This window comes from Fictibacillus sp. Mic-4, assembly GCF_049843615.1.
Lineage (GTDB): Bacteria > Bacillota > Bacilli > Bacillales > Fictibacillaceae > Fictibacillus_A > Fictibacillus_A gelatini.
The window spans coordinates 1-57,671 of the sequence record NZ_JBBHZM010000020.1 but is presented as its reverse complement, the minus strand read 5'-3'; the positions used below and the strand labels follow the sequence as shown (position 1 = coordinate 57,671).

Annotated in this window: 57 protein-coding genes, 1 riboswitch and 1 other annotated feature (1 of these 59 running past the window's edge); of the genes, 35 read left to right on the top strand and 22 right to left on the bottom strand. The window is 41.3% G+C overall.

What is annotated here, in order from left to right; genetic code table 11:
- The 4 genes from WD019_RS13555 to WD019_RS13540 all read left to right on the top strand — a co-directional run.
- Positions 1 to 292, top strand: the end of a protein-coding gene (locus WD019_RS13555) for an aminoglycoside phosphotransferase family protein (RefSeq protein ID WP_425711827.1). Its footprint begins 668 nt before the window's first position; 292 of the gene's 960 nt are visible here — the last part of the coding sequence; the start codon falls outside the window, past its left edge; it ends in the stop codon at positions 290 to 292.
- An 815-nt stretch (positions 293 to 1,107) separates the two neighbouring features.
- On the top strand, positions 1,108 to 1,890 hold the full coding sequence (locus tag WD019_RS13550; RefSeq protein ID WP_026677079.1) for an undecaprenyl-diphosphate phosphatase: 783 nt from the start codon (positions 1,108 to 1,110) through the stop codon (positions 1,888 to 1,890).
- A gap of 125 nt (positions 1,891 to 2,015) precedes the next feature.
- Positions 2,016 to 2,150: riboswitch (cyclic di-AMP (ydaO/yuaA leader) on the top strand.
- 83 nt (positions 2,151 to 2,233) lie between these two features.
- Positions 2,234 to 2,890 carry a potassium channel family protein gene (locus WD019_RS13545; RefSeq protein ID WP_026677078.1) on the top strand — a complete coding sequence of 219 codons (657 nt, stop codon included), beginning with the start codon at positions 2,234 to 2,236 and terminating at the stop codon, positions 2,888 to 2,890.
- Positions 2,891 to 2,929: 39 nt separating this feature from the next.
- Entirely contained in the window at positions 2,930 to 4,249 is a 1,320-nt protein-coding gene (locus tag WD019_RS13540) for a TrkH family potassium uptake protein (protein ID WP_425711837.1), read from the top strand.
- On the opposite strand, the gene WD019_RS13535 is transcribed toward WD019_RS13540, so the two are convergent.
- Together WD019_RS13535 and WD019_RS13530 are read right to left on the bottom strand one after the other, a co-directional pair.
- The gene (locus tag WD019_RS13535; RefSeq protein ID WP_425711826.1) at positions 4,239 to 5,663 is read right to left on the bottom strand and encodes an amino acid permease; all 1,425 of its coding nucleotides are present in this window, start codon (positions 5,661 to 5,663) and stop codon (positions 4,239 to 4,241) included. The two genes, WD019_RS13540 and WD019_RS13535, sit on opposite strands and share 11 nt — an antisense overlap.
- Before the next feature lie 165 nt (positions 5,664 to 5,828).
- The gene (locus tag WD019_RS13530) at positions 5,829 to 6,290 is read right to left on the bottom strand and encodes a hypothetical protein (RefSeq protein ID WP_026677075.1); all 462 of its coding nucleotides are present in this window, start codon (positions 6,288 to 6,290) and stop codon (positions 5,829 to 5,831) included.
- Positions 6,291 to 6,574: 284 nt separating this feature from the next.
- Here WD019_RS13530 and hutH point away from each other — a divergent pair, with 284 nt between their 5' ends.
- Complete coding sequence (hutH, locus tag WD019_RS13525; RefSeq protein WP_425711825.1) at positions 6,575 to 8,098, top strand: histidine ammonia-lyase; 1,524 nt, start codon at positions 6,575 to 6,577, stop codon at positions 8,096 to 8,098.
- A gap of 24 nt (positions 8,099 to 8,122) precedes the next feature.
- On the opposite strand, the gene WD019_RS13520 is transcribed toward hutH, so the two are convergent.
- The 4 genes from WD019_RS13520 to WD019_RS13505 form a co-directional block, all read right to left on the bottom strand.
- The gene (locus WD019_RS13520; protein ID WP_425711824.1) at positions 8,123 to 9,157 is read right to left on the bottom strand and encodes an acyltransferase family protein; all 1,035 of its coding nucleotides are present in this window, start codon (positions 9,155 to 9,157) and stop codon (positions 8,123 to 8,125) included.
- Between the two features lie 169 nt (positions 9,158 to 9,326).
- Positions 9,327 to 10,451 (bottom strand): sporulation integral membrane protein YtvI, encoded by a 1,125-nt coding sequence (gene ytvI, locus WD019_RS13515; protein ID WP_425711823.1) that lies wholly within the window; start codon positions 10,449 to 10,451, stop codon positions 9,327 to 9,329.
- A 19-nt stretch (positions 10,452 to 10,470) separates the two neighbouring features.
- Positions 10,471 to 10,911, bottom strand: a complete 441-nt coding sequence (locus tag WD019_RS13510; RefSeq protein WP_425711822.1) for a YihY/virulence factor BrkB family protein — start codon at positions 10,909 to 10,911, stop codon at positions 10,471 to 10,473.
- A complete protein-coding gene (locus WD019_RS13505; protein ID WP_425711821.1) occupies positions 10,817 to 11,284 on the bottom strand; it encodes a YhjD/YihY/BrkB family envelope integrity protein in 468 nt (155 codons plus the stop codon). Before WD019_RS13505 ends, WD019_RS13510 begins: the two co-directional genes overlap by 95 nt.
- A 320-nt stretch (positions 11,285 to 11,604) precedes the next feature.
- On the opposite strand from WD019_RS13505, the gene WD019_RS13500 reads away from it, so the two are divergent.
- From WD019_RS13500 to serA, 6 genes are all read left to right on the top strand, one after another.
- Entirely contained in the window at positions 11,605 to 12,291 is a 687-nt protein-coding gene (locus WD019_RS13500) for a TerC family protein (RefSeq protein WP_425711820.1), read from the top strand.
- A 122-nt stretch (positions 12,292 to 12,413) separates the two neighbouring features.
- Positions 12,414 to 12,641, top strand: a complete 228-nt coding sequence (locus tag WD019_RS13495) for a FeoA family protein (protein ID WP_026677069.1) — start codon at positions 12,414 to 12,416, stop codon at positions 12,639 to 12,641.
- Positions 12,641 to 14,650 (top strand): ferrous iron transport protein B, encoded by a 2,010-nt coding sequence (gene feoB / locus WD019_RS13490; RefSeq protein WP_035350384.1) that lies wholly within the window; start codon positions 12,641 to 12,643, stop codon positions 14,648 to 14,650. The genes WD019_RS13495 and feoB overlap by 1 nt, the downstream gene beginning before the upstream one ends.
- A gap of 29 nt (positions 14,651 to 14,679) precedes the next feature.
- A complete protein-coding gene (locus WD019_RS13485; RefSeq protein ID WP_051291371.1) occupies positions 14,680 to 14,877 on the top strand; it encodes a FeoB-associated Cys-rich membrane protein in 198 nt (65 codons plus the stop codon).
- A 136-nt stretch (positions 14,878 to 15,013) separates the two neighbouring features.
- Positions 15,014 to 15,265: a binding site (T-box leader), on the top strand.
- A 155-nt stretch (positions 15,266 to 15,420) separates the two neighbouring features.
- Complete coding sequence (locus WD019_RS13480) at positions 15,421 to 16,575, top strand: pyridoxal-phosphate-dependent aminotransferase family protein (protein WP_026677067.1); 1,155 nt, start codon at positions 15,421 to 15,423, stop codon at positions 16,573 to 16,575.
- Positions 16,568 to 18,151 (top strand): phosphoglycerate dehydrogenase, encoded by a 1,584-nt coding sequence (gene serA, locus WD019_RS13475; RefSeq protein ID WP_425711819.1) that lies wholly within the window; start codon positions 16,568 to 16,570, stop codon positions 18,149 to 18,151. The genes WD019_RS13480 and serA overlap by 8 nt, the downstream gene beginning before the upstream one ends.
- Before the next feature lie 109 nt (positions 18,152 to 18,260).
- Here serA and WD019_RS13470 read toward each other — a convergent pair whose 3' ends face one another.
- From WD019_RS13470 to WD019_RS13460, 3 genes are read right to left on the bottom strand one after another with little or no spacing between them, the layout of a single operon-like run.
- Positions 18,261 to 19,241: an ABC transporter permease subunit gene (locus tag WD019_RS13470; protein ID WP_425711818.1), complete on the bottom strand. Its 981-nt coding sequence runs from the start codon at positions 19,239 to 19,241 to the stop codon at positions 18,261 to 18,263.
- On the bottom strand, positions 19,234 to 20,148 hold the full coding sequence (locus tag WD019_RS13465) for an ABC transporter ATP-binding protein (protein WP_425711817.1): 915 nt from the start codon (positions 20,146 to 20,148) through the stop codon (positions 19,234 to 19,236). Before WD019_RS13465 ends, WD019_RS13470 begins: the two co-directional genes overlap by 8 nt.
- Positions 20,145 to 20,942: an SGNH/GDSL hydrolase family protein gene (locus WD019_RS13460; RefSeq protein WP_425711816.1), complete on the bottom strand. Its 798-nt coding sequence runs from the start codon at positions 20,940 to 20,942 to the stop codon at positions 20,145 to 20,147. Before WD019_RS13460 ends, WD019_RS13465 begins: the two co-directional genes overlap by 4 nt.
- Before the next feature lie 729 nt (positions 20,943 to 21,671).
- On the opposite strand from WD019_RS13460, the gene WD019_RS13455 reads away from it, so the two are divergent.
- The 7 genes from WD019_RS13455 to WD019_RS13425 all read left to right on the top strand — a co-directional run bounded on the left by WD019_RS13455 (position 21,672) and on the right by WD019_RS13425 (position 29,016).
- Positions 21,672 to 23,150 carry an FTR1 family protein gene (locus WD019_RS13455; RefSeq protein WP_425711815.1) on the top strand — a complete coding sequence of 493 codons (1,479 nt, stop codon included), beginning with the start codon at positions 21,672 to 21,674 and terminating at the stop codon, positions 23,148 to 23,150.
- Positions 23,151 to 23,157: 7 nt separating this feature from the next.
- Positions 23,158 to 24,324, top strand: a complete 1,167-nt coding sequence (efeO, locus tag WD019_RS13450) for an iron uptake system protein EfeO (protein ID WP_425711814.1) — start codon at positions 23,158 to 23,160, stop codon at positions 24,322 to 24,324.
- A 26-nt stretch (positions 24,325 to 24,350) separates the two neighbouring features.
- Positions 24,351 to 25,622 carry an iron uptake transporter deferrochelatase/peroxidase subunit gene (gene efeB, locus WD019_RS13445; protein WP_425711813.1) on the top strand — a complete coding sequence of 424 codons (1,272 nt, stop codon included), beginning with the start codon at positions 24,351 to 24,353 and terminating at the stop codon, positions 25,620 to 25,622.
- A gap of 236 nt (positions 25,623 to 25,858) precedes the next feature.
- Positions 25,859 to 26,743 (top strand): pyridoxal 5'-phosphate synthase subunit PdxS, encoded by an 885-nt coding sequence (gene pdxS, locus WD019_RS13440; RefSeq protein ID WP_425711812.1) that lies wholly within the window; start codon positions 25,859 to 25,861, stop codon positions 26,741 to 26,743.
- 21 nt (positions 26,744 to 26,764) lie between these two features.
- Positions 26,765 to 27,346, top strand: a complete 582-nt coding sequence (gene pdxT / locus WD019_RS13435; RefSeq protein WP_425711811.1) for a pyridoxal 5'-phosphate synthase glutaminase subunit PdxT — start codon at positions 26,765 to 26,767, stop codon at positions 27,344 to 27,346.
- 247 nt (positions 27,347 to 27,593) lie between these two features.
- Positions 27,594 to 27,953: a DUF1516 family protein gene (locus WD019_RS13430; protein ID WP_035351882.1), complete on the top strand. Its 360-nt coding sequence runs from the start codon at positions 27,594 to 27,596 to the stop codon at positions 27,951 to 27,953.
- 154 nt (positions 27,954 to 28,107) lie between these two features.
- The gene (locus WD019_RS13425) at positions 28,108 to 29,016 is read left to right on the top strand and encodes a cation diffusion facilitator family transporter (RefSeq protein WP_425711810.1); all 909 of its coding nucleotides are present in this window, start codon (positions 28,108 to 28,110) and stop codon (positions 29,014 to 29,016) included.
- 139 nt (positions 29,017 to 29,155) lie between these two features.
- Here the strand turns inward: WD019_RS13425 and WD019_RS13420 are convergent, their stop codons facing one another.
- The 4 genes from WD019_RS13420 to WD019_RS13405 all read right to left on the bottom strand — a co-directional run bounded on the left by WD019_RS13420 (position 29,156) and on the right by WD019_RS13405 (position 33,041).
- Complete coding sequence (locus WD019_RS13420; protein ID WP_425711809.1) at positions 29,156 to 31,567, bottom strand: heavy metal translocating P-type ATPase; 2,412 nt, start codon at positions 31,565 to 31,567, stop codon at positions 29,156 to 29,158.
- A gap of 159 nt (positions 31,568 to 31,726) precedes the next feature.
- Entirely contained in the window at positions 31,727 to 31,936 is a 210-nt protein-coding gene (gene copZ / locus WD019_RS13415) for a copper chaperone CopZ (protein WP_026679257.1), read from the bottom strand.
- A 75-nt stretch (positions 31,937 to 32,011) separates the two neighbouring features.
- Entirely contained in the window at positions 32,012 to 32,347 is a 336-nt protein-coding gene (locus tag WD019_RS13410; RefSeq protein ID WP_035351888.1) for a metal-sensitive transcriptional regulator, read from the bottom strand.
- 175 nt (positions 32,348 to 32,522) lie between these two features.
- Complete coding sequence (locus tag WD019_RS13405) at positions 32,523 to 33,041, bottom strand: cysteine hydrolase family protein (protein WP_425711808.1); 519 nt, start codon at positions 33,039 to 33,041, stop codon at positions 32,523 to 32,525.
- Between the two features lie 206 nt (positions 33,042 to 33,247).
- On the opposite strand from WD019_RS13405, the gene WD019_RS13400 reads away from it, so the two are divergent.
- From WD019_RS13400 to WD019_RS13380, 5 genes are all read left to right on the top strand, one after another.
- Positions 33,248 to 33,841, top strand: a complete 594-nt coding sequence (locus tag WD019_RS13400; protein WP_425711807.1) for a YdhK family protein — start codon at positions 33,248 to 33,250, stop codon at positions 33,839 to 33,841.
- Positions 33,842 to 33,972: 131 nt separating this feature from the next.
- Entirely contained in the window at positions 33,973 to 35,343 is a 1,371-nt protein-coding gene (locus WD019_RS13395; protein WP_425711806.1) for a sensor histidine kinase, read from the top strand.
- Positions 35,336 to 36,004: a response regulator transcription factor gene (locus WD019_RS13390; protein ID WP_026679262.1), complete on the top strand. Its 669-nt coding sequence runs from the start codon at positions 35,336 to 35,338 to the stop codon at positions 36,002 to 36,004. Before WD019_RS13395 ends, WD019_RS13390 begins: the two co-directional genes overlap by 8 nt.
- Before the next feature lie 13 nt (positions 36,005 to 36,017).
- Positions 36,018 to 36,587, top strand: coding sequence for a TVP38/TMEM64 family protein (locus WD019_RS13385; protein WP_425711805.1), 570 nt, complete (start codon positions 36,018 to 36,020; stop codon positions 36,585 to 36,587).
- Positions 36,584 to 38,974 carry a heavy metal translocating P-type ATPase gene (locus tag WD019_RS13380; RefSeq protein ID WP_425711804.1) on the top strand — a complete coding sequence of 797 codons (2,391 nt, stop codon included), beginning with the start codon at positions 36,584 to 36,586 and terminating at the stop codon, positions 38,972 to 38,974. Before WD019_RS13385 ends, WD019_RS13380 begins: the two co-directional genes overlap by 4 nt.
- 44 nt (positions 38,975 to 39,018) lie before the next feature.
- On the opposite strand, the gene WD019_RS13375 is transcribed toward WD019_RS13380, so the two are convergent.
- From WD019_RS13375 to WD019_RS13365, 3 genes are all read right to left on the bottom strand, one after another.
- The gene (locus tag WD019_RS13375; RefSeq protein ID WP_425711803.1) at positions 39,019 to 39,567 is read right to left on the bottom strand and encodes a hypothetical protein; all 549 of its coding nucleotides are present in this window, start codon (positions 39,565 to 39,567) and stop codon (positions 39,019 to 39,021) included.
- 414 nt (positions 39,568 to 39,981) lie between these two features.
- The gene (locus tag WD019_RS13370) at positions 39,982 to 40,470 is read right to left on the bottom strand and encodes a hypothetical protein (protein WP_425711802.1); all 489 of its coding nucleotides are present in this window, start codon (positions 40,468 to 40,470) and stop codon (positions 39,982 to 39,984) included.
- An 85-nt stretch (positions 40,471 to 40,555) separates the two neighbouring features.
- Positions 40,556 to 41,227 (bottom strand): phosphatase PAP2 family protein, encoded by a 672-nt coding sequence (locus WD019_RS13365; RefSeq protein WP_425711801.1) that lies wholly within the window; start codon positions 41,225 to 41,227, stop codon positions 40,556 to 40,558.
- 410 nt (positions 41,228 to 41,637) lie between these two features.
- On the opposite strand from WD019_RS13365, the gene WD019_RS13360 reads away from it, so the two are divergent.
- The 4 genes from WD019_RS13360 (at position 41,638) to WD019_RS13345 (ending at position 44,016) form a co-directional block, all read left to right on the top strand.
- Entirely contained in the window at positions 41,638 to 42,315 is a 678-nt protein-coding gene (locus WD019_RS13360; protein WP_425711800.1) for a C40 family peptidase, read from the top strand.
- A gap of 165 nt (positions 42,316 to 42,480) precedes the next feature.
- Positions 42,481 to 42,720, top strand: coding sequence for a hypothetical protein (locus WD019_RS13355; protein ID WP_154658056.1), 240 nt, complete (start codon positions 42,481 to 42,483; stop codon positions 42,718 to 42,720).
- 259 nt (positions 42,721 to 42,979) lie between these two features.
- The gene (locus WD019_RS13350; RefSeq protein ID WP_026679270.1) at positions 42,980 to 43,198 is read left to right on the top strand and encodes a hypothetical protein; all 219 of its coding nucleotides are present in this window, start codon (positions 42,980 to 42,982) and stop codon (positions 43,196 to 43,198) included.
- A gap of 170 nt (positions 43,199 to 43,368) precedes the next feature.
- The gene (locus tag WD019_RS13345) at positions 43,369 to 44,016 is read left to right on the top strand and encodes an FMN-dependent NADH-azoreductase (protein ID WP_425711799.1); all 648 of its coding nucleotides are present in this window, start codon (positions 43,369 to 43,371) and stop codon (positions 44,014 to 44,016) included.
- Positions 44,017 to 44,086: 70 nt separating this feature from the next.
- On the opposite strand, the gene WD019_RS13340 is transcribed toward WD019_RS13345, so the two are convergent.
- Entirely contained in the window at positions 44,087 to 44,314 is a 228-nt protein-coding gene (locus WD019_RS13340; protein ID WP_407636417.1) for a DUF3892 domain-containing protein, read from the bottom strand.
- Between the two features lie 113 nt (positions 44,315 to 44,427).
- On the opposite strand from WD019_RS13340, the gene WD019_RS13335 reads away from it, so the two are divergent.
- Entirely contained in the window at positions 44,428 to 44,850 is a 423-nt protein-coding gene (locus tag WD019_RS13335; RefSeq protein ID WP_026679273.1) for a CBS domain-containing protein, read from the top strand.
- 91 nt (positions 44,851 to 44,941) lie between these two features.
- Here the strand turns inward: WD019_RS13335 and WD019_RS13330 are convergent, their stop codons facing one another.
- The 3 genes from WD019_RS13330 to WD019_RS13320 form a co-directional block, all read right to left on the bottom strand.
- Positions 44,942 to 45,856 carry a peptidoglycan-binding protein gene (locus tag WD019_RS13330; RefSeq protein ID WP_425711798.1) on the bottom strand — a complete coding sequence of 305 codons (915 nt, stop codon included), beginning with the start codon at positions 45,854 to 45,856 and terminating at the stop codon, positions 44,942 to 44,944.
- 282 nt (positions 45,857 to 46,138) lie between these two features.
- Positions 46,139 to 46,303, bottom strand: a complete 165-nt coding sequence (locus WD019_RS13325; protein ID WP_081412761.1) for an aspartyl-phosphate phosphatase Spo0E family protein — start codon at positions 46,301 to 46,303, stop codon at positions 46,139 to 46,141.
- 68 nt (positions 46,304 to 46,371) lie between these two features.
- Positions 46,372 to 46,545 carry a Spo0E family sporulation regulatory protein-aspartic acid phosphatase gene (locus tag WD019_RS13320; protein WP_081412762.1) on the bottom strand — a complete coding sequence of 58 codons (174 nt, stop codon included), beginning with the start codon at positions 46,543 to 46,545 and terminating at the stop codon, positions 46,372 to 46,374.
- Positions 46,546 to 47,050: 505 nt separating this feature from the next.
- On the opposite strand from WD019_RS13320, the gene WD019_RS13315 reads away from it, so the two are divergent.
- Both WD019_RS13315 and WD019_RS13310 read left to right on the top strand, forming a co-directional pair.
- Positions 47,051 to 48,370: a hypothetical protein gene (locus WD019_RS13315; protein ID WP_425711797.1), complete on the top strand. Its 1,320-nt coding sequence runs from the start codon at positions 47,051 to 47,053 to the stop codon at positions 48,368 to 48,370.
- Positions 48,367 to 51,135 carry a DEAD/DEAH box helicase gene (locus tag WD019_RS13310; RefSeq protein WP_425711796.1) on the top strand — a complete coding sequence of 923 codons (2,769 nt, stop codon included), beginning with the start codon at positions 48,367 to 48,369 and terminating at the stop codon, positions 51,133 to 51,135. The genes WD019_RS13315 and WD019_RS13310 overlap by 4 nt, the downstream gene beginning before the upstream one ends.
- A gap of 29 nt (positions 51,136 to 51,164) precedes the next feature.
- Here WD019_RS13310 and WD019_RS13305 read toward each other — a convergent pair whose 3' ends face one another.
- Positions 51,165 to 51,992 carry a DUF2935 domain-containing protein gene (locus WD019_RS13305; RefSeq protein WP_425711795.1) on the bottom strand — a complete coding sequence of 276 codons (828 nt, stop codon included), beginning with the start codon at positions 51,990 to 51,992 and terminating at the stop codon, positions 51,165 to 51,167.
- Positions 51,993 to 52,128: 136 nt separating this feature from the next.
- Here WD019_RS13305 and WD019_RS13300 point away from each other — a divergent pair, with 136 nt between their 5' ends.
- The 4 genes from WD019_RS13300 (at position 52,129) to WD019_RS13285 (ending at position 55,465) form a co-directional block, all read left to right on the top strand.
- On the top strand, positions 52,129 to 53,241 hold the full coding sequence (locus WD019_RS13300) for a GerAB/ArcD/ProY family transporter (RefSeq protein ID WP_425711794.1): 1,113 nt from the start codon (positions 52,129 to 52,131) through the stop codon (positions 53,239 to 53,241).
- A 7-nt stretch (positions 53,242 to 53,248) separates the two neighbouring features.
- Positions 53,249 to 53,590 carry an HU family DNA-binding protein gene (locus WD019_RS13295; RefSeq protein WP_281172215.1) on the top strand — a complete coding sequence of 114 codons (342 nt, stop codon included), beginning with the start codon at positions 53,249 to 53,251 and terminating at the stop codon, positions 53,588 to 53,590.
- Between the two features lie 124 nt (positions 53,591 to 53,714).
- On the top strand, positions 53,715 to 55,178 hold the full coding sequence (locus WD019_RS13290; protein WP_425711793.1) for a PAS domain-containing sensor histidine kinase: 1,464 nt from the start codon (positions 53,715 to 53,717) through the stop codon (positions 55,176 to 55,178).
- Between the two features lie 44 nt (positions 55,179 to 55,222).
- Positions 55,223 to 55,465, top strand: a complete 243-nt coding sequence (locus tag WD019_RS13285; protein WP_026679280.1) for a hypothetical protein — start codon at positions 55,223 to 55,225, stop codon at positions 55,463 to 55,465.
- 46 nt (positions 55,466 to 55,511) lie between these two features.
- Here WD019_RS13285 and WD019_RS13280 read toward each other — a convergent pair whose 3' ends face one another.
- Positions 55,512 to 56,885 carry an FAD-binding oxidoreductase gene (locus WD019_RS13280; protein ID WP_425711792.1) on the bottom strand — a complete coding sequence of 458 codons (1,374 nt, stop codon included), beginning with the start codon at positions 56,883 to 56,885 and terminating at the stop codon, positions 55,512 to 55,514.
- 131 nt (positions 56,886 to 57,016) lie between these two features.
- On the opposite strand from WD019_RS13280, the gene WD019_RS13275 reads away from it, so the two are divergent.
- Positions 57,017 to 57,526: a BsuPI-related putative proteinase inhibitor gene (locus tag WD019_RS13275; protein WP_425711791.1), complete on the top strand. Its 510-nt coding sequence runs from the start codon at positions 57,017 to 57,019 to the stop codon at positions 57,524 to 57,526.
- Positions 57,527 to 57,671: the final 145 nt, after the last annotated feature.

Here is a 57,671-nt window from a genome sequence, read left to right as displayed (position 1 = left end):
GCTTATTGATTTAGCCGACTGTCGGATTGCTCCTCCAGAATATGAGTGGGTATGCCTTTATACAGATTTATTATCCCAACATTCGCCGGCCATGCAAGCATTCATGAACAGCTATCGGCCAGGGGTGAAATTGGATGCCGCCTGGCGGAGAAAAATGATGTATGTCACCCTCACCCATTTATACGGCGTGAATTTGATCAAGTGGGTATTAAATGAACGCGGCAATCCAATCATCCGTTCAATGGATCAATTGCAAGAACTGATCTGGCCAAAGGAGCTGGGAAATGCTTGATTAAGCATTGTTTCCAAATCAATTGACTTAAAACTGATTTTCTATCCCTCATTTCTGAGAGATAACAAGAAAGCATTAATCTTAAAAAAGCTTGCTAAAGGACTATTTTTCATGAGGTAGCCTGGATTTTGTTCGCATAGAGCCGTTCTCAAGGACAAAAATGAGTCCTTGAGGTAGAAATGTGTCCAATAGAGCCCGTCTCAAGGACAAAAATGAGTCCTTGAGGCAAAACTTTGTCCAATAGAGCCCGCCTCAAGGACAAAAATAAAGAGTGGAGGGAAGCCACTGAAAAAGTTCCTTTTAATAAAAAACTAAAATTTTTGAAAAACCAAAACCCAAAAAAACAGTATTTTTCACTTAGGAAGTGGGGGATAGCATCGTGTTTACAATGCATTTCGCTTACCAAAGTGGGGATGTATTTTTTAGGAAAAAGCATTTTTGAAAATTTCTTGGACTTTTTCAGTGGCCTCGAGTGGAGGCAAAATTTTGTCCGATAGAGCTCGTCTCAAGGACTAAAGCGAGTCCCGGAGGTGAAAATATCTCCAATGGAACCGTACTGCAGGGCATTTTTTATGTCGTGGGCTTCAATTTTTCCCCAAAGTGCCTATATGTAAAAGCATTTAATTGGGGGTTCACCAGTTTTGAAGATAGAAGTGAAGAATTCTTATCCAATCTGCTAAAGGATGAAATTCAAAACCAATGATGAAATTGATAAGAACCATCCGATTCCCTCGGTAAGAATAATGAACTTGTACTATTGATTTCCATTCCTGAATACGCTGTACCAATGGACTCGGGATTAGGGGTGACGGATAATGGATTGGTTTCAGGCGATGATTTTGGGGATCATACAAGGATTAACGGAGTTTCTTCCGATAAGTTCAACGGGTCATTTGCTTTTAGGACGGCACCTGTTTCATTTGGATGATGCGGGTTTGTTTCTTGACGCCATGCTGCACTTCGGCACATTAATTGCTGTTATTACCGTCTATTGGAGAGAACTGCTTGACCTTTTGAAAAAACCGTTCTCCCGAATAGGACTGCTATTAATTGCGGGAACGATTCCGACCGTTATTATCGGTCTATCTTTTAAAGATTATTTTGAAGAAATTTCGAAAACGGGTGTGACGGTCGGATGGGAGTTTTTAGCGACCGGTTTCATCTTGTGGGCAGCAGATTCAATGAAAGAAAAAGGATTTAAAAAACTTCATCAAATTTCGTTTGCGGATGCAATTGTCATTGGCACGTTTCAAGGCGCAGCCATTTTGCCAGCTATTTCGCGATCAGGTCTCACAATCGCCGCAGCGCTTTTTCGGAAAATCGATAAAGAGACGGCAGCTTACTTTTCATTTTTCCTCTCCATTCCGGCAATAGCCGGCGGCTGTTTGTTGCAGGCGAAAGATCTTTTTACAGAACAAGCGGAGTCGATATCGTTTGGCGCATTGGCCATTGGCACGATCATGTCGGCTCTATTTGGCTATATTGCGGTCAGATGGATGATTTCTCTATTAAAAAAAGGAACTTTAAAAGGATTTGCCATTTACGTCTGGGGGCTGGGCCTCATTATTGTCGTCCTTCAGCTTACTGGTAAATTTTAATAAAATGATTGACAATTTTCGCTAGGAGGATTAAATTAGACTTAAATTCCTACGAACTGAATAAATGCCTTGAAAATCGCTGAATTCTAAATGTGTGTTTAAAAAGGAGAGCCTGAAAGCTTCCCAAACTTTTTAAACTATCACAAAAAAAGAAGCGGGGGACCCAATCATTCCGGGGTGAATCTTGCATTTGCAGCAAGAGGGGATACTCCATTCCCTAATCCGACAGCTAACCTCGTAAGCGTTATTTGGGAGAAAGGACAGTTTTAACACAGGCTGACCATTTTTCGCAATGGTCTTTTTTTGTTGTTTTCATTTTGTATTCAACATAAGGAGAGAGAGCATGGACAAGCAATTTGCAGTAATTGGTTTAGGACGTTTTGGAGGCAGCATTTGTCGTGAGTTTTCTAATATGGGATATGAAGTGCTCGCGATTGATAGGGACATTGAGCGCGTCAATGAATTTTCCAACATTGTCACACAGGCAGTTCAGGCCAATTCGACCGATGAAAAGGCGTTGCAGGCACTTGGCATTCGCAATTTTAATCACGTTATTGTTTCAATCGGGGACGACATTCAATCGAGCATTTTGACAACATTGTTGTTGAAAGAAATGGGAGTCAAGAAAGTCTGGGTAAAGGCACAGGATGATTATCATCATAAGGTGCTGGAGAAACTAGGGGCAGACAGAATCATTCACCCTGAACGGGATATGGCACAAAGGGTCGCACAACTGATCACATCAGATAAAATCATTGATTTTATTGAACTATCGAATGAATATAGCATCATTGAGATTCCCGTTTCTGATAAGTTGATCGGGAAAACGTTAACGGAATTGGATGTTCGCGCCCGTTTCGGCTGCAACATTGTTGCTATTAAACGAAAGGAAGAGATTTTTGTCTCCTCCATTGCCAACGTAAAACTTCAAAACGGAGATATTCTCGTTGTCATCGGAAGAAATGAAGATTTAAACAGGTTTGAGGCAGAAGGAGTGTAACAGAAAGTGGCTCTTAGAGTAAAAGAGAAAAAGCCATACATGTATAATCCAATTAAATTAAATCCGCCACAAATATTAGCACTCATCTTTCTTTCGCTTGTTATTATCGGTGGGTTGTTATTAAAGCTTCCAATTGCAACAGAAAAACCAATTTCCTGGATCGATTCTTTTTTTATCGCAGTATCGGCTTCAACGGTGACAGGATTAACTTCTATTGACCCGGGTTCTTCCTTTACGTTATTCGGTGAGATTGTCATCATGTTTTTAATTCAAGTCGGTGGCCTGGGAATTATGTCGTTCGCCGTTTTGGTCGTCATTATGATGGGAAAAAGGATTGGCATTAAGCAGAGGCTAATTATGCAAGAAGCCTTAAACCAGCCCTCGATTGGCGGAGTTATTCGCCTTGTACGGAATCTTTTCTTATTTACCGTTTCAATCGAACTGATCGCAATCTTCTTTTTATGCTTAAAATGGGTGCCGGAGATGGGGTTCGCAAAGGGCTTGTACTATAGCATCTTTCATACCATTGCAGCATATAACAATGCTGGATTTGCCCTCTGGCCTGATAATTTGGCCCGTTATGTCGGTGACCCGACGATAAATATGGTGATTACGTTACTTATTATAGTAGGCGGACTTGGATTTACCGTTCTTGTTGATCTTTGGGCGAGCAGGAAATGGAAGAATTTATCCCTGCATTCAAAAGTAATGATCATAGGTACGATTGCCGTTAATATTGTGGCGTTTATTGCCATTTATTTAATGGAACGAAATAACCCGGGAACGCTCGGGAAGCTTTCAGGAGCGGATAAAGTTTGGGCGGCCTACTTTCAGGCGATTGTTCCAAGAACAGCGGGATTCAGCACGATCGATATCGGACATATGGAACCCGCAACATGTCTGTTAACCATTCTCTTAATGTTTGTTGGTGCCGGAAGCACATCAACAGGCGGTGGGATTAAATTAACGACGTTTATCGTGATTGTGGCTGCTGTCGTTACATTTTTACGTGGAAAAGATGAAACGGTTATCATGAAACGGACCATTCGAAATACGATTGTTTTGCGTGCATTGGCCATCTCCTGTATTAGTGCCATCTTTATTTTTCTTGCTGTAATGATTATGAGCGTGACCGAAAAAGGATCATTTTTGCAAATATTGTTTGAAGTCGTATCCGCCTTTGGGACGGTCGGATTAACAATGGATTTTACGATGAATTTAACTGTAGTCGGAAAAATTGTGATTATTTTCATGATGTTTCTCGGGAAAATCGGCCCGCTCACACTTGCCTTTTCGTTGGCAAAACCCGCCGATAAGGCGAATATTAGATACCCCGATGGAGAATTATTTACGGGATGAAAAAAGGCAGGGAACTTACCCTGCTTTTTTTTTCATCATTCAATTTACTATGCTTGCGTCCGTAAAAGAAATAGACGATAAAACCGATAGCAATCCAAATGACAAACGAGATCCAGGTTACTTTGGAAAGGCTGATCATCAAGTAACCGCAAATAAAGACGGTAATGATCGGCAAAACAGGCACAAACGGAACTTTAAACGCTCTTTTCAAGTTAGGATGCGTTTTTCTCAAAATAATTACTGCAATAGCGACTAAAGTAAACGCGGACAATGTTCCAATATTCACCAATTCCGCAAGCGTGTTTAAATCAACTATTCCGGAAATAATTGCGGCAATGCATCCGATTAACCACGTATTTGCAAATGGTGTTTTGAATTTGGGATGAACTTTTGAAAAAACAGGCGGTAAAAGTCCATCCCGGCTCATTGCAAAAGAGATTCGAACCTGTCCGTATAACATAACGAGAAGAACGGTTGTAATCCCTGTAATGGCCCCGACAGATATTAATCCAGCAATTGTATTTTGGCCTACAAAGTGAAGCGCAAAAGCAACGGGATCAGAAACATTTAATTTCGCAAATGGGACAATCCCAGTTAAGACTAACGAAACAATAATATATAATGTCGTACAAATGACCAGTGATGAAATGATCCCGATCGGCAAGTCACGTTGTGGCTTGCGTACTTCTTCGGCTGCCGTTGATACTGCATCAAAACCGATATAGGCAAAAAAGACTGTCGCCGCGCCCGCCATAATTCCCTGGAAGCCAAAAGGCATAAAAGGTGTCCAGTTATCCGGTTTCACATATCCTACACCTGCAACAATAAATAAAATGACAACGGCTAATTTGATAAAAACCATAATATTGTTTACTTTTGCACTTTCCCGAATGCCTTTACTTAATAATGCAGTAATAATTAAAATTATGACAATTGCGGGCAAATCGACAATTCCGCCTTTTCCCGCTCCCGGAGCGGAAGATAAAACAGCTGGGATGTGAATGCCAAATCCGCTGAGCAATGATTGAAAATAAGCCGACCAACCGGTAGCGACGGATGAGACAGCGAGCAAATATTCAAGCATTAAGTCCCAGCCAATAAGAAATGCGACAATTTCCCCGATCGTTGCGTATGTGTACGTATATACGCTTCCGGCAATCGGCACAGATGAAGAGAATTCGGCATAGCATAATGCCGCACATCCGCAAGCAATAGCGGAAATAATAAAGGATATAATAAGGGATGGCCCTGCATGCTGTGCCGCGGCAACACCTGTCAATACAAAAATCCCCGTTCCGATAATGGCGCCGATTCCGAGAAGTGTTAAATCAAACGCTCCGAGAGAACGGCTTAATGCTTTTTTATTACTTTCAGAAATCATTTGTGAAATAGATTTCTTTCTCATGATGTTCATCGTAATGATGCCTCCATAAAAATAATTGAATTTATTGAAAATTTAATACTACGAACATTTTGTAGTATATTGTCGAAATTTATTTTTGTCAACCAATTTCAATATTTTTATAAATTAAAATATCGATTTGGAAGAACTGGAATATGTTGGCATCATCATTTTTCATTAATCTTCTTGAAGTAATAAAGACAATCGATCGCGATAACGTTCTTTTTCTTGAAAATCCTGCGCCTGGTTAAACCGGTTCAGGGTGTCTTTAATTAATTGATCTTGTTGGAATCGTGACCATTTAACATACGATTGATAAACGGGTTCAGATAGAAAACGAGTCAGCATCGCATGATTCGGTCCGAAGAAAAAATCTAAATGATCGTGGAACATCGTGAAGCTGTTTAAATGAACAGCTTTAATTTGATTGCCTAAATGGTATTTGTATACATTTTCTGCATCGCGTGAAAAAGAGATCGCATACATTTCTGAATCATCCAATAGTCCTTTTGCCGTAGGCAAAATCAAATATGGAATGCTTTCGGCATCATAGCCGATAAAAAAATCTTCGCCATTTTCATCCGCGACCGGAGTACGGCTCATCACGGCACGGACGATCTCCCTTTGAACTTCCAGCATGATCATCACTCTCTTTCATCTCATTTAGTAGTAACATCATTGCCGGTAGATTCATAGTTTATACATCAATTCCTTTAATTTGATAAACTGATAAGTTGTTGAAAGGTAATTGACGGAATTTTTCAAAGCAAATAAACTGTATGTAAAGCAAAACATCTCAAATAATGGCGTAATTTTGTATGCCTGATGAAAGGAGGCTGTGTCTGGAGTGGTAAATTTCTGGATACAGCCTCCTATTTTCATTTCTTTATCACGATATAGAACTAATAGGAAAGAGGGAGAATATGGTCACATTAACTGGCAACACACTTACACTTGAGGAAATCAAACGTATTCTTGATGAAGGGGAACAGGTCACCGCTTCTGAAGAAAGCATGAAAAAGGTCGCTGACAGCAGGAAAGCGGTTGATTACATTGTGAATAATAATAAGGTGATTTATGGGATCACGACCGGTTTCGGCAAATTAAGCGATGTTTATATTGATCAAGGCGATGTTGAAGAACTTCAGCTGAATTTAATTCGCAGCCATGCATGCGGCGTAGGGGACCCGTTCCCGGAAAAAGTGGCTCGCCTTATGGTACTTCTTAGAGCGAATGCCCTTTTTAAAGGATTTTCCGGGGTTCGTCCGGTTGTTGTCGAAACATTATTGAAGCTCGTTAACCAGGAGGTGATCCCGGTTATTCCGCAGCAAGGCTCTCTTGGCGCAAGCGGTGATTTGGCGCCGTTATCTCACCTTGCACTCGTGTTGATTGGCGAAGGAGAAGTCTTTTACAAAGGAAAACGTGTCCCGGCAATTGAAGCATTAGGGGCGGAAGGCATTCTACCCATTACATTAACTGCCAAAGAAGGACTTGCCCTGATCAATGGAACACAAGCCATGACAGCACAGGGGGTTGTCGCTTATTTAGAAGCCGAACAATTGGCGTATCAAACCGAGGCGATAGCGGCACTAACAATGGAAGGCTTAAATGGTATTATTGATCCGTTTGATGAAGACATTCATTTAGCACGTGGATACAAAGAACAAATTGAAGTGGCTGAGCGCATTCGCAATTATTTGGAAGGAAGCCAGCTGACGACTCGCCAGGGAGAAATTCGGGTTCAGGATGCTTATTCGATCCGGTGTATTCCTCAAGTACACGGGGCTTCATGGCAAGCGCTTACGTATGTGAAAGAAAAGCTTGAGATCGAAATCAATGCGGCAACGGATAACCCGCTTATTTTTGACGAAGGAAGAAAGGTTATTTCAGGCGGTAACTTCCATGGACAGCCAGTCGCACTCGCAATGGATTTTCTGGGAATTGCAATGGCTGAATTTGCGAACATCTCCGAACGGCGCATTGAACGGATGGTAAACCCTCAGTTAAGCGGAGGACTGCCTGCATTTTTGAGCACGAATCCTGGTCTTGAATCCGGGGCAATGATTCTTCAATATGCAGCGGCCGCCCTTGTTTCTGAAAATAAAACACTCGCTCATCCGGCAAGCGTTGATTCCATTCCGTCATCTGCGAACCAGGAGGACCATGTAAGCATGGGAACAATTGGAGCCCGCCATGCGTATCAAATTATCGCGAACGTTCGCCGTGTACTTGCGATTGAAACCGTATGTGCTTTGCAAGCTGTTCATTATCGAGGGGCGGACAAATTAGCTCCGAAAACGAAGGAAGTTTACGAAGCAGCCCGGCAAGTTTGCCCTGTTATTACAAAAGACAGAGTGTTCTCTAAGGATGTTGAAAACATTGCAAAATGGCTGACTGATAAAAAGTGGAACGAATTGCTGTTAAAACAAAAATGCATAGTCAACTAAGCAAAACGAAAAAACCTGCGGCATTTAAACTTCCGCAGGTTTTTTTCGATATTTTTTCAGCATGAACTGCAATTTCGACCACCTCATTTCAATCAACGGCTGAGCAATAGTAACAACCGGCTTGCTCGCTAAAATTAACGTAATCGAAACCTCTAATAATAAGACGACGAAATAAGCGTGCTGATTCTTGAGCGTATGGAAAAATTCCGTCGTAAAAAGATATTTTAAAATAAATCCGTGCAACAAATAAATATATAATGTTCGTTGGCCCATCTCTGTAAAAAACATCTTCCTGCGTGGAATAATCGCAAGAAAGCTAAATGTCGCTAAAAAGGCAATCGCGTACATTCCAAGCCTGATAAAGCCCCCATACCATGCATTGTTTCCTAAAATGTCGGCATAGGATGAGGAGGCAAGCAGCCAGTCTTTTGAACTATCGGGAATGATGAAATGATAGAAAGCAAATAATGCAATTAAGAAAAGGCTGGCTAAAATTTTCATCGAAGGTTTAAAAATAAGGCGAAAATCTTTTTTCTCCAAATAATGTCCTAATAAAAATATAGGGAAGAACACGAACGTCCGTTGAATGCTTAAATACGTTCCCGCTTCTGTAAAATAGCCGACGGCAACGCCGATAATAATCGCAATAATAAGTGAATATTTAATTCTTGTAAATACGACAAGCATTAAATTCCAAAAGACGAGACTCAACAGAAACCACATGGCCCAATTCGGATCAAATAGCGTCAGATGAATATCGTCTTTATCGTATAATTTGTAGTAATAAATGGTGTAAATGATTTGGAAAATAATATAAGGGACAAGGACGTTTTTTAAAATCTTTTGAATGTACCCTTTTTTAAATACACCTTTTGTGAAAAATCCTGCAATTAAAATAAACGCAGGCATATGAAACGTATATATAAAGTTGTAAAGTGTATATAAGATATCTTTTTGATCTTTAATTGGTGTTAAGAAATGGCCTAAGACAACGAGAAAAATTAAGATGAACTTCGCATTGTCGAAATAATGGTCCCTTTCTTTCACTTTGGTATTCATAAAGACCTCCTTGCTGCTGTTTACATGAATACTATTTCGAGATAGAAATTTCCTTTCTGTAGTTCCCTTTCATATTTCCCACCTTTTCCATTTTTCTAACGCAAATTACGAAAACGATACGAACTTGTAATGTTTGTAAAAAAATAAAAAACTCGCAAATAAGCGAGTTTTAAAAATCGATTCTAAATTTTAAAAAGCCGGCACTTCTTAACGCTTCAAATATAATAACAATGGCAGGACCAACAATCAAACCGATCATTCCCAATACTTGAAATCCGAGATAAATGCTTATGAGCGCCGCAAGAGCAGATATTCCCAGGCTTGATCCAAGTATTTTAGGTTCGATAATTCGCCGGACAATAGTGATAACGGCAAACAGAATCAAAAGCCCTATAGCAAGAAAATCATTATTGACGACAAAGTTGTAAACCGCCCATGGGACAAGGAATGAGCCCGTTCCTAAAATTGGCAATATGTCAACGATAATAATTAACAACGCGATTAACATCGCGTAGTCTACGCGAAGAATAAGCAGGCCAATTAAAGCAAGAACGTAGGTTATAAAACTTAAAATTATTTGTGCTCGTATAAAGCCTACCGTTGCTTTTGACAATTGTGAGAAGACAAGATCGACTTTTTCCCTTGCTGAAAGAGTGAACATATTTAAAAAATTGTTTCTCAGCCGCGGTAAATCTAACAAAATTAAAAAGACGGCAACGAGGTAAATAATAAAATAGATAAGCAGCTCGGGGATATAGGTAATGATACCAAGGATCGCCCCTGTTAAACTGCTGGCAGCGTCAACCGCATATGTTTTTAGCCCCTCTAGGCCTTTTTCTACAGTTGAAACAACTTCGGGAGGAAGATTGGTGTAAAAGTTTTCAAATTTGTGAAAGTACTTTTCCGCCAGTTCAAATACGCTTTTTGAGTAAGAGGGCACCATTTGTGAAAATTGAATGACCTGTACTACGAGCGTTGTTGTCAGCCAAAAAATCAATAAACCGAGTAAGGCGAAAAATAAAATAAAGACAACCGTCACGGAAAATACACGTTTTAACTTTAACCTGTTAAAAAATTTAACGGCAGGCTCCAACATAACCGAAGTCGCCAGAGCAAGCAAGAGGGGAATGCTGTAAGGAATAAGGAAAATGCTAACTGCAACCAACAATAAAATAATGATAATATTTTTAACCGACATTTCAATCTCCCGTTCCAAAATAGAAATTAATCTTGCTTCACCAAAAATTGCAACGATATCTGTTTCCATCATCGTACGGAAGATTCTATAAGTCAATGCCTCTTATGAAAAATTTTTAGTATCTTCGTTTTTTGGAAGTTAAAAGAATCGCATTGATTTGCCCGCCGACGATCATAATCATGGCAGACAAATAAAACCAGATCATTAACGTTAAAAGGGCGCCGAGATTCCCGTAAACTTCCCGATAATCAAAAATAGTAACGTAATAGGAAAAACCGATGGAGATGAATTGCCAGCCGAATGTTGAAAAAAAGGCTCCGGGAAGCACATTTCGAATACTCAATTTCCGATTCGGCGCAACGAGATAAAGTGTAATAAAAACAATCATTAAAATAAGAAAACTGAGCACCCAGCGTGAAATGTTCCATAGCTGCCAGATCGGGTTCCCCAGGCTGAAATGGTCAAATACGTAATAGCCGCCCACTTCCCCGAGCGTAAGGAGGAGAAGGGAAGTAATAACGGCAAAAACGAGCCCAAGCGTTAAAAATAATTCCAACAACGATTTCTTTTACTAGCGGTCTGCTTTCTTCCACTTGATAGGCCTTATTAAACACGCGGATGATTGCCAGTATTCCCATTGAAGCAAGCCATGTTGTGACAAGGGTGCTGATATAAATCAATTCTCCTCTTTTCCGGTCCAAAATCGATGTCAAATTGTATTCGATAAGCCGGAATGCCTGTTTTGGCGCATATGGTTGAATGAGTTTTAATACATCTTCTGTTGAAATGGGCAAAAAGCCGAGAAAAGTAAAAAGTAAAAAAAGAAAAGGGAACAGCGATACAAGGAAGTAATAAGCCAATTGAGCGGATAAATCAAAGACTTTGTCTTCAAAAAAGCGGGTTTTTAATTTATGAAAAAAAACAAGCATATCGATACACTCACCATTCTTTACTTTAAAGAGGATGTTCAAAAAGTCCGGGAAACATTGCCGGCGAATTTCTACGTCAGCTTGCTCCTTCGCTCCTCACGTATCAAAAGCCATACGCTCCGGTGCTTGGAGACTGCGCTTCCTTGAACTTCTTGGCCCTGTTTGTCCTCCTTTTTGAACACGTATTTAAAGTAGTATTTCCATCGGATAAGAAATCAACACAGGCTTGTTTCATCTATATGAATGAGCCTTTTTATTTACTACTATATTTGGACAAAGGTTCATATATGTAAGTAGGAGACATGAGTGGAGGTTGAAAGATGGAGATCGTATCGATGGAGTTTCTAACGGCTTTGTTTTCCATTGTGGTCATTGACTTAGTGCTTGCCGGGGATAATGCGATCGTTATAGGGCTTGCGGCGAGAAATTTGCGCGAGGAACAGCAAAAGAAAGTGATTGTTTTAGGGACACTTGGAGCGGTCGTTATACGGGTATTCGCAACGCTTGCGGTCGTCTGGCTTTTGAAAGTACCGGGGCTTTTGCTTGTGGGCGGCCTAATGCTTATTTATATCGGGTTTAAATTGATGACAGAAGAGAAGGATCATGATATAGAGGCAAAAGACAATATCGTTAGTGCGATTATTACGATTATCGTTGCCGATGCGGCAATGGGGTTGGACAATGTGCTGGCAGTTGCCGGGGCGGCCCACGGCGGTTTTTTGCTTGTCGTACTCGGCTTGTTTATTTCCGTCCCGATCGTCGTTTGGGGAAGCACGATTTTTATCAAATTAATTGTCAGATTTCCGTTCATCATTACACTCGGCGCCGCGGTAATTGCATGGACGGCCGGAAAAATGATCGTAGAAGAGCCATTTTTGAAGGAGCATTTTAAAAACGAAAATATAAAGCATTTATTCGAGCTGCTTATCATTGCATTTGTTGTGATCACAGGCTATATCAAAAAATATAGAAAACAATCAACCCACCCTAAATCGCCTCCGATGTAATGGAGGCGGTTTTCAATGTCAAGAAATTGTTAAAAAGTTTCTCTTTACGAATGATAATCAATCTCATATAATTAAACTATCATCTACTGATAATAATTATCATTCTTATAGAGGTGGACGCCATGACATTAACAGACCTGCATGCTGGGGGAAAAGCGCGAATTATTAATACGGGACAAATCAATGAGCTTGTTCAACGCCGCTTATTGGATTTAGGCATTATGGAAGGCTCGGTTGTTAGCATTAAACGCATACTGCCGTTAGGTGGCCCTGTTGCCGTTGAAGCAAAAGGACAATTAATCGGGATCAGGCGCCGTGAAGCAAAAATGATTCAGGTGGAAATGGCGTGATGAATATTGCTTTAGCCGGTAATCCAAATACCGGGAAGACATCTTTGTTTAATACGCTTACAGGATCCTATGAATATGTAGGGAACTGGACAGGGGTAACGGTTGAGAAGAAAGTCGGCGTTTTAAAGAACAAGCGAGGGAATCTGATCGATCTCCCGGGAATTTATTCCTTGAATCCTTTATCGCGTGATGAAGGTGTCGCGACCCATTATCTTCTATATGATGATACTTCTATCATTTTAAATATTGTTGATGCATCACAACTTGAACGGAATTTATATTTAACGATACAGCTATTAGAATACGGAAAACCGCTTGTAATGGGCTTGAATATGATCGACGTCGCCAAAGGACGGGGAGTCGAGATTGACGATAAGCTGCTGGCTGAGCGCCTTGGCTGCACGGTCGTTCCTATTGTAGCGAGAACAGGAAAAGGCTGCGATGTCCTTGCCGGCAAACTTTCCGAACAAGAAGAGCGGGTGAATGCTCCACTTGTATTGGATTATGGCGGCAATTTAGAGGAAGCGATTGCCCGTTTAACAGCATTGCTGCCGGCTGACGAAAAACTGCCGCCGGGAAGATGGCTGGCCCTCCAATTTTTTGAAGGAAACCAGCTTGTGAAGGAAATGCTTACGGACTACATACCGTCCTCAACGTTGGAAGGTTTGTATAAGGAAACGGAACACGCTGTCCAATCGGAGACCAAAGCAAAATCAATGGCCCATCACATTCGCAAAGTACGGGGCAATTACATTCAAGCGCTATTAGCTTGTTGTGTAAATGATGTTGAAAAAATTGAATATACGCTTACTGATCGAATTGATAACATTTTGACGAATAAAATACTCGGTCTCCCGATTTTTCTGCTGTTCGCTTATTTAATGTTTAAATTAACATTTGATTGGATCGGGACGCCTATTTCTGATGCGTTGGACGGCTTTATTACAGGAACTCTCACCGATACGCTTGATGGCTGGCTGAAAGCAGCTGGAGCCACAGAATTTATTCGCGCTTTAATTTTGCAAGGGATTGTCGCGGGTGTCGGCGGAGTCATCGTTTTCGTTCCGCAAATCTTTATCCTTTTCTTTCTCATCTCCTTTATTGAGGATTCCGGCTATATGGCGCGTGTGGCCATGGTCATGGATAAGATTATGGAGTCGATCGGCTTAAACGGTAAAGCCTTTATCCCAATGATTATCGGGTTTGGCTGCAACGTTCCAGGCATTATGGCGGCACGGACGATTGAACAGCCGAAAGAAAGGCTGTTGACCGTAATTTTGACGCCGCTTATGTCATGCTCCGCTCGTTTAACAGTGTACAGCTTATTTGTCGGGGCATTTTTTAAGCAAAATCAGGCATTAATCGTATTGTCACTGTATTTAATGGGAATCATCCTTGCGTTGACGCTGGCGAAGCTTTTTTCGTCAACGATTTTGAAACAGCAAAGTTCGTTCTTTGTTATTGAATTGCCGCCTTATCGAATTCCGCAATTCCGAACATTGTTAAAAAGCACGTGGGAAAAAGGGAAAGGATTTGTCCGCAAAGCAGGAACGTTTATATTCGGCGGATCTGTCGTCATCTGGCTGTTGACCTATGCGGGTCCGGGCGGCTTGAATGTGGAAATGAATAAAAGCTTTCTTGCCATGATTGGCGGGGTGCTGGCACCGATTCTTCATCCGCTCGGCTTTGGCAACTGGCAAGCGGGAGCCGCTCTTTTAACTGGCTTTCTCGCAAAAGAAGTCGTTGTTTCCACAATGAATATTATTTATGCTGCACCCGATTTGCATACGTTGCAAGGTGTCATGGCGGACTTTTTTACACCGCTGTCCGCTTATAGCTTTTTAGCGTTTATTTTATTGTATGTTCCATGTCTTGCAACGGTCGCTGTTATTCGAAAAGAAACCGGTTCGGCGAAATGGACGTGGTTTTCTGTTATTTACGCATTAGTCATCGCCTATATCGTATCGATTATTATTTATCAGGGCGGACGTCTTCTCGGCTTGAACTAATACTTCTAAAAGAAAGAAGGGATACGACAATGGTCATTAGCGTTGTCATTGGCGTACTTATTTTTGCATATGCAGGGTTTACCCTTTACCGATTCGTAAAAAGAAGCAAAATGGGAAAATGCGCGGGCTGTTCATTAAACAAAAGCTGTACAACCGCATGCAGCGAAGTAAAAGAAGAAACGATTCCATTTTCCGCTCGATATTCCCATGCAACAGCTGAAAAATAAAAGGCAAATGCCAGAGTGAAACGGAATGCGATCCTTCGCATTCCGTTTTTTAGTTAACTCAACTTCGACTCTTTTAAATTTTGAAAAATTCCTCTTGACGTGTACAAATGTCCATGATAAAGTAACTAACAAATATGAAACAACGATGATGAAGTTATGCTGTAAAGCTGGGGCGTAAAGAGAGCCGGTGGTTGGTGCGAATCGGTCGTTTCGTTTACAGATAAGCGCTTTGGAGTTGTCAGGCCGAACATCTTAGATTCGCATAAAAGATTAGTAGGTTTGTCCGGATGATCCGTTATCTCGAAGGTCATGGACCTGGTAAGGTTTTCTTTTGTGAAAAAGAAAACAAATGAGGGTGGTACCGCGAAATATACCTCTCGTCCCTCACTACAGTCGTAGTGTGTGGATGAGGGGTTTTTGTTTTTTGTACTTTCAGAAAATTTGCACTCAGGTTGCGAATGAAAGTATAAGAAAGAAAAACTATCGGCCGTTTGGTCACGGTTTTTCAAAGAGAAAAAGTGGATAATAAAAGGAGAGAGAACCATGTTTGAAGACAAATTAGTTTTACGCATTCCGGGGCCAACCCCTATCCCACATCGCGTTCAGCAAGCGATGAACCGCCCGATGATCGGGCACCGAAGCGGTGAATTTTCTAAGCTTTTCGCAAATACTGCCGAAAGGCTTAAGCCGATTTTCGGAACGAAGGAGGACGTTTTCATCATTGCAGGTAGCGGTACGAGTGCCCTTGAGATGAGTGTTGTCAATACCGTAAAGCCAGGGGAAGAAGTTGCTGTTTTAGTAAGCGGCGCGTTTGGCGACCGTTTCGCAAAGATTTGTGACCGCTATAACATCGTTGTCCATCGCTTAGAAGTAGAATGGGGCGAAGCAGTAACGCCGGAATTGCTCCAATCGTTTCTGAAGCAACATACAAATGTGAAAGCCGTGTTTGCGACATACTGTGAAACATCGACGGGGGTGTTGAATCCGGTTAAAGAATTAGCTGAAGTCGTGCATGAACAGACGGATGCGCTCTTTATCGTCGATGCGGTCAGCTGTTTAGGTGCTGTTCCATGTGAGATGGACGAATGGGGAATTGACATTATTGCTACCGGTTCACAAAAAGCATTTATGCTTCCAACTGGACTTGCGTTTCTTGCTGCAAGCAAACGGGCGTGGAAAACAATCGAAACCATTACCCCGCCTGCTTTTTACCTTGATTTAAAAGCGTACCGCAAGTCGTTAGAAAATCAAACGACGCCGTACACCGCAGCCGTTTCACTCGTTTTCGGATTGGCTGAAGTTTGTGAAATGATTGAAGAAGAAGGGCTTGCGCAAATTATTAAGCGCCATGAACTAATGCGTGACATGACACGTGCTGCGATCCGAGCCCTTGGCCTTCCGTTAATGACGAAAGATGAATATGCTTCGCCAACGGTAACGTCGATCGACCCGAAAGGCGCATTTGATTCAGAAGCATTACGCAAAGCATTGCGGACAACGCATAATGTCGTTGTTGCCGGCGGGCAGCAACATTTAAAAGGGAAAATTTTCAGGATCGGGCACATGGGATATTGTGAACCACTCGATGTTCTTACGGTAGTTTCCGCCATCGAAGTCGCTTTGAAACAAATTGGCGTGGAAATCGAACTGGGTGCAGGTGTGAAAGCAGCGCAGGAGGTGTTGATTCAACATGTTTAAAGTGCTCATTTCCGATCCGCTCAGCAAATCCGGCATTCAGCAATTGTTAGATGCCCCGGACGTAGAAGTGGTTCAGAATACGAATCTTTCCCCGGATGACTTACTAGCCGTTATTGGGGAATATGATGCGCTTCTAGTGCGTAGCCAAACGAAGGTGACGGCTGAAGTATTAAAAGCTGGAAAACGATTGAAAGCAATCGGCCGTGCCGGCGTCGGAGTTGATAATATTGATCTAAATGCGGCGACGGAAGCCGGAATTATCGTCATCAATGCGCCGGAAGGGAATACACTTTCGGCTGCGGAACATACGTTTGCGATGCTTATGGCCGTTTCGCGGAACATTCCCCAGGCGTATAAAAAATTAAGCGAAGGTATTTGGGATCGAAAAAGTTTTCAGGGAGTAGAGCTGAATAATAAAACGCTTGGTGTTGTCGGCATGGGGCGTATCGGTACAGAAGTTGCGAAACGGGCCAAAGCATTCAATATGCATGTCATCGGATATGATCCGTTTTTAACCGAGGAGCGCGCGAAAAAGCTCGGCGTCGTTTGCGGGTCTGTTGAAGATATTGTTACTGAAGCGGACTTTATTACAGTCCATACACCGCTTACGAAAGAAACGCATCATCTTCTAGGGGCCGCTGAATTTGCCAAAATGAAAGACGGGGTGCGGATCATTAACTGCGCCCGCGGTGGAATCATTGATGAGAAGGCATTGTATGATGCCATCCAAAACGGAAAAGTAGCCGGTGTCGCGCTCGATGTATTTGAAGAAGAGCCGCCGGTCGATAATCCGCTCATTAAGCTTCCGCAAGTCGTCACAACGCCGCACCTCGGGGCATCTACTGTTGAGGCCCAGGAAAATGTAGCCATTGATGTATCGGAGGAACTTATAAAAGTATTGCGCGGTGAACGCTTTAAAAACGCGGTAAATCTTCCATTTATCCCTCCTCATGTAATGGAGCGGGTTGAGCCTTACTTCGTGTTAGGTGAAAAGCTTGGCCGGTTTATCGCACAATTGTCAGTTGGACCTGTACAAGAGATCACCATTACGTATAGCGGGGAATTGGCGGATGTCGATACAGCGCTGCTTACGAGAACGATTTTAAAAGGGGCGCTTTCCTTTAGAATCGGACCGGAAGTTAACTACGTCAATGCACTGTATCTTGCCAAAATGAGAGAAATCAATGTCGTAGAACAAAAGTCTTCACAAAGCCGCGGCTTTACGAACCGGTTAAAAGTCGAATTTAAAACGAGCACACAAAGCCATGTTGTAGCCGGCACCCTTCTCAATGGGTATGGGGCGCGGATCGTCAAAATCGACGACTATACGATCGATGCTGCTCCTGAAGGAAATTTGCTTTACGTTCACCATAATGACCGTCCTGGTGTTATCGGACGAGTGGGAACGATTCTTGGCAACAAAGATGTCAACATCGGTACGATGCAGGTAGGACGCCGTGGTGTCGGAGGAGATGCGATTATGCTGTTAACCGTTGACAAGCAGCTTTCCCCGGAAATGGTCGAAGAGCTTGTTGCCCTGCCGGAAATTATGAGTGTCACCCCAATTGAATTGTAAAAAGAAAACACTGCTCAAAGGCAGTGTTTTCTTTTTGTTATTTTTGGTAAACTAACGGAATTTCACCTTCAAATAAGTGAACTATTTTCATCACATTATATTTCCTATCTTAATATACATCTCTTTTTGTAAAGGTAAAGAAAGAGATGATGAGTGCGGCCAGCGCCCAGATCAATAAAACAGCGATCGAGAATCCGAGCGTCATTCCTTCTATCGGCGGCTTCAAACCGTTTACGTAATTCGTCAGCTGCAAATTTACCATAAACAAATACTTCGCGCTGTGCCATGAAGAAACCATGTTCGTCAGGATGGCGCCGCTAATGAGGGCGGCAAGCATAATTCCCATTACAGCTGCTGTACTTCTAAGTAATACCGAAAGCATAAAGGTAAGCGTACCGACTACGAAACATACAAACCAGACGAGGCCGAACTCCATCAAAATGTATTCCCAATGCGGAATCAAATGAACGCCTGTCGTGATCAATTCTTCACCCTTCGACGTAAATCCGGTCAACATTGGCATGCTCCAGCCGCCGTAACCAAAGACCAATCCTGAAATTCCATAAGTCAAAATTGCAACGCATAAAACGATAAAAGAAATGGACAGAAGCAAGGCTATATACTTGCTTAATAAAATTTTCCACCGTTTGACCGGCCGTGTCAAAAGAAGCTTAATCGTGCCGCCGCTCGCTTCAGAGGAGACTAAATCGGCGGCAATGACCATGACGAGCAAGGGGAGAAGCAACCCGATTGAATTCTCCGCAAATACGCGCATAAACGTCGGGGCACCTGGCGCATTTGGATTAATGTTGTGGTCAAGATAATATTGCTGCTGGGTCAGTCGGACTTTTAAAAACTGGCGGATATCCTCCTGGAGCCTGCTTGAGCTGAGACGGTTTTGCGTATCGACAATTTCTTGCTGCAGCTGGGTCCGCCAATCGGTCGTCCCGAGCAGTTCCTCCGTTGTTTTCACCTGTTTGTATTGCGCATATGTAAAAATAGGAACAAGAAAAGCGACGATCAAAATAATGACAAACAATCGCTTTTTTCGAAAAAGCTTTAATTGCTCATTGTAAACGAGGTTAATCAATATGCTCTCCCCCAGTCAGTTCCAAAAACAAGTCTTCAAGCGCTGGCAGCTTTGCCTTCATTTCTTTTACTTTAACGCCTCGATCGACCAATTTTTTATTCCAATCCGCTATTTTTCCTTCGACATGTGGTGTAATCAAAATTCCGTTATCCCCAAGTTTAACATCGGTTTCTTCGGCTAATAATTGTTTCGCTACCTCAACCGGTTCGGCTTTCCATTCTACTCGCTCTTGCTCCTCAAGAAGGGAAGAGACCGTGTCAATGCGGATGATCTGCCCCTTTGAAATAATGGCTACCCGGTCGCATAACAATTGAATTTCACTCAGTAAATGGGAAGAGACAAGAACGCTTAAACCTTCCTTTTCCGCAAGAAAGCGGATAAATTCCCTCATTTCCCGAATACCGGCAGGATCAAGGCCGTTTGTCGGTTCATCTAAAATAAGAAGCTGAGGGTTCCCGAGCAATGCCTGCGCAATGCCAAGTCGCTGGCGCATCCCGAGCGAATACGTACCAACCCTGTCGTGAATGCGAAGTTTCAGGCCGACGAGATCGATCACTTCATCGAGCCGCTTTCTCGGAATGGAAGGGTCCATTCTTGCAAAGTGCTCAAGGTTTTCCCATCCGGTCAAGTAAGGGTAAAGCTCAGGATTTTCGACAATGCAGCCAAGATGTTTCATCGCGGCGGTGAACTCGGTTTGAACGTTTTTGCCCGAAATGAAAATGGATCCGGAGCTAGGTCGAATTAAACCGACGAGCATCCGGATCGTCGTCGTTTTGCCAGCGCCGTTTGGCCCTAAAAATCCGAAAACTTCCCCTGGATACAATTCAAATGAAAGCCCTTTAATTATTTCTTTGCCCGCGATCGTTTTTCGTAAATCGGTTACTTTTAATGCTGGCACCTGACTCACCTTTTCCCCTCCTCGCTGAATGTAATAAGGGCGGCAACCCGTTCCCCGATTAATTTATAGCCCGCTGCATTCGGATGGAATTTATCATTAAATAAGTAGTCATTTACATTCAGCTCAAATAAGTCAAATGTCGGCACGTAAACAATTTTTTTATAATCGGCAGCGGTATTTGCTGAATCGAAGTTCCACTGTCGGACAATAGTTGAGGTTAACTTCGATTTTTCCATGTCGATAAACGGATTGTACAGGCCGATATGGAATACGGTTGCTGATTGGTTAAGCGATCGGATCGTAGAATAAATTTTTTTAACGTTCGCCAAATACGTCTTTTCCGAACGTTTCATAAATGTCGGGTCGAGATGGGAAATGGCTTTTCCTCCTTGAAATAAATCATTTCCCCCAATCGTAAGAAGAATGATAGTTGCATTTTTAATTTGACGCCGGATTTCCGGCTCGGCCAGTTGTTTTACAAGCTGTGATGACGTTTGCCCTTTAATGGCGCTGTTTGACAGGGTAATCGGCTTTTTTGTCTTTTTCTTTAATTCCTGCATGAGGTAGCCGATATACCCTTTTCCTTCGGGATCGCCGGTACCGCGGGTAAGGGAATCGCCAAAAGCCGCAATATGTATTTGTTGATGGGCAGGATGAGGGACTTCTTGTGCGGGTTGTGTTGTAACTTTCATGTTTCTTGTCCCGATCAATTGATCTTTCATGACCCATCCAAGGCCGATAAGACAAAGAGCCGCAGACAAAATGGAACAAGCGGTAATGATCGTAATGATTCGTTTTTTCACATGACCAATCCTTCCAACTGAATTACCTAAAGAATACCAGAATCGCGAAAAAAAGATTAATACTTTGCATGGTTTTCCTATCTTCTTTATTGCCCACAAACGCCCCATCCATTCTGTAAGGTGGGGAAAAGCTAGTGCCCCTTCTAGAAAAAAAGTTTGGATTTCAATAATCAAACATTCGTTATTTTAAGAACACCTCGTTAGATCTGTGAAATGAGGAAAAACGATCACGAATTGTTACATCATTTAAAATGATTTCGTTCTCGGACCATAAGTGCTCTTATTTGGACAATAAATCATCCGGTTTAGACAATAACATCTTACTTTTGGACAATAAGCGAAAAATATACTAAATTTATTATCCGACTGAGGCCATTTATTGTCCGATGGAAACGATTTATTATCGGAAATCAACCGGTTATTGTCCAAATGCCATGAAAATAGCACCACACTAGAGAAGTTTGATCCTGTTTTTTGCTTCCATCTTCTTATCTTTTTTACAGGTGAAAATTTGTTCTTAAAAATAAGAACTTTCTTAGGGGCACAAGAGAGTAATTTTTCATTCGAAAAGAATTTTTTTGGATGTACCACTCTCCCATCAAAGCCTCCATTCAACGAAAGGCGGGCATTTCATGGTGTAAATTTCATATTGACAAAGTAGGCTTTCTCATTGATAATGATAATGATTTTCAATGATTATCATTATCAGTTGAAATTGGAGGTATAGTCATGAAACAAAGGGGTTTCCTATCTATCGTCACCGCCTTTCTTTTCGTATACATAATACTTGGCTTATCCAACTATGCGCAAGCAGCAGTAAAACCGGAGGATGATGTCAAAAAAGCCGAGGAGCTCGTTGATCAAGCGATTAAGCTTGCGAAACAAAATAAGCTCAATGAAGCGAAAAAGACGTATGAAGATTTCAATAATCGCTGGCTTGAGATTGAAGATGGCGTGCGCAAAACATCGAGTGAAGCTTATGCGGACATTGAAGATAAAATGGGGCAAGTTTCCTTTGCCGTTATGCAAAATAAAAAAGAAACGTTGATCAGCACACTTGAATCATTAAAAAAAGCAAATGAAAAATTTATAAATGGAAACTATAAAGCTGGCAGTCATATTAAGAAAAATGTTAGTTTGAAAGATTATATTTCGCTGTTAAAAGAAACAAAATCGCTCATTAAGGACAATCAATACAATGAAGCGAAAGAACGAATGAATGAAGTGAAGTCGACATGGCTTAGCGTTGAAGGGAATGTCGTGAGCCAATCAAAAGCCGTTTATGATAGTACGGAACGGGATATGGGGACGGTTTCTGCCCTCCTTCATGCACAAAAACCAAATACCGAACATGCCGTAAAAATCATCGACCATATGATCGATGATCTCGAGCCGCTTGCCAACCAAAATGGCTATGGGATCATCGATGCCGCTTTAATCCCTATACGGGAAGGGCTTGAAGCGTTATTGGTGGTCGGCGCATTGCTTTCGTTTACGAAAAAAGCGAAAGCGCCTAAAGCAAATAAATGGATTATTGGCGGAGTCGGTGCGGGAATTCTCTCAAGTATTGCTCTCGCCCTGCTCGTCTCGTTTATTTTTACGTCCGTTTCCTTTGGCGACAACAACTTTTTAATCGTCGGCTGGACTGGGATTATCGCGGCCCTTATGTTGCTTTATGTGAGCTATTGGTTGCACCGTCAATCCCATATTAGCAACTGGACGTCCTATATTCGCGAGAAAAGCGAAGCGGCTCTTGGTACAGGAAAAATGTTTTCATTCGCTTTGCTCTCGTTTTTAGCAGTTTTTCGTGAAGGGACGGAAACGGTCTTATTTTTAATCGGCTTAATTCAGCATATGACGCCACTAAGACTACTTTCAGGAATTGCGCTTGGACTGGGAACATTGGCCGTAATTGCTTTTATTTTTATAAAAGTCGGCCTCAAAATACCTTTAAAGCCATTTTTTATCGTGTCGAGCGTGATTGTCTTTTATTTATGCCTTAAATTCACAGGAACAGGTATTCATAGCTTGCAATTGGCAGGAGTCATCCCGGCAAACGTGAATTTGCACTTGCCAAGTATTAACTTTATCGGCTTTTACCCGTCGTGGTACAGTGCGATTCCGCAAATTATATTAGTAGTGGCAGCAATCGCCGTTCTTCTTATTACAACCATTTCTAAAAAACAAAAAGCTGCACTGAAAGGATGAACCATTAATGAAACGTTTTACTTCGATTTTATCCGTACTGGTCGTTAGCTCTCTCGCTTTAAGCGCTTGTAATACTAATCAGGCAAACGACCAGAAAAATAATGAAAAAGCAAAAACGGCCCAATCTGCGCAAAATGCTGTAGGGGAAGGTACAGACAAATTACTTCAACTATCTGATGAGCTTACAAAAGCGCTCGATCAAAAAGACAGCGCCAAAGTGAAGAAATTAGGCGAGCAAATTAACAAAACATGGTTTTCGTTTGAAAATAAAGTACGCAAATCGGCTCCGCTTCTTTACACAGAAACGGAAAAATCGCTATTGCCACTTGTTTCAGGTACAAAGATCGAGCCAGTCGATCAGAAAACATTATCCGGCCTTAATGAAAAAATGGCCGTTAGCTTAAATAAATTGAAGAACTTTAAGCCTTCTAAAAAAGGGACTGCAAATGCTGACCTTAATAAGGCTGTTGAGCAATATAAAGAGTATGTCTTGAAGCAAAGCAATCAGCTTGTGGCAGCAACGGAAGAGTTTTCAAATGCCGTGATCAAAGGCGAGATGGAAAAGGCAAAGAAGCTATATCCGAATGCTAGAACGTATTATGAAAGAATTGAACCGATTGCCGAAAGCTTCGGAGACCTTGATCCGAAAATCGATGCCCGCGAAAATGATGTCTCAAGCCCTTCGGAATGGACGGGATTCCATGTTATTGAAAAGGCATTATGGGTGAATAAAACGACTAAAGGACAGGAGAAAGTTGTAAATCAGCTTGTTCAGGACGTTAAAGAGCTTCACAAGAAGATTGAAGCTGTACAACTTGAGCCGGCTCAGGTCGTTGCCGGGGCGGTTGAATTGTTGGATGAAGCGGCGACTTCAAAAATTACCGGTGAAGAGGAACGTTACTCTCATGTTGACCTTGTCGACCTTGCGGCAAACGTCGAAGGATCGAAAGCGATATTTGATGTTGTAAAAGAGCCGTTAATGAAAAAAGACCCGGAGTTGGCAAACTCCATTGAAAAAGAGTTCAGCGCATTGCAACGTTCATTAAAACAATTTAAAAAAGGTGCTAGCTTCGTGTCATACAATCAATTAAAGGAAAAAGACACGCGCAAAATTAGCCAGCAGCTTAATACGTTATCCGAATCGTTATCGAAAGTTGCTAAACTATTAAGCTAGTCGTTTCAAATTTAGGGGGAAGTCAAATGACAGCGCAGAATAAAAACGAACATGTTCAAATAGAGGATAAAGAGAATACAATCAGCCGGCGGGATATGTTGAAAATGACCGCGGTCGCCGGGGCGGGTGTCGCCCTTGGCGCAAGCGGCATGGGCGCTCTTTTCTCGCTAGACGCTCTCCGTCCTGGAACAAAAGAGGGCAGTCAAACGAGTTCAGGCATGGTTCCATTTTATGGAGTAAAACAGGCCGGGATAACGACTCCCCAGCAAAAATACATGTGTTTTGCCGCATTTGACGTCACCCATAATGACAGGGATGAGTTAAAGAAACTATTGAAAACATGGACGGAATACAGCGAGCGGATGACAAAAGGCCGGATGGTTGGAGAGGACCAGCCAAACGAATTCTTGCCTCCGGATGATACCGGCGAAGTATTGGGTCTTTCTGCATCCCGCTTAACGATTACGTTTGGATTTGGTGCAACGCTTTTTACGAAAAATGGGGAAGACCGATTTGGTTTTGCCGCGAAAAAGCCTGCCGAGCTAGCCGATATTCCGCCAATGCCGCGGGATGAACTGAAAAAGGAACTATCGGGCGGTGACATTTGCATCCAGGCATGCAGCGACGATCAGACGGTTGCCTTTCATGCGATCCGCAATCTTGCAAGAGTTGCACGCAGCGGTGCGGTCATTCGCTGGATGCAAAACGGCTTCATTAGCATACCAGATGGAAAAACGCCAAGAAATCTTTTCGGATTTAAAGACGGAACGGCCAATCGTGAACTTGGCGATAAAAAGGCGCAAGATCAATACTTGTGGGTGACCAAACAGGAACCTTCATGGATGCAAAACGGCACGTATTTAGTAGCCAGAAAGATTCGGATGTTTACAGAAACGTGGGATCGTACATCGTTTAAAGAACAAGAAGCAACATTCGGAAGGAAAAAAGTGAGCGGAGCGCCGTTTGGAAAGGTACATGAATACGATTCTGTATCATTGAATGATTTGCCGGCAAACTCGCACGTGCGCTTAGCACGCGAGACGAAAACGAAGATGCTCCGTAGAGCCTATTCGTATTCGGACGGGCTTGATCCAAAAACAGGGTATTTAGATGCAGGATTATTCTTTATCAGCTTTCAGCAAAGCGTAAAGAAACAATTCATTCCGATGCTCTCAAAAATGGCTCGAAGCGATGCATTAAACGAATACATTCAGCACGTTTCAAGCAGCGTATTCGCATGTCCACCGGGAGTGAAAAAAGGGGGCTTTATCGGCGAACAGCTTTTTCACATCATCTAAGTCAACCTAACAATCATTAGTTAGTGAATAATTTCCTCTAGATATGTTGAGGATAGTACTTTATAATGATATTCGTATAATACATCAATCGTAGAATTATTTTTTATCGCGTTTTTTGTTCTATAAAAGTTTCCTTCAATTAACAGATAGAAAATATTCAAAAAATACGATAAAATGGATTGGAATACTTAAAAATTTTGAAACCAGTAATCTTTACATCTAGGAGGAATTGAAGCATGTCAAAGACAGGTACAGAGCGTGTTAAACGCGGAATGGCAGAAATGCAAAAAGGCGGCGTCATTATGGACGTTGTCAACGCAGAGCAAGCGAAAATCGCAGAAGCAGCTGGAGCGGTAGCCGTAATGGCATTAGAACGCGTTCCTTCCGATATTCGCGCAGCAGGCGGTGTAGCCCGCATGGCTGACCCAACGATTGTCGAAGAAGTCGTGAATGCGGTTTCGATTCCTGTCATGGCGAAGGCGCGTATCGGCCATATCGTCGAAGCGCGCGTGCTTGAAGCGATGGGTGTAGACTACATTGACGAAAGTGAAGTGTTAACGCCGGCAGACGAAGTATTCCACTTGAACAAGCGCGATTATACGGTTCCATTCGTATGTGGAGCCCGCGACTTAGGCGAAGCAGCGCGCCGCATCGGAGAAGGCGCTTCCATGATCCGTACGAAAGGGGAGCCAGGAACAGGCAACATCGTTGAAGCGGTACGCCATATGCGCATGATCCAGGCGCAAATTCGTAAAGTCGTGTCGATGAGCAAGGACGAGCTAATGACCGAAGCGAAAAACCTTGGCGCGCCATACGAAATCCTTCTTCAAATTAAAGAAGCAGGCAAGCTTCCAGTTGTAAACTTTGCGGCAGGCGGCGTGGCAACTCCAGCGGACGCAGCACTCATGATGGAACTTGGCGCGGACGGCGTATTCGTAGGTTCCGGCATTTTCAAATCGGAAAATCCTGAGAAGTTCGCCCGTGCGATCGTTGAAGCAACTACCCATTATCAAGATTACAAATTGATTGCCGAGCTTTCTAAAGGATTAGGAACGCCGATGAAAGGCATCGAGATTTCAAGATTAGAGCCTGCTGAACGCATGCAAGAGCGCGGCTGGTAAGAGGAAAAGGAAGTAATAACAATGAAAATCGGAGTACTAGGACTTCAAGGTGCTATTCGTGAACATGTACAAGCCCTTGAAGCTTGTGGAGTAGAAGCGGTAGTTGTAAAGCGCGTGGAGGAGCTAAATGATATCGATGGTTTAGTTCTGCCTGGCGGAGAAAGTACGGCAATGCGCCGTTTAATTGATAAGTACGGCTTTCTTCAACCTTTAAAGGACTTTGCAGTTGCAAAACCGGTTTTTGGAACATGCGCGGGTCTCATTTTAATGGCGAAACGAATAATTGGCCAGGATGAAGGACATTTAGAGCTTATCGACATGACGGTTGAACGAAACGCTTTTGGCCGCCAGGTAGACAGCTTTGAAGCGAGCTTATCAATTGATGGCATCGGTGAAGATTTTGTTTCCGTATTTATTCGCGCACCATATATCGTTGAAGTAGGAGAGGGCGTCGATGTGTTGGCCAGACATGATGGCAAAATCGTAGCTGCCAGACAGGGACACTTCTTATGCGCTTCATTCCATCCGGAACTTACAGATGATTTCCGCATGCATCAATACTTTGTAGATATGGTAAAAGAAAAGAAACAAGCGGTTGCTTAAAAAAACATCCCTTTCGATGAACGAAAGGGATGTTTTTCGTTTTAGGAAATGATAGTGTCTATAATGTGAATAAACGGAATCTGCTATTCTGCGGCAAATCTAATATTTCATTTCTCACCGCAGAACAAAATTGCTATGCAACTTTGTTCCGTTCACAAAGATGTAAGAAGTAGTTGCCTTTGAAAATTTTCCGTCATTCAAAAGTTTTGTTATACTATTTATAAATAGTGGAAACAAGGAGGAAAAAATGTTTAACGGATTATATCATGCACATGCGGATACATGGATCATTATGATTGTTTTGTTTGTCATCGCTTTCTTTTTATTAAAAGCAGGAAAGCTAAAGGCCGGAAAAATAATACATATGATTTTACGCCTTTTTTACGTCATTATGGTGGTTTCCGGTATCGGCTTGTTAATAAGTATTCATTTTCAACCGATTTATATTATTAAAGGTCTGTTAGCATTATGGCTTATCGGTACGATGGAAATGTTATTGGCAAGAACGAAAGGAAACACTAATAAACCTACCGCAGTGCTATGGATCTTTATTGTTATTGTCTTAATTGTCATTGTCTCGATTGGAAAAGGATTTATCCATTTTTAACTGTAAAAAGCCGGTTTTCTTTTAAAGAGGGCCGGCTTCTTTGTTTTTTAAAGTGTTTTTCCCCGTTTACCCGGGAATAATTAATTTGTATTTACTATTCGAATCCAATATATTAATATATGATTATATACACATATATTAAGGGGTGAATATAATGGGACATGGACACGATCATCACCATATTCATCATAAGAATAAAAAGTCTCTCTTACTGGCATTTTTACTTACCCTCAGCTTTATGGTTGCGGAGATTATCGGAGGCATTATAACAAACAGCCTTGCGCTCATTTCAGATAGCGGTCATATGTTAAGCGACGCCATCTCTCTTGGACTCAGTCTTCTCGCGTTTAAATTAGGAGAGAAGAGATCGACCGAACATAAAACATACGGTTACAAACGATTTGAAATACTTGCGGCGTTATTCAACGGGATCGCTTTAATTGTCGTTTCCCTTTATATTTTTTGGGAAGCGATAGGAAGGTTTCAGCATCCTCCTGTCGTAGCCAGCAATGGAATGCTCACCATCGCTCTCATCGGTTTTGTCATTAATGTGCTGGCAGCCTGGATTTTAATGAAAGGCGATACGAGTGAAAATTTAAATTTACGCAGTGCTTTTCTTCATGTCGTAGGGGATTTGCTCGGCTCGGTTGGAGCTATCATCGCGGCGTTGTTAATCATGTTTTTCGGATGGGAGATCGCCGATCCGATTGCAAGTAGCATCGTCGGAATTCTCGTTTTTGCATCTGCCATAAGGGTGACAAAGGATGCTTTGCATGTTTTGATGGAAGGCAAACCGTCTCATATTCGGCTTGAGGAGATTGAGCGCTATCTATTAACAATTCCGAAGGTTGAAAATGTCCATGACCTCCACGTCTGGTCACTCTCATCCGACTTTCCGATGCTAACTTGCCATTTAAAAATTGAAGTAGATAGCGATGAACAGATCATTCTGCGCCAGGCAGCCGGGTTGATTGAAAAAGAGTTTCATATTGCCCATTCAACCATTCAAATTGAGAAGGAGCCAACCGACTGCCATTGTGTAGAGAGGTGTGAATGGCATTGATTGATAGACAATGCCATTCACAAGTTATGCTCTGTACAAATTTTATTTCACCGATTTGTAATGATAGTGGCGAAACATGATAAGCTACATTTTATAGCGCCCATTTCGTCATTTTGCCCATCACATAACCCCTCCCGTGTTATAGTTTTACTCTTTGCAAGCGAAGTGCGTTTAAGACAACGGATACGGAACTGAATGCCATCGCGGCACCTGCAAGCCATGGGGCTAACAATCCTATGCTTGCGATTGGCACACCGATAGCATTATAGGCAAATGCCCAAAACAAGTTTTGTTTAATATTTCGAATCGTTTTTTTGCTCATGAAAATGGCATCGGCGATACTGTTTAAATCACCGCGAATGAGCGTTATGTCGGCCGCTTCCATCGCGACGTCCGTTCCCGTGCCGATCGCCATTCCGATGTCTGCAATTGCTAAAGCCGGCGCGTCGTTAATACCGTCTCCGACCATGGCGACTTTCTTTCCGGTCGCTTGAAGCTTTTTCACTTCATCCGCTTTTCCTTCCGGCAACACTTCCGCGATCACCTCATCGATTCCGACTTGTTTAGCGATCGCTTTTGCCGTTTGTTCATTGTCACCTGTAATCATAATGATTTGAAGACCCATTTCTTTTAATCTCGCAACCGCTTCTTTCGATGTTTCTTTAATCGTATCCGCCACGGCGACAATTCCGGCATACCGACCGTCAACGCTAATCAGCATCGCTGTTTTGCCGTCCCGTTCCAATTGTTCCATTTGCTTTAAGGCGCTTCCGACTTCCACATTAAACTTCTTCATGAGACGGCGGGTTCCGGCCAGGACGGTTTTTCCGTTGACTTTTGCTTGAATACCAAACCCGGGGATCGCTTCAAATTCTTCAGATTTTCCGGGCGTAATTCCTTTATCGGTAATTCCTTTGACGATCGCGTCAGCTAATGGGTGTTCTGAATTTTTCTCTGCAGCCCCAACTAGTTCAAGGAATTCTTTTTCGTCCATGCCATTCGTTACGACATCTGTTAATACAGGTGTTCCATTTGTAACCGTTCCCGTTTTATCAAGGATGATCGTATTCAACCGATGAGTCGTTTCTAAATGTTCGCCGCCTTTAAAGAGAATGCCGTATTCTGCTGATCGGCCTGAACCTGCCATAATTGAAGTAGGAGTGGCTAATCCGAGCGCGCAAGGACAGGCGATGACTAATACTGCAATTAATTTTTCTAAGGCAACCGCAAATTCACCGGGACTGACAATGAAGTACCAGATGAAGAAGGTCATCATGGCGATGCCGACAACGATTGGAACGAAAATGCCGGAAATTTTATCAGCAAGCCGTTGAATGGGCGCTTTAGATCCTTGCGCTTCTTCTACGACTTTAATAATTTGCGCTAAAGCCGTATCTTTGCCAACTTTTGTTGCTTTCATCTTAAGAAAGCCATTTTTGTTGATTGTTGCGCCGATAACCGCATCACCGATTGTTTTATCGACCGGGATACTTTCACCGGTTAACATTGATTCATCCAGGGAAGAACGCCCTTCAATAATTTCACCATCAACCGGAACTTTTTCCCCCGGTTTCACATACACAATGTCGCCTTGTTCTACTTCTTCAATCGGAATGACGATTTCTTCACCATTACGGACGACAGTTGCGGTTTTCGCTTGCAGGCCCATCAATTTCTTAATCGCTTCGGAAGAGCGACCTTTTGCTTTTGCCTCAAACAGTTTCCCTAAAATAATGAGCGTAATGAGAACCGCGCTTGTTTCGAAATAAAGGGAAACCATATGCCCGGTTGATCCGATCGATTGAATGGACAAATAAAGGCTATAAAAATAAGCGGCTGAAGTTCCTAGAGCGACGAGGACATCCATATTCGCGCTTTTATTTCGTAGTGCTTTATAGGCGCCTACATAAAATTGACCGCCGACAAAAAATTGAACCGGAGTGGCTAACGCCAGCTGAACCCACGGATTCATCAACATATCTGGCAGCCAAATAAATGAAGTGAATGAAAAATGGCTGACCATTGCCCAGAGTAACGGGAATGAAAGAATGAGCGAAAAGATAAACTTTCCTTTTTGCCGCTCGATTTCTTTTTGTCGATGGCCCTGTGCTGTTTCTTTTTGTTCTGTTTTTTCCGTCAACTTATAACCGATTTTTAAGATGGCGTTTTTCATGTCAGAGACAGTAATTTCCGAAGAATTATAGTCTACAGAAGCCGTTTCTAGTGCAAAATTGACCGTCGCATTCAGTACACCTGGAAGTTTGTTTAATTTCTTTTCGATCCTGTTGGCACAAGCCGCGCACGTCATTCCAGAAATTTCGAATTCAACTTTTTCTTTAACCACCTTATATCCTAACGATTCAATTTTAGACTGAAATTTAGAAACATCCGTTACATTCGGGTCATACGTAATTTTTGATTTTTCCAATGTAAAATTCACATTGGCGTCTTTTACGCCCTCGATTTTTTTTAAGCCTTTTTCTATTTTAATCGCGCAAGCCGCACAGGACATTCCGGCAATTTGCATCGTTGTTTCTTTATCGGCACTCATAAGGTATTCTCCTTTCCTTAATATACACATACCCCTTAAGGGTATAAAATATTCTATAAAGATATCGTGCTAAATGTGCTTAGCACGATATCCTTGCGAGAAAAAAAATAGATGTAATGATTTTTGAGTCATTAAACCATTTGAGGTTTTGCATTCTAATCAGGAAGCGACGTCGTAGCCTTGTTCTTCGATTGTTTCTTTGATTTGTTCCAGGGAAACTACTTCGGAGTTAAATGTAACATCCACTTTTCCCTCATTCAATCGAACCTTTACTTCGCTTACCCCATTTAATTTTCCAACTTCACTTTCAATCGAATTGACACAATGGTTACAAGACATTCCTTGTACGGATAACGTTACATTTTGCATATCCAATCCCTCCAAAAAGTTTTATTTTTATTATGGCTTAATGTTACTATACCCCCCTATCGTATGTCAATTCATTTATTTCATTAATTTTGATAAAGTTTTCATAAATTCATTAATGATTTGCGGGTCGTCATTTTTTAAGCGGTCTATAACGCATGTATTCATATGGCTTTCGAGCAGTAATCGAGAAACAGAATGGAGAGCGGATTGGACGGCGGACATTTGATTTAAAATATCATCGCAATAAACATCCCGTTCGATCATATTTTTGATGCCGCGAACTTGCCCTTCAATCCGGTTCATTCTTTTGATGAGATTCACTTTTAAATCGTTCGGAACTTTCCCGTGTCTTGTTTCACAACCTTCCATTTCTTCTTTATTATTTTTATCAGGAATTATTTCGTTACTCATTGAACATCCCTCACTTTAAGGCTGATATACCCATACAGGGTACTATATATTTATTTTACACACTTTTATCGTCCAAGTCACATTCTAATTTTTGTATATACAATATACCATAAAGGGGTAAGACCTTGCCTTGTTTACCCCCCTGGACCGAATTCTTCAATTCCAATCTTCTTTTTTAGAAAAATTGGATCTCTTTAGTTTCCATAAGCGTAGCAAAGGCATTCCCTAACACTTGATTGTGATGAGCAATGATCTGTTTGGCGCTTAACGTACCGGAATCCCATGTCCGGTGGGCATCTTTGACAAGTGTGACATGAAACCCGAGACTAAATGCCCGGCGACATGTAGTATCTATGCAATACTCGGTCTGATTTCCGGCGATAACAAGATGTTTGATTTGTTCTGCTTGAAGTTTTTCATAAAGCTCAGTTCCATGAAAAGAATCCGGCGTACGTTTTTGGATGACAACGTCCCCTTTAATTGGGGCAATCGCAGGATGAATTTCCCACGCAGGAGTACCAGTTTTGAATTCCTCATCATTATGCTGAACGAAAAAGACAGGGATGTTGGCGGCGCGTGCTCTCTGAATTACATCCTCAAGATTTTTAAGAAGCTGTGTTCCATCATATATCGGGTTAGCTTCATCAAACATGGCATTTTGAACGTCTACAATGAGCAATGCAGTCTTTTGCATGTTTAACCTCTCCCCATAAATAAAGTATTAAAAATATTCGACATGATCAATTGCCATCCCTCTTGCTTTGATTAAATAAGCAAACTATACACTTTTTAATTTAGTAAATACAAAGTCGAAAATTTTAAGCATAATTTTCGATTTGAGGTTTCTGCATAATTTTTGCACATTTTTTTGGTATCCTGCGAAGCAAAGGAGGAGTTCACATGTTAAAAAAACAAACCATATTATCTTTAATTGCCGTTTTTTTCTTAGTACTTAGCGCCTGCTCCAACACAAGTGATGAAAAAGCCAAAAACAGCGGGAATACGGAAAACGAGAAAAGGATGGATCATAGCAAAATGGAAGGTATGGATCATAATAAGATGGAGCATTCTAGCTCAGGGAAAATCCCGCAAGGTTTAAAAGCAGCAAAGAATCCGGCCTTTAAAGTAGGAAGCCAGGCAATTGTGAAAGCAGACCATATGGAAGGTATGGATGGAGCTGAAGCAACTATTGCCGGTGCTTATGATACGATAGCTTATTCTGTCACTTACACACCAACTACTGGCGGAAAACCGGTAAAAAATCATAAGTGGGTCATCCAAGAAGAAATCAAAGATGCAGGTACTAAAGTCTTAAAACCCGGGACAAAAGTTACTTTAGAAGCTGATCATATGAAAGGTATGAAAGGCGCCACTGGAACAATTGAAACTGCAGAAAAAACGACAGTATATATGATTGATTACACGTCAACTACTGGCGGAGAACCAGTAAAAAATCATAAATGGGTCACCGAAAGCGAACTAACATCTAAATAAACTTGAGCAAACACCTGGAAGCAAGGCTTCCAGGTGTTTTAAACTGGCTGATAAAAGAACAGAAGCTATTAAATTCAGCATGACTTTTTTCTCTGAAATCGTTACGCTTATGAAGGAGGAGGTGCAGATTGATGAAAAACATTTCATTTAAGCTTGGCGCGCTTTTTTTGGCCGTTGTTTTATTTATTCACGTGGTGCTTTTTATTTTCTTATATACAGGATTATTGCATAATCGAATCGAGGATGAAAAGAAGGCGTTATTGGCAAGAGGGAACAGCCATCGAGATGTGCTCGAACATCATTTTGATGACATGACATTGAAGCATGTCGCCCTTATGGAATCAGAAGCGGAAACGAAAGTGGCAGTCACCGACGCCAATAATCGATTGCTCGTTTATTCAAAACCGTTTACGGAACATATGAAGCAAATGATCAAGAAAAAGCCGGCGGTCAGTGGAAAAGGTGCAGTCATTCAAGGAAGTTGGCGGGATCATCCTTATCTTGTAACGGCATCTCCTATTTATGACAATGAAAAACGAAAAGGCTATGTTTATATGTTTGCACCTACTGCCTCTATCCGAAGTTTAGTTGATAAATTAACTTCGCAATTTTTACTTGCTGCTTTTCTGACATTCGTATTGTCCATTATTTTAGTATTCTTTTTATCGAAATTCATTACAATGCCGATCATTAACTTGAAACAAATAACGAAGGAAATCAGCAGGGGGAAACATCACCCTGTGCCCGCCATAAAGCGTGCGGATGAACTAGGTGAGCTTGCGGCTTCAATCCAAAGCCTGTCCAATGATTTAGAGCGGTTAAAAAAAGAGCGGAATGATTTTTTAGCGAGTATCGCTCATGAACTTCGAACCCCCTTAACATATTTAAAAGGGTACGCTGACATCGCAACAAGACCGATCGATGAAAAGGAGCGGCTTCACTATCTTCATATCATAAAAGAAGAGGCGGAGAAATTGGCGCTGCTTGTGAAGGAACTGTTCGAACTTGCGAAAATGGATAAAAATCAGTTTGCCATTACGAAAGAAAGGGTCCGGATGGACGAACTGTTAACGGAAATTTATGAGAAGATCGAGCCGGTTTTTAATGAAGAGGAAAAATCGTTAGGCCTTATCATTGAACCCGCGTGGGCAAGCGTTGACGAGAAACGTTTTTCCCAGGTCATTTATAATTTATTGGATAACGCATTGAAGCATACGAACAAAGGCGGGCGTGTCGAAATACGATTAACAAAAGAAAAAGGCACGATTAAGCTCGCCATATCGGATAACGGGGAAGGGATTCCGAAAGAGGATGTTCCGTATATTTTTGAACGGTTATACCGGGTCGATAAATCCCGTTCGAGATTGCGGGGAGGCTCTGGTCTCGGCCTTTCGATTGCAAAAGAAATCATCGAAAGGCACGGTGGGACGATTCGTGTTCAAAGTCAATCAGGGAAAGGGACAACTTTTATCATTACGATTAGAGGTGAGGCCATTGAGTAAACTTTTGCTTGTCGATGACGAAAAGCGGATGCTCGAATTACTGAAGCTATACCTTGCTCCTCATGGGTACGATTGTGAAAAGGCGAGTTCTGGAATTGAAGCCATTCAGAAAATCGAGACATCGGTCTTTGACGCGGTTTTACTCGATGTTATGATGCCGGACAAGGACGGATGGAAAACCTGCCGGGACATTCGCCGCATTTCTGACGTTCCGATCATCATGTTAACCGCACGGGATGAAAAAAATGATATGGTGAAAGGATTGGAGCTTGGCGCAGATGATTATGTCACGAAGCCATTTGATGAAGAAATCCTTATTGCCAGATTAAAAGCAGTACTCAGGCGAAGCGGCGCATCCGAAAAGATTGAAGCAAATGGCCTCATTTACAATGGCGCTACATATGAAATGAAGTATGAGAACCAGGACATTTTTTTAACGAAAAAAGAATTTGAACTAATGGGCATTCTCTTGAAAAACCCTGGGAAAGTGTATAACCGGCATCATTTGATTGACGCGGTCTGGGGATGGGATTCCGAGACTGAAGGGCGGACGGTCGACTCTCATATCCGCAATATACGGACGAAGTGCAAGAAGGCGGGCTTTCCAATTGACGACCATTTGCAAACCGTCTGGGGAGTTGGCTACAAATGGATAAATTAGGGGGAAGCTCTTGATGGCCGATCAACTCCTTTCTATATTTAATGAATATCGGACGTTTGCGGTAGCGATTAGTTTAGTCATAAGTGTCGTCATCGCCGTATTAGGAGTCGTGCCGAGCTTCTTTTTGACAGCGGCCAACATCTTATTTTTCGGCTTTTGGACAGGCTTTTTTCTTTCTTTTTTAGGTGAATCATTAGGTGCTATCATCTCTTTTGTCATTTATCGTGCAGGATTTCAAACGATCGCTCAAGAAAAATTATATAAACATCCCCGCCTGAGAAAGCTTGCCGAAATGGACGGAAGAGAAGCTTTTATGGCGGTTATCAACTTAAGGCTGCTGCCGTTTATTCCGTCAGGTGTTGTGACGTTTGGATCCGCTATAGGAAAGATGTCTGTCGTAACATTTGCAATCGCAAGCAGCATTGGAAAACTGCCAGCTTTATTCATGGAAGTTTTTTCGGTTTATCATGTTGAAAAGTGGACGATGGCGGGAAAAATCATTATCGGCCTAATCGCCTTGTATGGTTTATTATGGCTGTGGAAAATCAAACATAATAAAGGTGCAGGAGGTGAAAAGGGATGAGCCAAAAACGTGTGAATGTCGGGATTACAGGAATGACGTGCTCGGCATGCGCCGTCCGAATTGAAAAAGTGTTAAATAAAATGGAAGGCGTTGAGGCGAACGTCAATCTTGCCATGGAAAAAGCATCCGTTGCGTATGATCCTGAGAAAACATCCTTCGAAATGATCGAACAAAAAATTGAAAAGCTCGGCTACGGAATTGCAAAAGAAAAAGTGGAACTCGATATTGAAGGAATGACATGTGCAGCATGTTCTGCGCGAATTGAAAAAGGGCTAAAACGGATGTCCGGGGTATCAAATGCCGCCATCAATTTAGCAGGCGAGACTGGAATCATCGAATATGATCCAGCAGCCGTAACGGTTGATGAGCTGTTGGCGAAAATCGAAAAGCTTGGCTATAAAGGGATATTGAAGCAAGACCGTGAGACTAAAGTTAGCCGAAAAGAGGAAGAACTGAAAGAGAAACGGACGAGGCTTCTTTTATCTATCGTTCTTTCATTGCCACTTCTTTATACAATGGTCGCTCACATTCCTTGGGATATCGGGCTTCCGATGCCGGCCATTTTTTTAAACCCATGGTTTCAGTTCATTTTCGCGACGCCTGTTCAATTTTACATCGGCGGCCCGTTTTACATTGGCGCTTACCGGGCATTAAAGAATAAAAGTGCGAATATGGATGTGCTCGTCGCTTTAGGCACCTCTGCCGCCTACTACTATAGCTTGCTAGAATCGATTCGAACATTCATTCATCCGCACGATCACTCGAACCTTTATTTTGAAACGAGCAGCGTCTTAATTACGCTCATTTTATTAGGAAAATATTTCGAAGCGGTCGCAAAGGGCCGGACAACAGAAGCGATTTCGAAATTGCTGGACTTGCAGGCGAAGGAAGCTGTTGTCGTAAGAAACGGAGAAGAAATGAAAATCCCGCTTGATCAAGTTGTTGTCGGGGATCAATTGATCGTTAAACCTGGCGACAAAATACCGGTCGATGGCACTGTTTTATCCGGAGCCTCATCCGTTGATGAATCAATGATTACGGGGGAATCTTTGCCTGTTGAAAAACGGGGAGGGGATAGTGTCATCGGTTCGACGATCAACAAAAATGGTACGCTAATAATCGAAGCAAAGAAAGTCGGGAAAGAAACGGCTCTTGCTGGAATTATTAAAATTGTAGAAGAAGCGCAAGGGTCAAAAGCGCCGATTCAGCGTATGGCTGATCTAATCTCAGGCATTTTTGTCCCAATCGTAGTTGGTATTGCTTTCATTGCATTTATTCTCTGGTATTTCGTTATAAACCCGGGGGACCTTGCCAGAGCATTGGAAGTGGCTATCGCTGTTTTGGTGATTGCCTGCCCTTGTGCGCTTGGGCTTGCAACACCGACATCAATTATGGTCGGAACGGGTAAGGGAGCGGAGATAGGCATTCTTTTTAAAGGCGGGGAATATTTAGAGGGCGCACATAAAATTAACACCGTTTTATTAGACAAAACAGGAACAGTAACAAATGGGAAACCAGAAGTTACAGACATTGTTGAACATCAATATGTCATGCCATATGTCGTCGCGGCGGAAAAATTATCGGAGCACCCTTTGGCAGAAGCCATTGTCGAATACGGCAATCGGGAAAATATAAAACAATATGAAGTCAACCATTTCAATGCTATCCCCGGACTCGGGATTGAAGCTGAAATTCGCGGGAAAATGATTGGAGTCGGAACGAGGAAATTCATGCGTGAAAAAAACATATCATTCAAGCAGCATGAGGATGAAATTTTTCGGTTAGAAAGTGAAGGGAAAACGGTGGTGTTGGCAGCCGTTGACGGAAAGATAGCAGGAATGATTGCAGTTGCCGATACGGTAAAAGAGTCATCGAAAGAGGCGGTCGAAAAGCTTACGAAGATGGGCATTGATGTTTATATGGTTACAGGAGACAATGAACGGACGGCAAGGGCGATAGCGGATGAGGTTGGTATTAGCGGTGTATTTGCTGAAGTACTCCCGGAAGAAAAAGCCGACAAGGTAAGAGCGCTACAGGCGCAGGGCGAGAGAGTGGCGATGGTTGGCGATGGAATTAATGATGCCCCCGCGCTTGCGGTAGCCGATATCGGAATGGCGATCGGCACTGGAGCGGATGTCGCGATTGAAACGGCTGATGTAACGCTTGTAGGCGGCGATTTAAATCATATTCCGAAAGCAATTGAATTAAGCCGGAAAACCATTAAAAACATTCGTCAAAACTTGTTCTGGGCATTGTTTTATAATACCCTCGGCATTCCGGTTGCGGCGCTTGGCCTCCTTGAACCATGGGTGGCAGGCGCGGCGATGGCATTGAGCTCCGTATCGGTTGTGAGCAACGCATTGCGTTTAAAACGGATCAATCTTTAAATAAAAAGGCCCCCATATCAACAACGGCTTTGATATGGGGGTCCCTATTTACAGATTTCGCTCGTATGGTCCGCATGCGGTGCAGGGGCCTTTTCCGGCGGGTTCGGGAATGTAAAAAATAAAGCAAATAGAAGGACGCAGGAACTAACAATAAAAAGGACATGAAACCTGTCAAACAAATGATCCAAGTATTGGCGCACAAACATTAGGCAGGAAACAATGGTTAAGGCGATAAAAATCCAGAGCAAAAGGTTTGCTTTATCAAGCGGTATCATGACACCGAGCATGGCCCCCATCATAGCCGCCATCACTCCAGAAAAAAAGCCTTCCAACACGGTCAAATAGGAAAAGCGGATGCCATATAACAATCCGGCAAAGCCGCCGAATAAAATAGCAAATAACGTGGCAAGATAAAGCGTTTCAGGATAAAGGATACCGAAAAAGAGACCGAGGCTTAAACCAAAACACATACTAATTTGCATGGTTGTCATCATGTGATCCATCATCGAACGTTCTTCTTTCTTATAAAAAACAGCCAGATGGATCGCCGCATAACAAATCAACAATACAAGGGAAATGTACAAAATATACATTATGGCCACCTACTTCCTTTCTATATTAAACATTATGAAAAGAGGGTTGATTTCATTACATTAACAGCTATAATGAGAAATTAGCCAAAAAACTAAGAAATTGAAAGAAATATCTAAAGAATCAGTAAATTTTGTTAAAAATCAGTTCATTCAGGTTAATAGAGCTGTTTCATATTCTGAAGGAATACGCTATGATGTACATAACAAGCGAAGGGAGTAGATTCCAATGACTTTCGTTAGCGAAGCATACTAGAATCACATCCACTATAAAATCAGCCTGTGAAAACTGATTTTGCGATGTGTGGGTATGCGGGAACACACTCCGGAAAAAAATAAACTGATATTTTGCAAGGCATCGTATTAGTAAGAAGGGAAAGAAGTTTTTCGTGCAAAGGAAGTTTCAAGAATAAGACGTTATTTATGCTTTTCATGCGTAAATAACGTCTTATTTTTGGTTTGAAAGAGCAAAAAAAATACCAACTGCGTCAGGGTTTGCAGTTGGTCATGAATTTTACCAATAATAAGGATAAGGATAGAAAGGATAGCCGTATAAGGAAATAAAGATAAGGCGGCAATCGACGCAAGCGGGAAAAATCCAGGGAAAAACCGCCGATAGAACCAGGGCCTCCCCCAGCCCCAGCCGCCCCAACCCCACGGCCTGCCCCAAATTCTTTCATCATTGCTGCCTTCTTCTCTTGAAGGATATTGTCCACTATGGCCAGCATAGTCCTGGGGAATAAACATATAAACATTTTGATGGTCGACTTGATAAATAATACCGTGTGTTTTTGTTCCATCTTGCATGGTTAACGTGACATGACAATACATATGCTGTTTACAAAGAGAATGCATGTGCTCTACATTTCGTTCTTGCTCTTGAATTTGTCCATTTCTCTCCTCCATCGGATATCAACCCCTTTCTTCATTCATATTTATTTTTAGAAGAAGCAATTTATGACTTGAAGCATCCAATAAAAAAGCTACCGAATCATTTGACCGATTCGGTAGCTTTTTTGTTTTTAGTAAATATTCGCTTGACCAGGCTAAATGCATACCCCGTCTCGAAATAATAAATGATGGTAAATAGTGTATTGCCAAGTAAAATACCGGCAATCCCGTCAAGGACGACATGCTGCTTTACAAACATGGTTGATAAAATGATTAACCAGGAAATAGACGTGATAAGTGTGACATTCCAGCGATTTTTCAATTGGCTGTGGCGAATGGCAAGGATCATTAAATAACTGCTAAACACATGGATGCTTGGAAAACAGTTAAACGGCTGGTCAGAGCCATAGATAAGTTTAACCATCGATGACAATAAATCTGTTCCGGTAACTTCCGGCCTTGGGACAGTCGTTTGGAAAAAGTAATAAATGATATAGCAAATTCCCATTCCGATCGTCAAGCTGAGCAGCGTTTTATAATAAACTGGACGGTCAGCAAAACATAGCCAGGTAAACATGATAAATAAGTAAACATACCAAAAAACATAAGGGATGATGAAAACTTTTAGAAAAGGAATGTGTAGATCAATGGTTGTTACCAGAATTCTTGCACCGTCATCCCCATTATTTAAATGTTCATATATAAGATGTAATAAAGGGATAGACAGCATGAGAGATAAAGGTAATATATTTTTTTTGAGTTTTTGAAACATATTGTTCTCCTTTTCTATAATAACGTTCTTCTATTCTACCATAAATAGTAAAAAACTGCTTATTCTTTTTAGCTTCCAGTTTCATTATACCCTTACAATTCCCTCACATTGAACAAGAAAAACTAACAACTTTATTACAGTGTTCGCAACTGAAATAAACATGCACATTTTTTGTCTAGATCTTATTGCTTAATTTCGACCGGATTTTCTTTATTTTCATGTGAAATTAAGGGGAAACGATAGGTTTTTCGTCACAAATTATCGGAATAATCCCATTTTGTAATGTAAGTGTAATATTTCTAAAACGTTCATGTCACATTTTGTTGATAAAATCTAATCATAGAAAACAGCAATGAATAATTTGACAAACTTACATAGAAAAGAATGAATGGTATAGGGGGATACATGCTTTGAAGAAGTTGGTAATGGGAACGGTACTTGCAGGAATACTCGCGTTTAATCCGATTGTTGGTCATGCCGCATTAGGGGATCATACATTAAAGCAAGGTATGAATCATAAAGAAGTGAAAGATCTTCAAGAAGTGTTAAAGAAAAAAGGTTATTTTACATATAAAGGAAAAACGACTACATATTACGGAAAATATACGACAGCGGCAGTGAAAAAGCTTCAAAAAGCGAAAAAACTTAAAGTGGACGGAATTGCAGGACCACAAGTATTTAAAGCACTTGGAGTTAAAGCGACAAAATCTTCATCAAGCTCTCGAAGCTATAGCCCGGATAAACTCGTAAGCACTGCGAAAAAGTATATCGGGGTGCCATATCGTTGGGGCGGGACAAGCCCAAGCGGATTTGACTGCAGCGGTTATGTAGGCTATGTATTTGACAAAGCAACGTCGATTAATCTCCCGCGCAGTTCATCAGCGATGTATTTAAAAGGAACGAAAGTAAGCAGGCCAAGTAAGGGAGATCTTGTATTCTTCAATACGTCTGGAAAAGGCGTTTCACATGTTGGGATCTATATTGGAGATAACAAATTTATTAGCGCGACTTCATCAAAAGGTGTGAAAATCGATTCACTCCACAACACGTATTGGGGTCCGCGTTATGTGAGCGCTAAGAAAATGTAACATCTACGAACAGGCAACAGCGGCCTGTTCTTTTTGTTTAGTGAACCTTTACCCGTTTTGGAGCCATATGAAACGAGGCTTGCAATATTATTGGTTGATTTTTTTAATACGTGCTTTATAATGAAAGTATATTATTTGAAATACCTGATGCAGAATTAACCTCTTTTGAAAGGAGTGTTAGGCATGTATTTAGGTGAAAAGGTTAAAATCGACCGATTTGACGGCGAGTATTTTGAAGTCGATACCAATTGGTTACTTGACGTGGTCTGGGAGAAATACAACATGTCATTAGATGAATTCATGATGTCCTATGACCGTAAAGACAGTGACTATATTTTAGCACTTGCAACTAATGCTTCAATCGAATTAGAAATGAAATATGATGAAGACTACCTGTATTACTAGGTAGTCTTTTTTTCTTATGGGCAGTCGCACCGTCCACGCGCCAGTATATATTTATGATAGATGTATCTGTAAGGAAGAGAAATATTCATGAACAAGAGTTGAAGAAAATTCATACAGGGTGAAATACCCTATTCATTCGGCTGTGAAATTTTAAGTTTCGTATAACATACACTATTTTGTTTAATAACCTAAAATTCCATATGTCAATCAGTTGTCTTCTCTCATACAATGTGAGGAAGTGTTGTGGGAGGGGATTGAAATGGCAAAAAAAGCTGGCAAAAAAAAGGTTGTCAAAAAAGGGATGGACCCGGGACGTAATAAATATGAGCACACGATGAAGATGGTGACAAGCGATACGTGCATTGCGTGTAGAACAAAATGTGCAAGGGGAATTGCGTATATTGAAAAAATGTCGGAGCCAGGAACGATAGGCTACGGGGTTCCGTGCCATTTAACGAAAGGAAAAGGGATGAAATAAAAGAAAAAGTGCCTGATACAGGTACTTTTTCTTTTGTATAGAATAAAACATTTTGTTAATTACTTGACAAAAGTAAGTAGATGAAATACAATCCATATAGGATTTAACTTACTAAAAGGTAGTTAATTCAAAATGGTAATAATACTAATTTTCAAAAGGGAGAGAAAACAGTGACTAAAATTCTTTATATTAACTCCAATCCAAAAGCCGTTGACCAATCGTTCGGCCTTCAGCTTGGCCAACATTTTCTAGAAGAATGGCTAAAAAATGAACCGGATGCTGAGGTTGAAACCGTTAATTTATACAAGGAAGACATTCCGTTAATTGATGAAGTTGTACTTAGCGCATGGGGGAAATTTGCTGTCCAAGCAGAATTAACAGCAGAAGAAGCGGCAAAAGTCGGTCGGATGAACGAAATTTTAGAGCAGTTTTTAGCCGCTGATGTTTATGTGTTTGCGACTCCAATGTGGAACTTAAGCTATCCGCCATTATTAAAAGCATACATTGATAATATTACGATTGCGGGCAAAACATTTAAATATACGGAAAATGGCCCTCAAGGCTTGTTGAAAGATAAAACTGTCGTACACGTTCAAGCGCGTGGAGGCATTTATTCTGAAGGCCCGGCTGCTCAATTGGAATTTACAAATAACTATCTCCAATCGATCATGCAATTTATCGGTATTACGGACTACCATCATCTCTTCGTAGAAGGAATGGCGGCAACACCTGATCGTGCGGAAGAAATTTTAGCAGCGGCAAAAGAAAAAGCCTCTGAACTTGCGGCTCAATTAACAACATCCGCCCAACTCGCATAAAAAAACTTTTGCTCACGAAAAAGAACCTGCCGGGTTAATTGATGGCAGGTTCTTTTTCTTTTTGTTATGATTAAAAGGTAGGCAAATTATCTAAATTGTTTGAAGGATCACCATCCGCATTACTGCGTATATATTCCTCGCCGTCTCTTCCTTTAAATGTGTTTACATTAGCAATATTACCGTTTTTTACTTCTTGAAGTGCGGATTGATAATCAAGAACGCGCCCGGAATCGGTCTTAAATGCAGTAATGTCACCGTCTCCATTTTTTTGTACAGCAACGAACTGTTCTCTTTCCATTAACATCACTCCTTGTATAGGAGGATGTGCAAGATGGCGTATTCTTATACCATATAAAAATAGAATCACCTGTTTTGAAAGCGATTTCATATGATAATGAGGAGGAATCAAAAATGAATGTTGCATTTTTTTTATTGCCGAAAGAAGAAGTAGCTTATGTAAAAACGAGTTCGACGATCCGTCAGGCGCTTGAGAAAATGGAGTACCATCGTTATACAGCTGTCCCGGTTCTTGATGAAAAGGGGAGATATATACGAACATTAACAGAAGGAGATTTGCTCTGGACGTTGAAAAATAAAGAAGGGTTGACGTTTCAAACCAGTCATCGATTTTCCATTTCGATCATTGAGCCGGATAGAACTATTAAGCCTGTTCATATTCATGCGGAAATGGAAGACTTGATTAGTCTCGCGAGGACGCAAAATTTCGTGCCGGTCGTCGATGACCAGGAGGTTTTTATCGGCATTGTAAGAAGGAGCGATATTATCGAATATTGTGCAAACCGGTTGTTTCAAAAAAAGGAGGTTAATGCGTGAGTCTACTACAGCTGAGGTTTAGCTGTAGACGGAATCCAGCCTGCAAAACAAAAGAGATGGGAATCTTCCCATCTCTTTTTGTGAGCAATGATTAATTTAAAATGGTGATATTAACCTGTTTTCTTCCCCAGTTGTTTGCTTGATCTTCTGATGGCATAAAGACATCGATGCGATTGCCTTTAATCGCGCCACCTGTATCGGCTGCGACTGCGGTACCGTAGCCTTCAACGTATACTTTTGTACCTAATGGAATAACATTCGGATCAACCGCAATGACTTTTGCATTTGGGTTGGATTTTAAGTTCATGCCAGTTGCGGTTACCCCGGAACAGCCTGAACAATTTGCCGTATAGGCAGTCGCTTCAACAGAAAGAGTCTTGCCTTCAGGCGCTTTAGCTGCTGTTCCTTTTTTCGTAGTTTGAGAGTCCTTCTTAGGGGCAGGACGTTCACTGTCTTTCTTTTCAGCAGGTGCCTCATGGTTTTCTTTAGAAGCCGCAGTACCTGCTTCGTGGTACAATGCGTTAAATGTTTCAGGGCCTGCAATTCCGTCAACACGAATGCCGCTGTCTTTTTGGAACATTTTTACGGCATTTAATGTAATTGGCCCGAAGATGCCGTCAACCGTATAATCGTAATATCCCCGGTCTTTTAATTCACTTTGCAGGCCGGAAACATCATGGCCACGATCGCCTTCTTTTAAAAGATTGGAAACAGACGAAGGGTTTTTCAACGCTTTAACCGTATCTTCATCAACAACTCCGTCTACTTTCAATCCGTTTTTCCGTTGAAAGTCGCTGACAGCTTCTTTCGTGATATCTCCATAATATCCTGTTGTTTCTTTATATTGAAAATATCCTTTATCCATCAATTTCTGTTGAAGCTCTTTTACATCATTATGCTGCATTCCCTTTTTTAGCGTTTGGTCCCCTAAGGCAGCGTGGCTGACAAGCGGAGATGAAAACATCATTCCGGCCATCGCCCCAACCGCGAGTACTTTCTTGAGCATATGTAATACCTCCTCCAGATTTTGCAGATAGCGGCAAATAGAGCAAGTTCTATTTTGGAAAAGCGCTTCTGCTGTCAAATTTGTATAACGGGTTAACTTAACCTCAGTGCCCAATTATACAAGCGGAGTATGACAGGGGGGTTAGGAGGAAGTAACAGTAACATTACATGTTTATTTCATTGGCAAAATTCGACTGAAATAAATCCATTTTTTTCAAGTTGGGCAAAAATAATGGCCCGAACAAGTTTTGTCAGGGCCAATGAAGTCATCATGAAGCGATCATCAATAATAAAAGGACTTTCTATTTGTTGAACGGTTGGACAATAGAAGATTTAACAGTTCATCAAGTTCCTGGCTGCACTTAATCGTTTCTTCTGCCGTTAAACCATAAGTTTTGCCAAGACATAATAAAACTTCACGCTTGTCTTCAATTTGTTGTAACAGCATTTATTTCACACTTTCTAATAGAATTTTTATTATAAGAAAATCCGTTTATTGTAAACTGCTCATATTTATTATCGACCGGTTTTTCGCAGTTGTTGATACTGAAATAAAACTTTATCTAACTTTTGGCTAATTTTAAGAAGATCGGGGTGTGTTAAATTATCTCCAACTTGTTTGCCGATGGCATATAGCTCATCCCGCAAAAGAGAAATTTGGGAAAGGATAGTTTGCTGATTTTCGACCATGCCGACGTCGTTACGAAAAACTGATGGGATAGTAAAATGTGAATGACGGTGCTGTTTTTGTTTTTCGTGAACGATTACCCTCCTTGTCTAAAAAATAGTTATATGAATCTCCACTCATTGGTTATGTAAAAGTTAAAGTAGAACACTGTCTATAGTTTTCGTTCTTTTTATCGAAATAAGACCGTCTTTATCAAGTTATTGGAAAAAGTTTTCGACATCATCTAAGTTGAAGTTGAGAACAATGACAATAAATTTCGCCATTTTCGTTACTATTGTAACACGATTTCGAATTAATGCTACACCATTTGAGAAAAAAGTCCAGTTTTAATAATAATATGTAAACTTATATCCAACTTTGTCCTTATTTCCAGAAAGATGCAGAATGGATCAAGAGGTTATTTGAATGAGCATCTGTTGTTTTTGATATAATGAAGAAATAGCACAAAATAAAGGATCACTGCCCGATCACAGGGATGAATCGTTTTTATGAAAGGAAATGAAAGAAATGGACAGGGAAAATGAGAGCAAACAAGAATTGTGGGATCTCGGTGTCCCTGAAACAATCATTGAAAAAAAACAGAAACAACATATAGATGAGATTTCAATTGCGAGCTGGAAGGCGTTTTTTAATGATTGCTTTGATCAATTTGAACAACAAAAATTACGCCAACTTTCGTTTCGCCAAATGGTGGAGGGGAAAGAGTATAGTTTCTCCCACATTCATAAAGAATACTACCCTCGGTTGCTGAATGCCGGGGAATTTTCAGACGATAATATTGCTCTATTATATCGATTTCATGTTCAGCTGGAAACATTAATGCGCTTAGCAGACTATGAAAAAAAATTCGGGATTCCCGAGTATCTACAATCCCATTTTTCTCTAGTATTGAACCAATTGGTCGACGGAATGTTTGAAACGTCACAACAGGCGGATCCATCTCAACTAAGAAAAAACTATTTGCAATTAGTTGAAGAAAGTTTAAAAGAATTTCAATCCGTTTTTCAACTACCGCCAAAATATTCCGATCGCATTTTTCTTGTGTTTCAAATCGGCTGGGCGACTTTTTATTACGATAAAGAATGGGTTTTAGCCTATGAAAAACAATTGCTAAAAGAAAAAGAAGCCGGTTCGAAAGCGTTGTTTTTAGATATGGCACTCGCCCATTTTTCATTTTTAAAAGGGGATTTGAAAGAAACATTTGAGAGAGTCGACCAGATGGAAGAATTTTCGGTTTATCATTCGATGGTTTGGATCGAACTTTTGTTTAGCTGGAGGCAGTGGGACGATCTGCTTAAATGGCTATTGGCGTTAAAACCAACATTCAAGCGCATTCTCGGGTACTACTATCGGGATGCTGAGGCAAGAGAGCTAATACATGATTATTTGCATTTTTTCTGGAAATACGCTCAATATACGGGTGAAGAAGAAGAGTATGAACAATTGCTGATTGAATTTTTACCTATTACGTTTCATGAATACGGTGAATATTTGCTTGTTCAACAACATTTCGAGCGGTGGGTTGAACTTTATTTATTAATGGGATTTTCGCCATCGCTTATCAATGGCGCAGACTTAAAGGAAGTTGAAAATGAAAATCGTGAAGTTCTCCTTCCCTTGTACCATCAATCGGTTGATAAACTGATCCGTGAAAAAAATAGGAAGTCGTACAAGCTTGCTGTTTACTTTTTAAAAAAATTAAAAACGATTTATAAAAAAATGAAACGGGAAGAACGGTTTGAGCAATTTATTGAAAAATTGAGCGATGAATATAGCCGGTTGCGCGCTTTTCAAGAAGAGTTGAAGAAAGGAAAGCTAATTTCATGATTAATGTTATTGACACAGTTTATCACGCAAAATGGGTTGGTGACAAAGGTGTCATGTTATGGGCGGAAAAAGAAGACGAGATTCTTCATATCGATGACTGGAAATCTCTTCTTTTTGCGCGGCATGAAGAATCGTTTTATGGGACGTTTCTTAACTGTGAAAAAAATTCGCTTATTTTTTTATCGCCATGGAGTGCGGTTAAGCTTTTTTCCAATTATCCTTCTTTTTTTATTAAGCAGGAAAACTGGAGCGCCTCTGCGTGGGAGATGATCGAAACCGCACGCATTATTATGAAGGCCGTTTTAAATAAGCAAGTTAAACCAGATTTTGCCGCCTGGAAAGCTGGAGTGTGGGGATGGGCTGTCCAGGGCATTGATCATGTGCCAGATTGGGTCAACGCCGCGCTTGATAACCTTGCCCAATCCGAGCCGGAAATGCTTGACGCCGAAGAGGAATTTTTCGACCGTTTTCCATTTGAGCATCTTCTGGAACAAGCAACGATCTATGATACGCTTTCGGAGGAAACATGGCTTGCGAAAATTGGATGGAAAAAGGATCTTGCCCCCTTTTATACTATATTTAAATTAATTGAACCGGAAGAAGACGAACGGCATTGGAACGTTAAATTGATGCTCCAAGAGAAAAAAGGGCCGCTTTCGGTTGAATGGACAGACTCAATACGGGATCTTCCTGAAGAATGGGCACCTTATCAATCACGGGTGACAGAAGATTTGAAAGTCGCTTCGGAGCTCGTTCCTTTTTTACGTAATAAAGATGGCACATTCAAGCGAAATCTGACTGAACTACAGGCGTGGGATTTTTTAAATGAAAAAAGCGAGCTGCTTAATGAGGCAGGACTTCAGGTTGTGCTTCCGGAGTGGTGGGAAGCGTTGAAAGAATTGCAGCCAACGCTAAAGGCGAAAGTAAAGTCTTCTTCAAGCAAATATGCTTCATCATTTGTCGGTTTACATTCGATTATTCAATTTGATTGGAAACTTTCAACCGGAGAAATAGAATTAAGCGAAGAAGAGTTTATGAAGCTTGTAGACAGCAAGCGCCGGTTGATAAAAATACGCGGGAAATGGTTCAAGCTCGATCCGGCCTTTATTAAGGAAGTGAAACAGGTCATGAAGTCCGTTGACAAAAATGGCCTGCAATTAAAAGATATTTTGGAACAACACTTGTTAAAAGGAGCGGAAACGGACGAACAAGAAGATACCTCGCAAATTAGGCATTTTTCGATTGAGTTAAATCAATATTTTGCAAAAATGATAGAGCAGTTAACCGAAGTCAAGTCGATTCCAGTATCAAACGAAGCGAAAGGATTTAACGGGAGCCTTCGCGAGTATCAGAAGGTTGGCAGCTCGTGGATGCAATTTTTCCGCAAGTTTGGTCTCGGCTGCTGTCTGGCCGATGATATGGGGCTCGGGAAAACAATACAGACGATTAATTATCTTCTTCATGTCAAAGAAAATGAAGAAAGAGATGTGCCGGCATTGCTCATTTGCCCTACTTCGGTAATTGGCAACTGGCAAAAAGAGCTGAAGCAATTTGGACCTGATTTAAATGTTTATCTTCATTATGGAGGAAATAGGGCAAAAGGCGATCAATTCGCGAAGTCGATTCAAGAAGCGGATGTTGTTATTACATCATATACAACGGCACAGCTTGATGAAGAAGAGATTTCCAAAGTAATATGGAATGCGATTGTCCTTGATGAAGCGCAAAATATTAAAAACAGCTTCACGAAACAATCGAAAACGATCCGCCGCATGAAAGGCCGCCATAAAATCGCTTTAACCGGAACACCTGTTGAAAATAGGCTACTTGAATTATGGTCTATTTTTGACTTTTTGAATCCAGGGTATCTTGGGAGTGAGGCGGCTTTTCGAAAGAGGTTTGTCTTGCCGGTCGAACGGGAGAATGACAATGCCCGGCTAAACCAGTTGAAGCGTCTCGTTCAACCGTTTTTATTGCGGCGGACGAAGCAGGACTCGATCGTCCAGCTAAATTTGCCGGATAAACAAGAAATCAAGGAATATTGCCATTTGACGGCTGAACAGGCATCACTTTATGAACGAATTATTCAGGATACGTTTAAGCAGTTGGAAGAGTTGACGGGAATGAAGCGACGCGGATTGATCCTTGCGATGTTAGGCAAGTTAAAGCAAATTTGCGACCATCCCGCTCTGTTTTTAAAAGAAGAGAAAGGGAAAAGGCTTGACGAAAGGTCGAATAAATTTGCAAAAATGGTCGAGCTGTTAGAAGCCATTCGCGATGAAGGAGAACGCTGTCTCATTTTCACGCAATTCATCTCAATGGGAAATATGATCCGCGAGTTTCTTGAGAAGAAGTGGGGAGAGCCTGTTCTTTATTTACATGGCAGTATTCCTAAAGCAAAACGAGATGAAATGATTGAACGTTTTCAAAGTGGTGAAAATGGGGTTTTCATCCTGTCGCTTAAAGCGGGTGGAACGGGATTGAATTTGACAGAAGCGAATCACGTCATCCATTTTGACCGCTGGTGGAATCCTGCTGTTGAAAATCAGGCGACCGACCGCGCCCATCGGATCGGACAAAAACGGTTTGTCCGGGTCCATAAACTGATCACGCTCGGGACATTGGAAGAACGCATTGATGAGATGCTGGAAAACAAAAAAGAATTAAGCGAAAAAGTGATTTCAAGCGAAAACTGGATTACCGAACTTTCAACTTCTGAGTTAAGGGAGCTTTTCGCACTGAGAAAAGAATGGGTGGATGAATAGAGAATGACTCTAACAGGTGAGTCATTCTCTTATTTTTTTCGAAATGAAGGTTTTGACAAGCTACAAGGCGGATAGTGAATATCGGGTGCGTAATGTGATAATTTTTTTAAAAAGTAACACGCTTCTGGAAAGTGGTGTTCCAAAAATCGAAGGGTTGTTTGGGTAAAAATTTTTTCTTTTTCAAAGAGCTGAACGGCGTGTTCGACTAGCCGGGTAAATCCTGAGACAGATAATGCTACATTTCTTGCAAAATGGATTTGTGCAGGGAAATTTTGCGGTGTAAATCTTAAATAGCCTTTAATGGCTTCGTTTTTTACCATATGGGCTTCAAATTGCTGTTTAAACTGTTCCGTTTCTTTTACGAGCGGCAGTTCTACACCATCTATGCTGCGAATCAAAAGTGCGGCATGGCCAACCTGGTCCTCCAACCATAGATCTAGCAATTCAACCAGTGAAAGAATCGGGGGAGTTTCTCCGTTTCGATAAAAGGAAAGTAACCGCAAATATTCTTGATTTTCGTTTAATGTGCCGTTTAAATAAGTCGGCGTTAAATTTAAATTCACCTTGTTTTCAATCCGAAGCCGTTGCAAGTGCCCTTCAAATTGATAATATCCGTAAGCTACCGGGTAAGCTTCATTTGAGAATTCGATCATTTTTTGCGAAGACTCGGTCTCCTGGAGGGAGATGGTTTGCAACTTTTTTCTTAATTGAGAAAAAGCATGAATATAATATTGAGCCCCGGCTACCCAGCGTTCTTCATCCGGTGATAAGAAATCACGGATGAAATACGCATGGTCTTCCAAAATTTCCAGCCAAAAGGCATGCTCTTCCCACGGATGAATGATTTCATACGCCATAACATTCCCCCTAAAAAACGTTCATGGTTCAATCTATGTGTCTAACGTTAAGATCATTCGAAAGTACTATTGAAAAAGCCAGGAAATGTATTAAATTGGATGATTTTGGAGAATGTAACGGTAGAGGGATTTGCATATGGTCAATAGATGGGGTGAAAAAATGATTGAAAAAGGGAAAATATCAAGCAGTCAATTTGCAATCTTAGTGACCATGTTTACCATTGGCAGTGCGGCGATGCTTATCCCAACGCTCCTTACCCTTGAAATAAAACAAGATGCGTGGATCGGGGCTGTATTTGGTGTAATCTTTGGTTTATTATTTGTTAGTTTATACAGTTCGCTAGGAAAAAAGAATGGCGAATATACTTTAGTAGAATCGTGTGAAAAATTACTTGGAAAATGGATCGGCAAACCGCTTTCCTTTCTTTATATTTTTTATTTCTTATCTCTAACGGCAGCTTTACTGCGGCAACTTGGAGATTTTATGACAACACAAATCATGCCGAATACACCTTTACAAGCGATTATTCTACTTGCGACAGCCGTTATGATATATGGGACAAGACTTGGGCTTGAATCGCTTGCCCGTACGGCCCAATTAATTTTTCCATGGCTTATTTTATTTTTTATTCTTATCATTATAGCAACTATGCCCAATATTGATTGGCAGAAAATTCAGCCGGTCTATGAACATGGGACGTTATCCATAATGCGGGCGGGCTATATTTTTCTCGGAATCCCTTTTTTAGATTTTGTCATTTTTTTAATGATTTTTCCTTACGTGAATGATCAATCCGCGGCAAAAAAAGCTTTCCTGACCGGAACCGTAGTTGGGGGATTGATCATTGTTATTATAACTGCGCTCTCTATCCTTATTTTCGGCCATTATTTAACGTCCGTTAATTTTTTTGCGCCATATGTATTAGCGAAAAAAATAACGATCGGAAATTTTCCGGCGCGGATTGAGGCGGTCTTCGGCGGAATTTGGTTCATTGGAACGATCATTAAAATTACGGTTTGTTTTTATGCATCCGTGCTCGGTTTTGCCCAGTGCCTTCATTTTAGGGACTATCGTTTTCTTATTATGCCGTTTGCGATAATTGCGGTGGTTTTATCAATTCTTATGTTTCCGAACATCGTTTTTTTCTATTATGTCGCTTTGAACATTTGGACGTCTTATTCATTGGTATTTGGAGTGTTCTTGCCATTTTTATTACTGATTATCTCTATTTTTCGGAAACGTGTATAAAAAATATATTCCTGGTCATAATGGTAGCAAAGCAAGATTAAAACTAGTTTTTGAGGAGGAAGTTTCACTTATGAGAAAACAAGACCTTGTGAATGCGGTAAGAGAAGCTACCAGCATGAATAAAAAAGAATCAACGTTAGCGGTCGAAGCCGTTCTTAATGCGATTACTGAAGCTCTTAGTAAAGGTGAAAGCGTTCAATTGATTGGTTTTGGAACCTTTGAAACTCGTAATCGAAATGCGAGAAAAGGGCGCAATCCACTAACAGGTGAAGAAATTATGATCGCAGCAAGCAGTGTACCGGCATTTAAGCCAGGCAAAACGTTGAAAGAAGCAGTTAAAGCGGTATAAAAAAGAAGCGGGCATCCGCTTCTCTTTTTTTACGTCTTCTTGCAAAAAAATGATAAATGAAGAAGGATTACGACCACTTATTTCTAAATAGTATAGAAGATTGCATATGAAGGGTGGAAGGAGAATGGCACCTAAAAATGAAGAAGAATTAACGGTTGCGCTTGAATTGTTAGAATCCGTGTTAGAAGGCACATCAGACGCCATTCTTATTTTAGATAAAAATGAAGACATTATCCGAATCAACCAGTCGTTTGAGCAGATGTTTGGCTGGAGTGTGCGGGAATTGCAAGAAAACGAGTTGAAAACACGAATTATCATTCCATCTGAACATGAAAAAGAGGTAGATGGAATTATCCATCATTTGAAATCAGGGGGATCCCTCCCTATACATAATACCCAACGGCTTCGAAAAAGCGCGGAGAAGATCGATGTATCGATATCCTATTCCTCGATTAAAGATTTGGAGGGAGAGGTCATCGGTTTTGTCCTCATTTATAGAGATATTACAAGGCAGAAAAAGGTGGAACGCGCCCTCAGGGAAAGCGAAGCAAAATACAGGGTGATTGCCGAACATTCAACGGATTTAATGGTCGTGTTAGATACTAAAGGAAGAGTTCTTTATGCTTCCCCTTCCCATTATTATGTATTAGGTTTCGAAGTACAATATGTACACAAACATATGCTCTCCCATATTCATCAAGAAGATATAGACCGGTTCATCGATACATATAAAAGCGCAGTCATAGAGAAAAAATCGTTTAAAATTGATGTGCGAATCAAACATGCAAACGGAAATTGGATCGATATTGAAATGAGCGGAGTTCCCGTGATTAATGAAAAAGACGAGATTGAAAGCATTGTCATGATTGGCAGGGATATGACGAAGAAAAAGCAGGCAGAAGAAATGATGCGAAAATCTGAGAAGCTTTCTGTGCTTGGGGAACTCGCGGCAGGCGTAGCCCACGAAATCCGCAATCCTTTAACGTCATTAAAAGGATTTGCCCAACTGTTAAAGGAAGCAAAAGATGAAATGAAAATGGAATATATCGATATAATGCTTTCAGAATTGGACCGTATTAATGATATTGTTGGTGAATTAATGCTTGTCGCAAAACCCCAGGCTGTCCAATATGAATACAGAAATTTTAATGAATTGTTGTATAGTGTTGTCAGGCTGCTTGATACCCAGGCTATTATGAAAAACATCCAAATCAAGTGCGATATCGATTCAAACCTTCCTCCCGTTTATTGTGTTGGAAATCAAATGAAGCAGCTTTTTATTAATTTATTGAAAAATTCAATTGAAGCAATGGACAATGGAGGATTGATCCAACTGACCGCTTTTTATCAAAATGGAAACGTGCGGGCCATTTTAGAAGATGAAGGCGGGGGCATACCCAAAGACCGGCTCACTACGCTCGGGGAACCGTTTTACACAACGAAGGAGAAGGGGACAGGACTTGGCCTAATGGTCTGTTTTTCAATTGTGAAAGAGCATCGTGGCTCGATTCAATTTTTTAGTGAAGAAGGCCGCGGGACACGGGTGGAAATTCAATTGCCGATTTCAGTGGACGATCGTTTAACGTAAGTTTTTACTGGCTATACTGGTGCTAAAAAGAAAGCGGGATGGACATGGAGGAACGTTTTCGAATCTTTTTTTGTTATCGGGCAACTGACTTGAATTTTCTAAATGTGCATGGGATGAATATGAAAACGAAAGAGCTGTTTTCGATTCTTCTTCATTCCCCCGAAGACCGGATTGATTTAACCTATAACACGAGTCATTTGCCTGGCGAGTTGCTTGAAGTATTGCACAAAGAAAAAGAGAAAATCGACAGCGGCTATTACGATGTAAGGCAGTGGACTTGTAAATGAACCAAATAAAACCTCCAAAAGCGCTTTTTGGAGGTTAGTTGATTTTTTATAAAATTTTACCGGGATTTAAAATATGGCCTGGATCTAATTGTTGCTTAATCATCTTCATTAACGGTAATGTATCCTTATGTTCTTTCTTTAAATACTTCATTTTCCCAATCCCGATGCCATGCTCGCCTGTACATGTTCCGCCTTTTGCCAGTGCATATTCAACAATTTTTTCATTCACATCATTTGCTTTCTTCACTTCAACCGGATCCTTTTTGTTAAACATCAAGATGGAGTGGAAATTACCGTCTCCGATATGCCCGAGAACGCCGCCGACCAATCCGGATTGATCAATGACATTTCGCGCGTACACGACGGTACCGCTTAATTCCGAAAGCGGAAGGCATACATCCGTTAACATCATTTCTTTTCCGGGATGCCCATGTTTAAAGGCGTATGCAAGCTGATGACGTGCTTCCCAGAGGATTGCCCGCTTTTTCGAATCGGTTTCAAACAACAGTCCATTGCAGCCATTTGCTTCAAGAAGTTCTATCGCAAATTGGATATCGTGCTTCAATCCCGCTTCGTTTCCATGAAACTCCAGAAACAATGTTGGAAGCTCCGGATAATCGGTTTCACTATGCTTGTTCACTTGATGGATAGAATAAGGATCGACCAGCTCTACTCTTGCGACTTGAATTCCCGCCGAAAGAAGCGAAATCGCCCCATCTACTGCTTCTTTTATTGACGGGAATGTCGCTCTTCCCGCCGCAATATGCTCGGGAATGCCGTAAACTTTTAATGTAATTTCAGTAAACAACCCGAGTGTTCCTTCCGATCCGACAAAAAGCCCGGTCATATGGTAGCCAGATGAAGATTTAGCAGCAAGGCCGCCTGTGTGAATAATTGTTCCATCGGCCAGCACCACTTCAAGATCCCGCACTTGATCCCTCATAATGCCATAGCGGACGCTAGTCGTACCGCTTGCATTAGTTGCGGCCATACCGCCGATCGTCGCATCTGCACCGGGATCGACAGGGAAAAACAATCCGTATTTTTTTAATGCTTGATTAAGCTGCGTTCGAGTAACGCCGGGCTGGACACGGACAAGGAAATCTTCAGGCCGGACTTCAATCACTTGGTTCATCAGTTGAAAATCGATTGAAATGCCGCCTTTAAGTGGGATACAGTGCCCCTCTAAACTTGATCCGACGCCAAATGGGACGACAGGAATTTGATGAACATTCGCGAATTTTAAAATAGAAGCCACTTCTTCTTTTGAAATGGGGAAAACGACAACATCCGGCATAACAGGTGAATGGTGAGATTCATCTTTGCTATGCTGTTCTAGTATCGTTTCATTCATCGTTGCCCGGTCTTCCGCCGTTAGTTTCTTCATATCCAGAAGAAGTGATTCATGGATAATTTTCACTTTAAAACCCTCCTTAAGATGCAGTGTGAATTACAGGTCTATAGGGTAATTTATATAAAGATATGGAAAATCCTTTTTTAAACTAGTAAAAAATAAGCAATCAGCCTAAACTAATCATGAGGTGATCAAATTTGAAAATTTGGTTCGTACTATTAAGCATGATCGTATTTCTGGCCGGTTGTGGATCGACTGTCGATAAAAAAGAGGCAGAGAAGGGGGCGCCTGTCATGGGGGATGGAAAAAAGAATGAAAAACGCGGGGAAGAACCGACGCCTGGCGAACATGGCATCATCGCTGGAAGCATAGAGCCTTCCTTAAAAGTGATGGAAGAAAAAAAAGGTATGACACTGCTTCGCTATGAATTAAAAAACCAGACCGAGCAAGTTAAAGTAGTACAGTTTAAATCGGGGCAAAAATTCGATTACACCATAAAGGATAAAACCGGAAAACAGGTTTACCAATACTCGAAAGACCATATGTTTATCCAAGTGCTCTCGAAACTCCAAATTAAACAAGGAGAATCATGGGTTCAGGATATCATGGTCAAAAATTTGGAACCAGGAACGTATACAATTACGATCTGGCTGACCGCAAAAGACGCTCCGAAATATGAAAAATCGTTAACGTTTGAAATGAAGTAAGAAACAGGCCCGCAAAGAGGTAACGCGGGTCTATTTCTTACATTTAGAAAAAGGGTAATTTGTTTGTTATTCGAGAGTCATAAGTGAATTTGTCTTTAACAGCGCCAATTTAAAGAATATTTTTTTGTCGCTGGGTCCGATGATG

What these genes read in the sequence shown, in the direction of transcription:
- WD019_RS13550 (WP_026677079.1), top strand. Translation starts at nt 1,108, where the DNA reads ATGGATTGGTTTCAGGCGATGATTTTGGGGATCATACAAGGATTAACG.
- WD019_RS13545 (WP_026677078.1), top strand. Translation starts at nt 2,234, where the DNA reads ATGGACAAGCAATTTGCAGTAATTGGTTTAGGACGTTTTGGAGGCAGC.
- WD019_RS13540 (WP_425711837.1), top strand. Translation starts at nt 2,930, where the DNA reads ATGTATAATCCAATTAAATTAAATCCGCCACAAATATTAGCACTCATC.
- WD019_RS13535 (WP_425711826.1), bottom strand. Translation starts at nt 5,663, where the DNA reads ATGAACATCATGAGAAAGAAATCTATTTCACAAATGATTTCTGAAAGT.
- WD019_RS13530 (WP_026677075.1), bottom strand. Translation starts at nt 6,290, where the DNA reads ATGCTGGAAGTTCAAAGGGAGATCGTCCGTGCCGTGATGAGCCGTACT.
- hutH (WP_425711825.1), top strand. Translation starts at nt 6,575, where the DNA reads ATGGTCACATTAACTGGCAACACACTTACACTTGAGGAAATCAAACGT.
- WD019_RS13520 (WP_425711824.1), bottom strand. Translation starts at nt 9,157, where the DNA reads ATGAATACCAAAGTGAAAGAAAGGGACCATTATTTCGACAATGCGAAG.
- WD019_RS13505 (WP_425711821.1), bottom strand. Translation starts at nt 11,284, where the DNA reads ATGCTTGTTTTTTTTCATAAATTAAAAACCCGCTTTTTTGAAGACAAA.
- WD019_RS13500 (WP_425711820.1), top strand. Translation starts at nt 11,605, where the DNA reads ATGGAGATCGTATCGATGGAGTTTCTAACGGCTTTGTTTTCCATTGTG.
- WD019_RS13495 (WP_026677069.1), top strand. Translation starts at nt 12,414, where the DNA reads ATGACATTAACAGACCTGCATGCTGGGGGAAAAGCGCGAATTATTAAT.
- feoB (WP_035350384.1), top strand. Translation starts at nt 12,641, where the DNA reads ATGAATATTGCTTTAGCCGGTAATCCAAATACCGGGAAGACATCTTTG.
- WD019_RS13485 (WP_051291371.1), top strand. Translation starts at nt 14,680, where the DNA reads ATGGTCATTAGCGTTGTCATTGGCGTACTTATTTTTGCATATGCAGGG.
- WD019_RS13480 (WP_026677067.1), top strand. Translation starts at nt 15,421, where the DNA reads ATGTTTGAAGACAAATTAGTTTTACGCATTCCGGGGCCAACCCCTATC.
- serA (WP_425711819.1), top strand. Translation starts at nt 16,568, where the DNA reads ATGTTTAAAGTGCTCATTTCCGATCCGCTCAGCAAATCCGGCATTCAG.
- WD019_RS13455 (WP_425711815.1), top strand. Translation starts at nt 21,672, where the DNA reads ATGAAACAAAGGGGTTTCCTATCTATCGTCACCGCCTTTCTTTTCGTA.
- efeO (WP_425711814.1), top strand. Translation starts at nt 23,158, where the DNA reads ATGAAACGTTTTACTTCGATTTTATCCGTACTGGTCGTTAGCTCTCTC.
- efeB (WP_425711813.1), top strand. Translation starts at nt 24,351, where the DNA reads ATGACAGCGCAGAATAAAAACGAACATGTTCAAATAGAGGATAAAGAG.
- pdxS (WP_425711812.1), top strand. Translation starts at nt 25,859, where the DNA reads ATGTCAAAGACAGGTACAGAGCGTGTTAAACGCGGAATGGCAGAAATG.
- pdxT (WP_425711811.1), top strand. Translation starts at nt 26,765, where the DNA reads ATGAAAATCGGAGTACTAGGACTTCAAGGTGCTATTCGTGAACATGTA.
- WD019_RS13430 (WP_035351882.1), top strand. Translation starts at nt 27,594, where the DNA reads ATGTTTAACGGATTATATCATGCACATGCGGATACATGGATCATTATG.
- WD019_RS13425 (WP_425711810.1), top strand. Translation starts at nt 28,108, where the DNA reads ATGGGACATGGACACGATCATCACCATATTCATCATAAGAATAAAAAG.
- WD019_RS13420 (WP_425711809.1), bottom strand. Translation starts at nt 31,567, where the DNA reads ATGAGTGCCGATAAAGAAACAACGATGCAAATTGCCGGAATGTCCTGT.
- copZ (WP_026679257.1), bottom strand. Translation starts at nt 31,936, where the DNA reads ATGCAAAATGTAACGTTATCCGTACAAGGAATGTCTTGTAACCATTGT.
- WD019_RS13410 (WP_035351888.1), bottom strand. Translation starts at nt 32,347, where the DNA reads ATGAGTAACGAAATAATTCCTGATAAAAATAATAAAGAAGAAATGGAA.
- WD019_RS13405 (WP_425711808.1), bottom strand. Translation starts at nt 33,041, where the DNA reads ATGCAAAAGACTGCATTGCTCATTGTAGACGTTCAAAATGCCATGTTT.
- WD019_RS13400 (WP_425711807.1), top strand. Translation starts at nt 33,248, where the DNA reads ATGTTAAAAAAACAAACCATATTATCTTTAATTGCCGTTTTTTTCTTA.
- WD019_RS13395 (WP_425711806.1), top strand. Translation starts at nt 33,973, where the DNA reads ATGAAAAACATTTCATTTAAGCTTGGCGCGCTTTTTTTGGCCGTTGTT.
- WD019_RS13385 (WP_425711805.1), top strand. Translation starts at nt 36,018, where the DNA reads ATGGCCGATCAACTCCTTTCTATATTTAATGAATATCGGACGTTTGCG.
- WD019_RS13380 (WP_425711804.1), top strand. Translation starts at nt 36,584, where the DNA reads ATGAGCCAAAAACGTGTGAATGTCGGGATTACAGGAATGACGTGCTCG.
- WD019_RS13375 (WP_425711803.1), bottom strand. Translation starts at nt 39,567, where the DNA reads ATGTATATTTTGTACATTTCCCTTGTATTGTTGATTTGTTATGCGGCG.
- WD019_RS13370 (WP_425711802.1), bottom strand. Translation starts at nt 40,470, where the DNA reads ATGGAGGAGAGAAATGGACAAATTCAAGAGCAAGAACGAAATGTAGAG.
- WD019_RS13365 (WP_425711801.1), bottom strand. Translation starts at nt 41,227, where the DNA reads ATGTTTCAAAAACTCAAAAAAAATATATTACCTTTATCTCTCATGCTG.
- WD019_RS13350 (WP_026679270.1), top strand. Translation starts at nt 42,980, where the DNA reads ATGGCAAAAAAAGCTGGCAAAAAAAAGGTTGTCAAAAAAGGGATGGAC.
- WD019_RS13340 (WP_407636417.1), bottom strand. Translation starts at nt 44,314, where the DNA reads ATGGAAAGAGAACAGTTCGTTGCTGTACAAAAAAATGGAGACGGTGAC.
- WD019_RS13335 (WP_026679273.1), top strand. Translation starts at nt 44,428, where the DNA reads ATGAATGTTGCATTTTTTTTATTGCCGAAAGAAGAAGTAGCTTATGTA.
- WD019_RS13330 (WP_425711798.1), bottom strand. Translation starts at nt 45,856, where the DNA reads ATGCTCAAGAAAGTACTCGCGGTTGGGGCGATGGCCGGAATGATGTTT.
- WD019_RS13325 (WP_081412761.1), bottom strand. Translation starts at nt 46,303, where the DNA reads ATGCTGTTACAACAAATTGAAGACAAGCGTGAAGTTTTATTATGTCTT.
- WD019_RS13320 (WP_081412762.1), bottom strand. Translation starts at nt 46,545, where the DNA reads ATGGTCGAAAATCAGCAAACTATCCTTTCCCAAATTTCTCTTTTGCGG.
- WD019_RS13315 (WP_425711797.1), top strand. Translation starts at nt 47,051, where the DNA reads ATGGACAGGGAAAATGAGAGCAAACAAGAATTGTGGGATCTCGGTGTC.
- WD019_RS13310 (WP_425711796.1), top strand. Translation starts at nt 48,367, where the DNA reads ATGATTAATGTTATTGACACAGTTTATCACGCAAAATGGGTTGGTGAC.
- WD019_RS13305 (WP_425711795.1), bottom strand. Translation starts at nt 51,992, where the DNA reads ATGGCGTATGAAATCATTCATCCGTGGGAAGAGCATGCCTTTTGGCTG.
- WD019_RS13300 (WP_425711794.1), top strand. Translation starts at nt 52,129, where the DNA reads ATGGTCAATAGATGGGGTGAAAAAATGATTGAAAAAGGGAAAATATCA.
- WD019_RS13290 (WP_425711793.1), top strand. Translation starts at nt 53,715, where the DNA reads ATGGCACCTAAAAATGAAGAAGAATTAACGGTTGCGCTTGAATTGTTA.
- WD019_RS13285 (WP_026679280.1), top strand. Translation starts at nt 55,223, where the DNA reads ATGGAGGAACGTTTTCGAATCTTTTTTTGTTATCGGGCAACTGACTTG.